The sequence below is a fragment of the Halodesulfovibrio sp. genome, from assembly GCF_015482765.1.
GTDB lineage: Bacteria > Desulfobacterota > Desulfovibrionia > Desulfovibrionales > Desulfovibrionaceae > Halodesulfovibrio.
This window is the reverse complement of record NZ_JADMLB010000027.1, coordinates 1-57,671: the sequence shown is the minus strand read 5'-3', so window position 1 is coordinate 57,671 and position 57,671 is coordinate 1. Positions and strand designations below refer to the sequence as shown.

At 44.8% G+C, this 57,671-nt stretch carries 49 protein-coding genes and 1 tRNA gene; 30 read left to right on the top strand and 20 right to left on the bottom strand.

Annotated features, from left to right (window positions below; translation table 11 throughout):
• Window positions 1-22 precede the first annotated feature (22 nt).
• Entirely contained in the window at window positions 23-442 is a 420-nt protein-coding gene (locus tag QZY95_RS04855) for a YccF domain-containing protein (RefSeq protein WP_290919973.1), read from the top strand.
• Window positions 443-541: 99 nt separating this feature from the next.
• On the opposite strand, the gene QZY95_RS04850 is transcribed toward QZY95_RS04855, so the two are convergent.
• From QZY95_RS04850 to QZY95_RS04840, 3 genes are all read right to left on the bottom strand, one after another.
• Window positions 542-1,720 (bottom strand): YibE/F family protein, encoded by a 1,179-nt coding sequence (locus QZY95_RS04850; RefSeq protein ID WP_290919970.1) that lies wholly within the window; start codon window positions 1,718-1,720, stop codon window positions 542-544.
• Between the two features lie 121 nt (window positions 1,721-1,841).
• Window positions 1,842-3,440 carry an alkaline phosphatase gene (locus tag QZY95_RS04845; protein ID WP_290919967.1) on the bottom strand — a complete coding sequence of 533 codons (1,599 nt, stop codon included), beginning with the start codon at window positions 3,438-3,440 and terminating at the stop codon, window positions 1,842-1,844.
• A 530-nt stretch (window positions 3,441-3,970) separates the two neighbouring features.
• A complete protein-coding gene (locus QZY95_RS04840) occupies window positions 3,971-5,209 on the bottom strand; it encodes a M48 family metallopeptidase (RefSeq protein ID WP_290919965.1) in 1,239 nt (412 codons plus the stop codon).
• Window positions 5,210-5,813: 604 nt separating this feature from the next.
• Here QZY95_RS04840 and ald point away from each other — a divergent pair.
• From ald to QZY95_RS04755, 17 genes are all read left to right on the top strand, one after another.
• Complete coding sequence (gene ald / locus QZY95_RS04835; protein WP_290919963.1) at window positions 5,814-6,917, top strand: alanine dehydrogenase; 1,104 nt, start codon at window positions 5,814-5,816, stop codon at window positions 6,915-6,917.
• Window positions 6,918-7,267: 350 nt separating this feature from the next.
• Window positions 7,268-8,008 (top strand): glutamine ABC transporter substrate-binding protein GlnH, encoded by a 741-nt coding sequence (glnH, locus tag QZY95_RS04830; protein WP_290919960.1) that lies wholly within the window; start codon window positions 7,268-7,270, stop codon window positions 8,006-8,008.
• A 115-nt stretch (window positions 8,009-8,123) separates the two neighbouring features.
• Entirely contained in the window at window positions 8,124-8,795 is a 672-nt protein-coding gene (locus tag QZY95_RS04825; protein ID WP_290919957.1) for an ABC transporter permease subunit, read from the top strand.
• 27 nt (window positions 8,796-8,822) lie between these two features.
• On the top strand, window positions 8,823-9,542 hold the full coding sequence (locus QZY95_RS04820; protein WP_290919982.1) for an amino acid ABC transporter ATP-binding protein: 720 nt from the start codon (window positions 8,823-8,825) through the stop codon (window positions 9,540-9,542).
• Between the two features lie 368 nt (window positions 9,543-9,910).
• A complete protein-coding gene (locus tag QZY95_RS04815; protein ID WP_290919954.1) occupies window positions 9,911-13,054 on the top strand; it encodes a UvrD-helicase domain-containing protein in 3,144 nt (1,047 codons plus the stop codon).
• 25 nt (window positions 13,055-13,079) lie between these two features.
• Window positions 13,080-13,895 carry a cobamide remodeling phosphodiesterase CbiR gene (cbiR, locus tag QZY95_RS04810; protein ID WP_290919951.1) on the top strand — a complete coding sequence of 272 codons (816 nt, stop codon included), beginning with the start codon at window positions 13,080-13,082 and terminating at the stop codon, window positions 13,893-13,895.
• The gene (locus tag QZY95_RS04805) at window positions 13,895-14,401 is read left to right on the top strand and encodes a bifunctional adenosylcobinamide kinase/adenosylcobinamide-phosphate guanylyltransferase (RefSeq protein ID WP_290919948.1); all 507 of its coding nucleotides are present in this window, start codon (window positions 13,895-13,897) and stop codon (window positions 14,399-14,401) included. Before cbiR ends, QZY95_RS04805 begins: the two co-directional genes overlap by 1 nt.
• A 1-nt stretch (window position 14,402) precedes the next feature.
• Entirely contained in the window at window positions 14,403-15,440 is a 1,038-nt protein-coding gene (locus QZY95_RS04800) for a DHH family phosphoesterase (RefSeq protein ID WP_290919945.1), read from the top strand.
• A 111-nt stretch (window positions 15,441-15,551) separates the two neighbouring features.
• Complete coding sequence (locus QZY95_RS04795; RefSeq protein ID WP_290919942.1) at window positions 15,552-19,124, top strand: FAD-binding and (Fe-S)-binding domain-containing protein; 3,573 nt, start codon at window positions 15,552-15,554, stop codon at window positions 19,122-19,124.
• Window positions 19,125-19,199: 75 nt separating this feature from the next.
• Window positions 19,200-19,631, top strand: coding sequence for a Holliday junction resolvase RuvX (gene ruvX / locus QZY95_RS04790; protein WP_290919939.1), 432 nt, complete (start codon window positions 19,200-19,202; stop codon window positions 19,629-19,631).
• Between the two features lie 7 nt (window positions 19,632-19,638).
• Window positions 19,639-20,670, top strand: a complete 1,032-nt coding sequence (mltG, locus tag QZY95_RS04785; RefSeq protein ID WP_290919937.1) for an endolytic transglycosylase MltG — start codon at window positions 19,639-19,641, stop codon at window positions 20,668-20,670.
• Window positions 20,671-21,010: 340 nt separating this feature from the next.
• Window positions 21,011-21,391, top strand: a complete 381-nt coding sequence (locus tag QZY95_RS04780) for a desulfoferrodoxin (protein WP_290919934.1) — start codon at window positions 21,011-21,013, stop codon at window positions 21,389-21,391.
• Between the two features lie 18 nt (window positions 21,392-21,409).
• Entirely contained in the window at window positions 21,410-21,568 is a 159-nt protein-coding gene (gene rd, locus QZY95_RS04775) for a rubredoxin (protein ID WP_290919931.1), read from the top strand.
• Between the two features lie 309 nt (window positions 21,569-21,877).
• Window positions 21,878-23,086 (top strand): FprA family A-type flavoprotein, encoded by a 1,209-nt coding sequence (locus QZY95_RS04770; protein WP_290919979.1) that lies wholly within the window; start codon window positions 21,878-21,880, stop codon window positions 23,084-23,086.
• A 426-nt stretch (window positions 23,087-23,512) separates the two neighbouring features.
• Window positions 23,513-24,277 (top strand): methyltransferase, encoded by a 765-nt coding sequence (locus QZY95_RS04765; RefSeq protein WP_290919928.1) that lies wholly within the window; start codon window positions 23,513-23,515, stop codon window positions 24,275-24,277.
• Between the two features lie 15 nt (window positions 24,278-24,292).
• Complete coding sequence (locus QZY95_RS04760) at window positions 24,293-25,078, top strand: hypothetical protein (protein ID WP_290919925.1); 786 nt, start codon at window positions 24,293-24,295, stop codon at window positions 25,076-25,078.
• 46 nt (window positions 25,079-25,124) lie between these two features.
• Window positions 25,125-25,334: a hypothetical protein gene (locus QZY95_RS04755; protein WP_290919922.1), complete on the top strand. Its 210-nt coding sequence runs from the start codon at window positions 25,125-25,127 to the stop codon at window positions 25,332-25,334.
• A 78-nt stretch (window positions 25,335-25,412) separates the two neighbouring features.
• On the opposite strand, the gene QZY95_RS04750 is transcribed toward QZY95_RS04755, so the two are convergent.
• Both QZY95_RS04750 and QZY95_RS04745 read right to left on the bottom strand, forming a co-directional pair.
• Window positions 25,413-25,745: a hypothetical protein gene (locus QZY95_RS04750; RefSeq protein WP_290919919.1), complete on the bottom strand. Its 333-nt coding sequence runs from the start codon at window positions 25,743-25,745 to the stop codon at window positions 25,413-25,415.
• 24 nt (window positions 25,746-25,769) lie between these two features.
• Window positions 25,770-27,419, bottom strand: coding sequence for a hydantoinase/oxoprolinase family protein (locus tag QZY95_RS04745; RefSeq protein ID WP_290919916.1), 1,650 nt, complete (start codon window positions 27,417-27,419; stop codon window positions 25,770-25,772).
• A 610-nt stretch (window positions 27,420-28,029) separates the two neighbouring features.
• On the opposite strand from QZY95_RS04745, the gene QZY95_RS04740 reads away from it, so the two are divergent.
• Window positions 28,030-28,422, top strand: a complete 393-nt coding sequence (locus QZY95_RS04740; RefSeq protein ID WP_290919913.1) for a MucR family transcriptional regulator — start codon at window positions 28,030-28,032, stop codon at window positions 28,420-28,422.
• Between the two features lie 124 nt (window positions 28,423-28,546).
• Here QZY95_RS04740 and QZY95_RS04735 read toward each other — a convergent pair whose 3' ends face one another.
• Window positions 28,547-30,133 carry a peptide chain release factor 3 gene (locus tag QZY95_RS04735; RefSeq protein ID WP_290919909.1) on the bottom strand — a complete coding sequence of 529 codons (1,587 nt, stop codon included), beginning with the start codon at window positions 30,131-30,133 and terminating at the stop codon, window positions 28,547-28,549.
• Window positions 30,134-30,456: 323 nt separating this feature from the next.
• Here QZY95_RS04735 and QZY95_RS04730 point away from each other — a divergent pair, with 323 nt between their 5' ends.
• On the top strand, window positions 30,457-31,788 hold the full coding sequence (locus QZY95_RS04730; RefSeq protein ID WP_290919907.1) for a deoxyribodipyrimidine photo-lyase: 1,332 nt from the start codon (window positions 30,457-30,459) through the stop codon (window positions 31,786-31,788).
• Between the two features lie 51 nt (window positions 31,789-31,839).
• Here QZY95_RS04730 and QZY95_RS04725 read toward each other — a convergent pair whose 3' ends face one another.
• Complete coding sequence (locus QZY95_RS04725; protein ID WP_290919904.1) at window positions 31,840-32,112, bottom strand: DUF4911 domain-containing protein; 273 nt, start codon at window positions 32,110-32,112, stop codon at window positions 31,840-31,842.
• Window positions 32,113-32,265: 153 nt separating this feature from the next.
• Here QZY95_RS04725 and QZY95_RS04720 point away from each other — a divergent pair, with 153 nt between their 5' ends.
• Window positions 32,266-33,237 carry an oligopeptide/dipeptide ABC transporter ATP-binding protein gene (locus QZY95_RS04720; protein ID WP_290919903.1) on the top strand — a complete coding sequence of 324 codons (972 nt, stop codon included), beginning with the start codon at window positions 32,266-32,268 and terminating at the stop codon, window positions 33,235-33,237.
• Between the two features lie 97 nt (window positions 33,238-33,334).
• Window positions 33,335-33,850: a hypothetical protein gene (locus QZY95_RS04715; protein WP_290919900.1), complete on the top strand. Its 516-nt coding sequence runs from the start codon at window positions 33,335-33,337 to the stop codon at window positions 33,848-33,850.
• Window positions 33,851-34,004: 154 nt separating this feature from the next.
• Here QZY95_RS04715 and pal read toward each other — a convergent pair whose 3' ends face one another.
• From pal to tolQ, 5 genes are all read right to left on the bottom strand, one after another.
• Window positions 34,005-34,559: a peptidoglycan-associated lipoprotein Pal gene (gene pal, locus QZY95_RS04710; RefSeq protein ID WP_290919897.1), complete on the bottom strand. Its 555-nt coding sequence runs from the start codon at window positions 34,557-34,559 to the stop codon at window positions 34,005-34,007.
• A gap of 210 nt (window positions 34,560-34,769) precedes the next feature.
• Window positions 34,770-36,113, bottom strand: coding sequence for a translocation protein TolB (locus tag QZY95_RS04705; protein ID WP_290919894.1), 1,344 nt, complete (start codon window positions 36,111-36,113; stop codon window positions 34,770-34,772).
• 25 nt (window positions 36,114-36,138) lie between these two features.
• Entirely contained in the window at window positions 36,139-37,050 is a 912-nt protein-coding gene (tolA, locus tag QZY95_RS04700) for a cell envelope integrity protein TolA (protein ID WP_290919891.1), read from the bottom strand.
• An 11-nt stretch (window positions 37,051-37,061) separates the two neighbouring features.
• Window positions 37,062-37,487 (bottom strand): protein TolR, encoded by a 426-nt coding sequence (gene tolR, locus QZY95_RS04695; RefSeq protein WP_290919888.1) that lies wholly within the window; start codon window positions 37,485-37,487, stop codon window positions 37,062-37,064.
• 5 nt (window positions 37,488-37,492) lie between these two features.
• Window positions 37,493-38,185 carry a protein TolQ gene (gene tolQ / locus QZY95_RS04690; protein WP_290919886.1) on the bottom strand — a complete coding sequence of 231 codons (693 nt, stop codon included), beginning with the start codon at window positions 38,183-38,185 and terminating at the stop codon, window positions 37,493-37,495.
• Window positions 38,186-38,644: 459 nt separating this feature from the next.
• On the opposite strand from tolQ, the gene QZY95_RS04685 reads away from it, so the two are divergent.
• Window positions 38,645-40,201: a TolC family protein gene (locus QZY95_RS04685; protein WP_290919883.1), complete on the top strand. Its 1,557-nt coding sequence runs from the start codon at window positions 38,645-38,647 to the stop codon at window positions 40,199-40,201.
• 78 nt (window positions 40,202-40,279) lie between these two features.
• Here the strand turns inward: QZY95_RS04685 and selB are convergent, their stop codons facing one another.
• Complete coding sequence (gene selB, locus QZY95_RS04680; protein WP_290919881.1) at window positions 40,280-42,205, bottom strand: selenocysteine-specific translation elongation factor; 1,926 nt, start codon at window positions 42,203-42,205, stop codon at window positions 40,280-40,282.
• 225 nt (window positions 42,206-42,430) lie between these two features.
• Here selB and QZY95_RS04675 point away from each other — a divergent pair, with 225 nt between their 5' ends.
• Window positions 42,431-42,823, top strand: coding sequence for a secondary thiamine-phosphate synthase enzyme YjbQ (locus QZY95_RS04675; protein WP_290919878.1), 393 nt, complete (start codon window positions 42,431-42,433; stop codon window positions 42,821-42,823).
• Between the two features lie 62 nt (window positions 42,824-42,885).
• On the opposite strand, the gene QZY95_RS04670 is transcribed toward QZY95_RS04675, so the two are convergent.
• The gene (locus QZY95_RS04670; RefSeq protein ID WP_290919876.1) at window positions 42,886-43,710 is read right to left on the bottom strand and encodes a nitroreductase family protein; all 825 of its coding nucleotides are present in this window, start codon (window positions 43,708-43,710) and stop codon (window positions 42,886-42,888) included.
• 333 nt (window positions 43,711-44,043) lie between these two features.
• Here QZY95_RS04670 and QZY95_RS04665 point away from each other — a divergent pair, with 333 nt between their 5' ends.
• The gene (locus QZY95_RS04665) at window positions 44,044-45,222 is read left to right on the top strand and encodes a Na/Pi symporter (RefSeq protein ID WP_290919873.1); all 1,179 of its coding nucleotides are present in this window, start codon (window positions 44,044-44,046) and stop codon (window positions 45,220-45,222) included.
• Window positions 45,223-45,802: 580 nt separating this feature from the next.
• On the opposite strand, the gene QZY95_RS04660 is transcribed toward QZY95_RS04665, so the two are convergent.
• Both QZY95_RS04660 and QZY95_RS04655 read right to left on the bottom strand, forming a co-directional pair.
• Window positions 45,803-46,225: a universal stress protein gene (locus QZY95_RS04660; protein WP_290919870.1), complete on the bottom strand. Its 423-nt coding sequence runs from the start codon at window positions 46,223-46,225 to the stop codon at window positions 45,803-45,805.
• Window positions 46,226-47,054: 829 nt separating this feature from the next.
• The gene (locus tag QZY95_RS04655) at window positions 47,055-47,558 is read right to left on the bottom strand and encodes an N-acetyltransferase (RefSeq protein ID WP_290919868.1); all 504 of its coding nucleotides are present in this window, start codon (window positions 47,556-47,558) and stop codon (window positions 47,055-47,057) included.
• 219 nt (window positions 47,559-47,777) lie between these two features.
• On the opposite strand from QZY95_RS04655, the gene QZY95_RS04650 reads away from it, so the two are divergent.
• Window positions 47,778-49,724, top strand: coding sequence for a molybdopterin biosynthesis protein (locus QZY95_RS04650; RefSeq protein WP_290919865.1), 1,947 nt, complete (start codon window positions 47,778-47,780; stop codon window positions 49,722-49,724).
• Between the two features lies 1 nt (window position 49,725).
• Window positions 49,726-50,187, top strand: a complete 462-nt coding sequence (locus tag QZY95_RS04645) for a YbhB/YbcL family Raf kinase inhibitor-like protein (RefSeq protein WP_290919863.1) — start codon at window positions 49,726-49,728, stop codon at window positions 50,185-50,187.
• Between the two features lie 369 nt (window positions 50,188-50,556).
• On the opposite strand, the gene QZY95_RS04640 is transcribed toward QZY95_RS04645, so the two are convergent.
• The 4 genes from QZY95_RS04640 to QZY95_RS04625 form a co-directional block, all read right to left on the bottom strand.
• Entirely contained in the window at window positions 50,557-51,579 is a 1,023-nt protein-coding gene (locus QZY95_RS04640; RefSeq protein WP_290919860.1) for an alpha-hydroxy-acid oxidizing protein, read from the bottom strand.
• A 57-nt stretch (window positions 51,580-51,636) separates the two neighbouring features.
• Window positions 51,637-52,332 carry a FadR/GntR family transcriptional regulator gene (locus QZY95_RS04635; protein ID WP_290919859.1) on the bottom strand — a complete coding sequence of 232 codons (696 nt, stop codon included), beginning with the start codon at window positions 52,330-52,332 and terminating at the stop codon, window positions 51,637-51,639.
• 167 nt (window positions 52,333-52,499) lie between these two features.
• Window positions 52,500-54,284, bottom strand: coding sequence for a chloride channel protein (locus tag QZY95_RS04630; RefSeq protein ID WP_290919855.1), 1,785 nt, complete (start codon window positions 54,282-54,284; stop codon window positions 52,500-52,502).
• A 24-nt stretch (window positions 54,285-54,308) separates the two neighbouring features.
• Window positions 54,309-55,253 carry a bifunctional riboflavin kinase/FAD synthetase gene (locus tag QZY95_RS04625; protein ID WP_290919852.1) on the bottom strand — a complete coding sequence of 315 codons (945 nt, stop codon included), beginning with the start codon at window positions 55,251-55,253 and terminating at the stop codon, window positions 54,309-54,311.
• Between the two features lie 18 nt (window positions 55,254-55,271).
• Here QZY95_RS04625 and QZY95_RS04620 point away from each other — a divergent pair, with 18 nt between their 5' ends.
• From QZY95_RS04620 to QZY95_RS04610, 3 genes are all read left to right on the top strand, one after another.
• Entirely contained in the window at window positions 55,272-55,418 is a 147-nt protein-coding gene (locus tag QZY95_RS04620; protein ID WP_290919850.1) for a hypothetical protein, read from the top strand.
• Between the two features lie 157 nt (window positions 55,419-55,575).
• Window positions 55,576-55,662: transfer RNA gene (locus QZY95_RS04615), tRNA-Leu, on the top strand.
• A 105-nt stretch (window positions 55,663-55,767) separates the two neighbouring features.
• A complete protein-coding gene (locus QZY95_RS04610) occupies window positions 55,768-57,537 on the top strand; it encodes a site-specific integrase (protein WP_290919847.1) in 1,770 nt (589 codons plus the stop codon).
• Window positions 57,538-57,671 lie beyond the last annotated feature (134 nt).

Sequence of the window (57,671 nt, the reverse complement as noted above, 5' to 3'; positions counted from 1 at the left end):
AATAGAAAATGGTAGAAAAAATATGCTTAAAATTATTATGAACATCCTCTGGTTATTCCTCGGAGGGTTGCAAATGGCGCTGGGATGGCTGATTGCCGGAATCATCATGATTATCTCAATTGTAGGGATTCCGTGGGCGCGATCCTGCTTTGTTATTGCCAAATTTACCCTCTGGCCGTTCGGTAAAGAAGTCGTAAACCGTTATGATATAAATGGTTGCCACGACATTGGAACCGGCTGTTTAGGTGTAGTCGGCAATATTATCTGGTTTGTCGTTGCAGGATTATGGCTTGCCATCGGACACTTGTTTTTTGCCTTTGCGAACTTTATTACCATTATTGGCATTCCGTTCGGTTTCCAGCACCTCAAACTTGCAGTAATTTGCCTTGCACCTATCGGAAAAACCGTTGCTGACGATCCGAATTCATTGCTTAATCGTTAAAATGAGTTATTTCAATTTTTTTACATTAGATTGATTCTCTATAATTTTGATTTACAACTAAAAAAAGCCGAAGCATTGCTTCGGCTTTTTTATGGAAAACTAATTTTCAATAATTTTGTCTGTTGGCGGGGAAGTGCTTGAGCCGCAAGGTGTTTCGGGGATTTTTGTTGTGCAGGTACTGAGTAAAATTCCCGTAATCAGGGCAGTTACAGGAGCAACCATTAAGAGTCCGATACTCCCAATAAGAATTCTAAAAATTTCTGCGGCAACGAGCTTCATATTTACAATTCTCGTAAAACTGGTTCCTTGGGATACAAAAACCATCAACATGGTTAGATATCCACCCGAGTAGGCAAGGAGCAGAGTTGTTGCCATTGTCCCGATTACCATCCTTCCCACAGTAAAGCCGGATTGAATCAGCTCGCGCATGGATATGTCCGGTTTTTTGCATTTTACTTCATTCATAGAAACGCTCACATCCATGGCTATATCCATAGCCGCACCGGATGCTCCGAGCAGAACTGCTGAGTAGAAAATGTGTTGAAGATTCAGTCCGTAGTTGCCTTGCATAAGGAGTGTTTGTGCAAATGGGGCTGTCATCCCGCAGAGCTGAAGCTTTTCGCCGAAAAAGAGTGTGAGCAGTAACGTTACCCCTAAGCCGCTGACCGTTCCTAAAAAAGCCGAAAAGCCTTGGCGTGTGAGCCCGGCAACTGTGAGTATTATCACCATGGACAATAGAATGAGCACACTGAGGCTCAGTGGTAACGGGGCTGCTCCGTTGAGCAGGCTGGGTATGTAGTAGCACCAAAGAATGATTAGAGAGGCTACAAAGGAGAATAACGCTTTAATACCTACAACGCCTGAATACAGAACAAGCGCTCCTGCAAAGAGAACAAAAAGTGCTAGCTCCCAATGCTGGCGATACGTGTTGATGGCTTTGGCAAAAGCCACTTTCTGGTTTTCCGTTTGAATTGCGAGAAGAATAGTATCCCCTGCCGAGTAAATTTCATCTAAGTCCAACTGACCATTGAGGTGGTTAATTGCAACAACCCGTTCACCTTTCCAATCCCCTTCCCGTATAACCGTTTCAACAGATTGAATCCCGACGGTTCCAGCTCCCGCCTGAATAATTTCACTGTTATCAACAGAAATCACAGTTCCGCTGACTTCATAGATGTTACATGCAGTAACGGAATCATTTTGCCAATTGGATACAACGTAGAAACAGAGAAGCAATGTCGCTGATAAACAGATCGCGGTGATAGCGTGTCTCGGCATTGATAACCTCGAATAGAAGAAGAGCAGGTTTCCCTGCTCTTCATTATAATAAACGCAAAAGCATGGCAGGAGGTCCCCACGGCTTGAGGTGCCTTGCTTTATTCGTACATTATTTCAGGAGTTAGTTTTTACCGGCAACGTTCTCGGTATTGCCGTATGGGATCTTGGAGTATTTTTCGTTAGGACCGGTAGTGTTGCCCAGCAGAGCTTTGGAAGGAGTACGGTCAAATGTAGATAACTGTGCCCCCATGGCTTTTGCCATTAAGCGAGGAATATCTGTATTGTCTTTGAAGCCGCTGAATTCTTGTGACTGAGCACCGATTGCAGATAATGCAATAACACCGGACGTGTGGACGTATGAAGTCCAGCTGATGCGTGCGCGTTCGGAAACCAGATGCGCAACGGCAATCATGGTTGGAGTGTACGCGTATCCATATGTTGTCTGTTCTGCTGCACTGAGAGTCTGGTTTTTATCTTCAGTGGTCATGGCAGATTCAAGTTTGGCACTTTCACGTTTGTTTAAGTTGGTCAGGCCAAAGTTCTCACCAACATAGTTACGGTATTTCTGGTGGCGAGTAGCCGGATCTGCGTATTTTTTGAGCATTTCAGGGTACACATACGCAAGTGTGTCTTCAACAGAAGCTTTTACTTTGAATAACTCGTTAAGCTTCAAGAAATATCCTTTTGAATCAAGGCTGATGCCCATAGCCATACCACCGGTTTCGTGGTCAGCAGCAACAACTATAAGGGTTTCTTCAGGGTGTTTTTTGTAGAAGGCGTATGCTTTGGCAATAGCTTCATCAAGAGCCAGAGTATCGTAAATAGTACCGGAGGCGTCGTTACAGTGAGCTGCGTAGTCAATACGGCCGCCTTCTACCATCATAAAGAATGGTTTTTCCTGAGCAGCTAATACTTCAATGCCTTTAGAGGTTAACTCTGCAAGCGAAGGCATAGCGTTTACGGTTTCTTTGCTGTTGCGACGGTCGATTTCCATGCCGAGTGCGCTGTATGCGAGAGGAGCGAGAACTTTATCCCCTTTTTTAGGCTGGTAGCTGCGGAACGTGTCACGAGCATCATTACCAATGAAGGTGGTGTATCCTTTAGACGCAAATTCAGCCACGAGATCGCGGTTATCTTTGCGTTTTGATTTAAGACCGTCTTTGTTGCTTTTCGCTACAAAATGACGGAAACCGCCACCCGCAAAGTAATCAAATCCAGTGGAAAGCTGATCAACTGCAATATCGTTTTCGTTACCACGGCTCATATTATGAGCGGAAAAAGACGCAGGAGTCGCGTGGGTGATGCGGGTTGTAGTGGCAATACCTACAGCGTAACCGGCATCGCGTGCAGCTTCAGCAATTGTTTTGATGCTGGTACCGTCCGGCAACTTGGAGACAGCACCGTTTGTGGTCTTAAAACCAGTAGCCAATGCGGTTCCGCCTGCTGCGGAATCTGTAATCATGGTGTTGTCGGAATGGGTGGTAACCAGTGCAGAAACCGGAAAGGTATTCATAACCAGCTTCGCATCTGGGTTTTGTGTCTGAATTTTGTAGAAATATTGAGCAGACTGGCGTTGAGCTGGGCCCATTCCGTCGCCAATGAAGTAGAACACATATTTAGGCGCGGTGGCTGCAAATACACTGGAAGCCATAAGTAATGTAACAGCCAGAATGATCAGGGAGCTAAATCCCGTTTTCTTACTATGTCGGAACAAAGTCATACATCTCTCTCCATTAAAGGTTACAGTCGCGATACAACTCTTCAACTGCTAAAGAGTCAGTTCCCGTTTACTGACTGATGAATGCAAGACTATCCACACAATGCCTTTTATACATTCATCACGTTAGGCTTCAGAAAGCGGAACTGACTTCGGGGGCTTGTCGTCACAATAAAGGTTGTGCCTGCGTGATACCCTAGCCCCTCCCCCTAAGGGGAAGGTCAATGCTTGAGTGCGAAAAAAGATGTAAAATAAATGTTTATTTCTAGTGTATTACATTGTTTGAACGCTCATTTAGTACATGTTTTTGTTTATACGGGGGATTCGTGTTGCTTTAGTTTTTAGACTATTCAAAAAAACACTTTGGAGTGAATTTTGGATATCATTGTTGTATAGAAAAAAGAGATATGCCCATTGCAGCAACTCTTCATTATGGTTTTGATATATATTGTGTATGGTAATTTGTTGAAATAAAAAAAGCGGCTCAATATATTGAGCCGCTTTTTTGCTGTCATATTTCTTTTAACTGAGCATTACTGCGCTGCTTTCTCCAGTGCATTCAGTCGTTCAACAACGGGAGGGTGTGAATAGTGCATAACAACATATGCAGGGTGAGGTGTCAGGTTTGAAAGACTGTTAACCGAAAGCTTTATAAGTGCACTTGCGAGAGCATCCGGTGTTCCAGTGGTTTTTGCTGCAAAGGCATCGGCTTCAAATTCATACTTGCGTGAAAGGTATGATGCAAAAACTGACATGATCATTGAAAGCGGTGTGTACAGGAAACTGAAAAGTACAATACCGACGGCAACAGTCATATTTTCTACGTGAAATACTCTGTACAAAGGAGCATAGCTGAGCACGAGTGAAAGACAAAAGAAGGTGATTCCTGTTGTCGCGATACTTGTGACAAACATTCGTTTGATGTGGTTCAGTTTGCAGTGCCCTATTTCATGAGCAAGAACGCCGACGATTTCTTCGGTGCTCATGGTGTTAACCAGTGTGTCAAAAAGCGCAATTCGCTTTTGTTTTCCGAAGCCAGTGAAGAATGCATTTGCTTTGTTTGAGCGTTTTGAACCGTCGATGATGTAGATTCCAGAGATATGAAATCCGTTTTTATGGGCAAATGCTTCAATTGCCTGTCGCAACTCGCCGTCTTCAAGGGGAGTAAATTTGTTGAATAGAGGCATAATCCAGATTGGAGCAACATATTGTACCGCAAAGATAAACGCTGTTGCAAATCCCCATGCTATGAGCCAGCCGAACGTCTCGAATGTTTCAAAAAACCAGAGAACACCTGCGGCAAGTGGAGCACCTATCAAAACACCAAGCAGTATTCCTTTGAGGCGGTCAGCCAAAAAGAGCTTCGGAGTGGTACGGTTAAAGCCGTATTCTTCTTCAATAACAAAAGTGTGGTAGATAGAAAAAGGTAATGATAAGAGCATAGAGGCAAGAGATACAATACCAAAAAACGCCAGCCCCTGCAGAATGCTGTTTGTGAACAACGCACTGGCCCATTCGTTAAATATATTAAAGATACCGAGTAACAGACAAAGCACGACAGCTATACAAGATATAAAACCGGAAACAAAGGCGAGCTGGTCGTTTCTCTTTGTATACGCTTGAGAGCGGGCATACTTTTTTTCGTCTAATGCATGCTCAAACACTTCGGGAATTGGCTGATCAAGGTGTTGAATATTCAGCCTGCTTACCCATGTTTCAAGAGCCCAGGCACCGATAATGAAAAACAGGATAAGTGCAGTTAGCATAGTCATGGTGTTTCCTTACGACAGATTTTATGTGTGCAATATACTGTTAAAGCTAGCTTTCTCATGGAATTTTTTTACGAATAAGTAAGCTATTTTTTGAGGCAAATGTATACGCTATTTATTTGCTATAGTAAAAAAGCCTTTATTGTCTGCGGAACAACTGGTGTTCTCATATCTTTTTTTCTAAAAAACTGAAGATTAGAGTAAAAAATTCAAAAAAATTAATGAAAAAATCATTTGTGGCAAAAATGCAACGTGCTTGATGGATACTGCATTTTTCGCAGTTTGGGGGAAGCTGGATTGTGTCTGCTTTTTGTAGGTGATTGTTTAAACAGTTAACTCGCTGAAATGGTATGAGAATGTCTTTATGTTGCAAAAATGCAATATGTCTTTCTGTTTTCGCAAATCTCAGTAAATTTACATGTTTTCATTCAAAAAATTGTTTTTTTCTTGTCGCAAAACTGTGGTGGTTGTACAGGGGGAGGTAACCCAAATGGCACACGTTCTAACGTGAAATACTACCATAGATTCAATGCTTACAATCAGGGGCGCAACGTGCCATGGCGTTTCGCAGGCAGGTCATTTCCTCTGAGTGTACAAGGAGAAAGTTATGATTGTTGGTGTACCTAAAGAGATTAAAACTTTGGAAAATCGAGTCGCCCTTACTCCGGGTGGCGCTGCAACCTTAGTTCGTCAAGGTCATACTGTTCTTGTGGAAACGGATGCAGGTCGCGGAAGCGGCTTGTTTGATGAGGAATACATTGCTGCCGGTGCTACCATGGTTTCTGCTGAGGAAGCATGGGGTGCTGAAATGGTTATTAAGGTTAAAGAACCTGTTGCTTCTGAGTACCAGTATCTTCGCGACGGGCTGTTGCTGTTTACCTATCTTCACCTTGCTGCTGAACGTGATTTAACAACTGCGCTGCTTGAGGGCGGAACAACAGCTATTGCATATGAAACAGTTCAACTTCCTAACGGTTGTCTGCCGTTGTTGATGCCTATGTCTGAAGTTGCCGGTCGTATGGCAACGCAGGAAGGCGCAAATTTCTTGAAAAAAGCCAACGGCGGCCGCGGTGTTCTTCTCGGCGGTACTCCGGGGGTAGCTCCGGGGCGCGTAACCGTTGTTGGTGGTGGTATTGTAGGAACTAACGCTGCAAAAATGGCAATCGGTCTCGGTGCAGATGTTACTATTCTTGATGTAAGCCATCAGCGCCTTCAGTACCTCGATGATGTGTTTGGCAACCGTATCCGTACTATCACCTCGACAGAGCCGAACATTCGTGAATGGGTTGCAAATGCAGACCTTGTTGTCGGTGCTGTGCTTATTCCGGGTGCAAAAGCCCCAAGCCTGGTTACAGAAGATATGGTTGAAACCATGCAGGAAGGCGCCGTTATCGTCGACGTTGCCATCGACCAAGGTGGTTGCTGCGAAACAATCAAACCGACAACGCATGATGATCCTGTCTTTAACCTGCACGGCGTTGTTCATTACGGCGTTACAAATATGCCGGGTGCGGTTCCGCGTACTTCTACTTTTGCACTGAGCAACCAAACCTTACCGTATGCTATTCAGCTTGCTAACAAGGGCATGGATGCGCTGCGTGCTGACCGTTCTCTCGCTCTTGGTTTGAATACCTATAAAGGCAAACTTACTTGCCCTGCTGTTGGTGAAGCCTTTGAACTGTTCTCAATGTCACCGGAAGATGTCTTGTAGTTTCTGTTCATTTTGAGACGTATTTACTGTCCGGCTTCTTTTTTGAAGCCGGATTTTTTTTATCCCTATCTATTACCTTACGTTTTTGTTAAAAGTAGAAGGCGTGGAGTGTTTACAAAACGGTGAGTATTGCCGCGGAATAATTGAATCGAAATGTTGTGATATGTTAAAAATTTTTTACATTTAACAAAAACGAAAAAAAATGCAGCTCGTTTGATTTTTTTTATTCCATCTGCTAATACTCTCTCGGTTTGAGAACACATTTTCGTTAAACTTTTGTGCAACGGAAAAATGAAATAGTAGGAATTTTACACAGTAGTTATCGTAATCATTTTTTTGGAGGGTTCTTTATGAAACGTCTTATCGCAGTCTTTGCAGCTTTACTCGTTATTACAATGGCTTCTACAGCTTTTGCTGAAAAGCTTGTTGTAGCTCACGATACCAACTTCAAACCGTTTGAATTTAAACAGAACGGTGAATACGTTGGTTTTGATATCGATATGTGGAAAGAAGTTGCGAAACGTATGGACCTTGATTACGAATTCCAGCCAATGGACTTTAACGGTATTATCCCGGGCCTTCAGGCTGGTTCTATTGACGCAGCGGTAGCTGGCATCACAATCAAACCTTCCCGTGCTGAAGTTGTTGATTTCTCTGATGGCTACTACGATTCCGGTCTTGTTATCCTCGTTCGTTCTGACAACAACGACATCAAAGACATCAACGATTTGAAAGACAAAATCGTTGCTACCAAGCTTGCTACCTCTTCTGTTGACCTTGCTCAGCAGTACGTTCCTAAAAAGAATATCAAACTCTTCCCGAACAACGACAACATGTTCATGGAACTCATGACCGGCGGCGCAGACGCAGTTATCTTCGATATGCCTGTTGTTAAAGACTTCGAAGCAAAAGCAGGTCAGGGCATGGTTAAAGTAGTTGGTCCTATCTATCAGGGTCAGGCTTACGGTATCGCATTCCCTAAAGGTTCTAAACTGGTTTCCGGCGTAAACAAAGCGCTGAAAGAAATGAAAGCAGACGGAACATACAACGACATTTTCATGAAGTGGTTCGGTTACGCACCTGCTAAATAGCAGTCTTCTTTTTCCTCATAGAAAGTAAAACATAGGGATGGCGTTGTGCCATCCCTATGTATATTTTATACGCTGAATTTTTTCAGCTTAAGTTACCCCAAAGGCAGATACACTCATGGCATTTCAGTTTAAACCAGAAGTGATGGTAGACACTCTTCCTCTTCTCGCAGAAGGGCTTGAGCTTACAATCTACATCACTCTCCTTGGCCTTGCGTTCGGCTTTATTATCGGCACAGTCGCAGGCTTAGGTCGACTTTCTCAAAATAGAATTAATCGCTCCCTTGCGGGCATTTATATAGAAATTATCCGTGGTACCCCGATGATTGTTCAGGCGTTGTTCCTGTACTTCGGTGTACCGCTTGTTTCCGGAGTCCGTATTGATCCGATTACAGCGGGTGTTATCACCATTGCTGTGAACTCCGGTGCATATATTGCGGAAATTGTACGTGGCGCTGTTCAGTCTATTGATGCAGGACAGTTTGAAGCAGGTCGCTCTATCGGTCTTACCCATAACCAGACCATGCTTTCTATCATTTGGCCTCAGGCGTTCCGCCGTATGATTCCGCCACTTGGCAACCAGTTTATCATTTCGCTTAAAGATACCTCACTCCTTACCGTTATCGGTGTAGCAGAACTTACCCGTTCCGGTCAGGAGATTGTTGCGGTTAACTTCCGTTCATTCGAAGTGTACCTGACTGTAGCGATCGTATACCTTTGTATGACTCTTTCCATTGCGAAAGGGCTTCGCTGGTATGAGAAAAAATTGATGGCACGCAGCCGCCGCTAGGAGCTTGTTATGAGCGATACATCAAATATGATTGAAATCCGTAATCTGCACAAAAATTACGGTGATATAGAAGTAATTAAGGGTGTTGATTTAAGTGTTAAGCAGGGGGAAGTAGTTGTTATTCTGGGGCCTTCCGGTTCCGGTAAATCTACAGTGCTCCGCTGTATCAACCGCCTTGAAGAAATCACATCCGGTTCTATCGTTGTTGATGGCTACGACTTGTACGCCAAGGAAACAGATATCAACTACGTGCGTTCAGAAGCAGGTATGGTGTTCCAGCAGTTTAACCTGTTCCCGCACCTCTCTGTTTTGCAGAACATCACCATCGGACTGATTAAAGTTCGTAAGATGGATAAAGCAGAAGCGGATAAAATTGCTCTGAGCCTGCTCGATAAAGTTGGTCTTCCGGATAAAGCTGCAGCATACCCTGATCAGCTTTCCGGTGGTCAGAAGCAGCGTGTTGCCATTGCCCGTTCTTTGGCAATGAACCCGAAAGTTATTCTTTTTGACGAACCAACCTCTGCACTCGACCCTGAGTTGGTAGGTGAGGTTCTCGATGTAATGAAGAATCTTGCTGATGAAGGTATGACCATGGTGGTTGTAACGCATGAGATGGGATTTGCACGTGAAGTTGCTGACCGTGTAATCTTTATTGCAGACGGCGTTATTCAGGAAGAGGAAGCTCCTGATGAGTTTTTCTCTAATCCTAAGAACCCTCGTCTTAAAGACTTTCTTGGCAAGTTGTAATACTTGCTTTCACGTCGCTGCAATCGCAGTGGTACGAAATAGTCAGATAAACGGCTGTCCCTGATAGGGCAGCCGTTTTTTTTGATATCTAGACACTGTAAATTTTGGGGAAAGAGCTGAAGGAGCGTGCACCGATAAAGCATCATTTTGTGATCAGGCAAAAAGGCGTGTTGTGAACAAACACCAACTGCCTCAAGAGCTGATGACAAGAGAGCTTGAGCAGTGGTTGCACCATTTTAAGAGCATAAAAATCGAAATCGTAACGCAATTGTCTAGGGAGTATTCCTCTGATACAGGTATTGAACGGAAAGATGTATTTCACTGTCTGCGTTACGCAGCCAACGGCTTTAAGCTAGGATAATTGCTCCATGAAACAGTTTCGCGCCGATTTGCATATTCACTCCAGATTTTCCCGTGCCACAAGTAAGAAATTAACCCCGCGCCATCTGGCAGCATGGGCAGAGGTAAAAGGGCTTGATGTTCTGGGGACGGGTGACTGCACACATCCAGAATGGCTTGATGAGCTGGAAGACCAGCTTGAAGAGGACAGTCAAAGTGGATTGTACAGATTGAAAGACACATCGGATCTCGGGAAAGAAATACCGCGGTTCGGTGATGCTCCAATGCACGGACGCTCTCTGTTTATGCTTCAGGGCGAAATCAGCTCCATTTATAAACGTGGCGGCAAGGTGAGGAAGGTTCATAACCTTGTCTACATGCCGAACTTTGAGGCTGCCCGAAAATTCAGCAACCGACTCGGCGAAGTCGGTAACATCACATCAGACGGCCGTCCTATTCTTGGGATGGACTCACGGGACATCCTTGATCTCGTGCTAGATACCCATCCCTTAGCATTTTTGATTCCTGCTCATATCTGGACACCGTGGTTCTCTCTGTTCGGCTCAAAGTCCGGTTTTGATACCATTGAAGAATGTTACGGCGAGTACACTTCAGAAATTTTTGCGCTTGAAACCGGTCTTTCTTCCGATCCGGAAATGAACTGGCTTTGGAGCGCTCTCGATCGTTTTGCATTGGTTTCAAACTCCGATGCACATTCCGGTGACAAGCTTGGACGCGAGTGTAACCTGTTTGCCGGTGATATCTCTTTTGAAGGCATGTATCGCAGTCTGCGCGGTGAAGGTCTTGGTCATAAATTTTTAGGAACGATGGAGTTCTTCCCTGAAGAGGGCAAATACCACCTTGACGGTCATCGAAAGTGTAATGTTGTTATGGAGCCGAGAGAGACCTTGACCCGTGACGGAATTTGCCCTGTGTGTGGCAAGCCGTTAACCGTGGGAGTGCTCAACAGGATCTTAACTCTTGCAGATAGAGACACTCCTAAGCAACCGACTAAAGCCGGTGATTACAGTTCATTGATTCCGCTTCCTGAGCTTATGAGCGAAGTGCTTGGCGTGGGGCCGAAGACAAAGAAAGTTATGACGCTTTATTCTGAGACCATCCAGAAGCTTGGTTCAGAAATGGCGATTCTTAAAGAGGTTCCTGAGGAGGACATTAAGAAAGTTCACCCTATCCTAGCAGAAGCAGTCAGCAGAATGCGTAAAGGTGAAGTGCTGCGCCAGCCTGGATTTGATGGCGAATACGGCGTGGTTCGCGTGTTCTCACAAAAGGAACGTAACGAGTTCAAGCACGGCAAGTCATTGATCGATATTCCGGAAAAAGTAACCGGACTGACTCCGCAAGAAGAAGCATCCATCATGCCTGTTTTTGATTCCGCAGTTCAGCAGTTGCAGGAACAGCCGGAAGAAATAGCGTATAACGATGCCCAACAGCAGGCGATTACCTCGTCTCCTGACCCTGTACTTGTTATGGCAGGACCCGGAACAGGGAAAACCCGTACGTTGATCGGCAGAATTGAGCACCTGCTCGGCTCCGGCGTTAAGGCGCGTCAAATTCTGGCGTTAACCTTTACTCGTCGTGCCGCACAGGAGCTGACAACGCGCCTTGCAGACTCTATCCAGAATGAATTGTCTATTCCGCGTGCGGACACTCTTCATGGTCTTGCGTTTGAATACTGGCAGAACTCATATTCTGACGCACCGACCTTGCTTTCTGAAGAAGGATCAAAACGTGTGTTTGCAGAAGCCAACGCAGAGGCGAGCAAACAGCAGTGCAAAAGATCATGGGAAGTCATTTCACTGTGTCGCGAACGTATGGAACCGTGCCCTGAAGAAGAGCAGCAAGCATACGATAACTATTCAGGTCTGAAGAATTCATGGAATCTGGCAGACTATACCGATCTGCTTGAGTTCTGGCTTGAATCACTGCGCAATAATGTTTTTGTTCGTCCTTGGACGCATGTCCTTGTTGATGAAATTCAGGACTTATCTCCGCTTCAGCTGGCGGTTGTTCGTGAACTTGTTTCACAGGATGACCAGAACGGGCAGGGATTTTTCGGAATCGGCGATCCGGATCAGTCGATTTATGGATTCAGGGGCGCTCATGGAGGCGTTCAGGAGTATCTTGCGAAAGAGCTTCCTTCCCTTAAGACAATTCAACTTTCAGAAAACTATCGCTCATCACAGCAGATAGTGGACTACGCAAGCACGCTTATGCTGCCTGCTCGTGAAGCAGCACCTATTGAAGCAAAGAAATCAGTAGAAGCTGAAGTAAGGATGTTCGAAGCACCAACATCGGAAGCTGAAGCATCGTGGATAGGCGAGCAGGTGCGCGGTCTGCTGGGACAAACCAGCCACTCGTTACAAGATAACAGGCAGGAGCGGCTTCTCGGAGGCGAACTTTCTCCGGGAGATATTGCTGTTCTTGTCCGCTTCAAAGCGCTCATTCCAGTCATCAGTCAGACACTTAATCGACTGGGCATCCCATGTGCTGTGCCGGAACAGGAAGCATTTTGGGTTGATCCGCGTATCGAGCTTATTTTGGCTGCTGCCGGTCGATTTGTGGGGATTTCCAGTGAAGAAGGCGAAGAGCAGATTAATTGTCCTGATGCTGTTCTTGCTAAAGGACCCCAAGGCATCGCTGTGTATATGGAAGATCTTCCGCCGTTTGATCGTCTTTTCTGGAAGTCCACAGCATTCAAACAGCTTGTAACTCACTATAAAGAGCACAAAGGATGGGCGGGTTTACTGAACTGGATTAATTTACAGACTGAGCTTGATCTGGTGCGTCAGAAGAGTGAAAAAGTACAGATCATGTCCATGCATGCTTCAAAAGGACTTGAGTTCAAAGCCGTGTTCTTACCGGCACTTGAAGATGGCATTATGCCTTATTCCGGTATGAACACGTTAACAGGAACAGCGTCCACAGCTCCGGATCAGTTTGATATAGCAGAAGAACGCCGCCTGCTCTATGTGGCAATGACCCGTGCAGAGCAGCTGTTATTCCTCAGCCATTCCGGAAAACGTATGATTTATGGTCACACTGTGCATCTTTCACCGTCCCGTTTTTTGAGAGATTTGCCGGATGACGGCCTGATGCATTCTGCACTTAAGGCAAAGAAAAAACACAAAGAAACACAATTGAGTTTGTTGTAATTCGGCAGGTCATATATAGTAGCGTATGCAGCAGAACCAAAATCAAAATAATCGTAACCCTCAGTCTCTTCAATCATACAGGAGCGCCGCCCCGTCATGGGTTATGGCAGGAACCGTCTATGAAAACTGTGTGTTTCTTGAAGGAAAGGTAGACGAAGTTGCGCTATTGTTCTTTGAAACACAATCGTGCCTTGAATATGGTGAGGAAGATTTACCGAGCCAACTCTCAACATTAAATTTGAGCTACCATGTGCATTTGCCGCTCGATCTTCCATGGGAAAACGCAGATGTTACAGCGCAGATTATTCTGCAATTAATGGAAAAAGTTCATTTTCTCGGTGTGCGAAAAGCGGTGTTACATCCTCCGGTTACGCAGGGAGAAAATGCATTTTCTGTAGAAGCGGCTCAACAGAAACTTACGGCAGTTGCGCGGGCATGGAAGAGTCATGGATTTGACTGTAATGATTTACTAATTGAGAATATTGAAGGTGCAGATCTTGTTGATCTTGCATCCGTTATTACAGATTCAGGACTTGGTGTATGCATTGACATAGGGCATATCATTGCATACGGGCATACTGCACTTCTTGATCGTACTGATATTTTTACCCGACTTCGCATGATTCACATAAACGCACCCGCGGATATAACAACGCAGAAGGGGCGCAGTAAGCATGTAAGTCTGGAGAACCTTGATGCATCCGGAAAGCGGATAGCGCGTAAGGTATTACAAGCTTGCGGTAAGGACTGCACGCTTGTGTACGAGCTGTTTAACTGGAAGCATATCGAATCAACAATTCCGATTGTTGAAGAACTGCTTCTGATGGAAGGACAAGAGTAATGATCCGACTTATTCTGGGGGGAGACAAGTCAGGCAAATCCGATTTTGGATTGCAACGCTTGTACGAGGGAAACTCTCCTTCCGTGTTACTGGCAACAGGTCAGGCGCAGGATTTTTCTTTCGGTCGCCAGATTCTGGATCACCGCTTAGCAAGAAAACCGGAAATTCCTGTTAAAGAAACAGGAATAGAATTGCCCCGCCTTCTGGAAAAGTCCATACTGGAGTATCAGTCTATTCTTATCGACAGTTTAGACTTTTGGGTATTCTCTTGTGGAGACCAGTGGCAGCAGGCACAGGATGCGTTGCTCCACAGCCTTTCATTGGTTCCTGATGATGTTCAGGTTACTATTGTTTCTTGTGAGGCAGGACTCGGCCCAATCGCGGCAAGTTCTCAGGTTCGTCAATTTATTCGCAGATTAGGCACTCTGAATCAGGCTGTTGCAGCCGTGAGTGATGAGGTCTGCCTCATGATTGCGGGAATCCCGCTCTATGTAAAAAAGGCGTAACATGTCGTACTTTCGTAATGTAAAACCACAGATTGACCAGCTTCTGGGAATGTTCTCACGTAATGAACGCTGGCTTATCACCATTAATGCCGATCCGGATGCAATGGGCTCTGCACTTGCGCTTAAACGCATCATGAGCCATCGGGTCGCGGATGTGGATATTGCCCGTGTGAACGAAATTACCCGTCCGGACAACCTTGCTATGGTTCGTTTGCTCCGCATTCCAATGGTCAAACTTACTCCGCAGGTTTCAGCGCAATACGACAGATTCGCAATTGTCGACTCACAGCCGCACCATCACCCGCTGTTCAGTGAATTGGACTACTCCATTGTTATCGACCATCACCCGTTGAATGAAGATTACCCTGTTACTTCAGAATTTCAGGAAATTTTACCGGGCTATGGTTCAAACAGCACAATTCTTACGGAGTACCTGTACCAGCTGAAAATCAGACCGGGTAAAATGCTCGCAACGGCCCTTATGTACGGCATCAAAACAGATACCAACGACTTTGAGAGAAACTTCAACGAAGTTGATATCCGTGCTTTTAAGGTACTGAGCAAATTTGCGAACCATCCACTTTTGTCACGTATAGCACGAAGTGAAATGCATTCAGACTGGCTGGAGTATTTCTCCAGAGCCATCACAGGGATGCATAAGGTCGGTTCCGGTCGCTACTCCTTTGTCGGAATGGTTGAGAACCCTGACGCTCTTGTTGTTATTGCAGATTTCTTCATGCGCGTGCATGAAATGCGCTGGGTGGCGGTATGCGGCGTCTATCAGGATAAAGCAGTCATTATTTTCCGTGGTGACGGTGTAAACCGTGATCTTGGGCATTTTGCCTATTGCCAGTTTAACGATGTCGGCTCTGCTGGTGGACACAAAGCATTGGCGCGTGCAGAAATTCCTATCGAAGCGCTTGAAGGAAAAGATGTAGAGATGTTTGTGTTTAAACGTCTCGTTTCCCCTACCCGTAATCGTTCCATCAAATGCGCAAAACCTGCCGAAGATGATATAGAAAAAATGTGTGACGAATAATTTCGTGACGAAAGTTGCGCCTGAAAATTGTGCGGCAATGCTCTTCTTGCATTCTTAGAGAACAAAAAGTAGACTCACAGGCTTCGTTCTTAATTACTGGGAGAATTGGTCATGCCGCACAAAGGCCCACATATTTCTATAGGTTCCGAGTTTCTTGTCCATAGGGTGTTGCGGATTGATCTTGATGAATTTGAAGATTGGCCGGAAGCGGTTCGCGAGTTAGCTATTGCGCTTGCTGAAGAACTCTTCCTTGTCCGCTACAATCCTTTTATCGATGCAGAAACCGTTCGCACAAGTGTAACAAAGCGTTTCGACAGGGCAGAACCTGGCCTGGCTCATCATTACGCAAACACCTTGAGCGAAGGTATCACCATGTTCTGGAGTGCTTATGAGGCAGATATGGCATTCCGGAGTGAACTGGTACGTCGACTTGGACAGATCATTCCAAAAAACAATATTGATCTGCGACCTGCATCGTTAGTGGAATGTTCCACAGACGCCACTGACTTACGCATGGAACTTCCGCTGCTTGTCGTTGCTCCTTCTGCAACAGAACAAGTCAGCGCTATCGTTCGTCTGGCGAATGAAATGAAATTTGCACTCATCCCGCGCGGCGGTGCTTCCGGTTGTACCGGTGGCGCTATCCCTGCGCGAAAACGTACTGTTGTGATGAGTTTGCAGAAGTTGAGCGCTATCAAATCCATCAACAATGAAGACATGACCCTCACAGCCGAGGCTGGCGTTATCACTATTGATGCCATCAAAGCTGCTGATAACGGGGGAATGCTCTTTACTGTTGACCCTGCATCCAAGACAGCTTCCACCATTGGCGGGAACGTATCGGAAAACTCCGGCGGCCCTTTTGCCTTTGAGTACGGAACGACTCTCGACAACATTCTTCACTACACAATGGTTACACCGACAGGTGAAATTATTAACGTTGAACGAGTAAATCACCCTCGCCATAAAATTATGGAAAATGAAACAGCCGTGTTTGAGGTTAAGGATGTTTCAGGTGGTGTCCGTACGGTTATCTCTCTTCGCGGCGACCAAATCCGCAAAGCAGGTCTTGGTAAAGACGTTACAAACAAGTTTCTCGGCGGGTTGCCGGGGGTACAGAAAGAAGGCACTGATGGTATCATCACTGAGGCAACCTTCATTTGTTACCCTAAGCAAAAATACGATCGTGTTCTTGTTCTGGAGTTTTTTGGACGCTCCATGCGTAACGCAATGCTCGTTATTAAAGACATTGTCGGCTTGCGTGATACCATTCGTGAGCAGGGTGACCTTGTTAAAATTTCGGCTCTGGAAGAATTTGGCGTTAAATATGTTGAAGCCATTGAATACCAGACCAAATCTGCAAAGTACGATGAACGTCCGATTTCAGTTCTGATTATTGAGCTGAACTCAAACGACATGCTTGCTGTGGATAAAAGTGTTCAGGATATCGTGAACATTTGTGAGCCATACGAGGGTGTTGATGTTTTTGTTGCGCAGGATGCAGCAGAAGCAGAACTGTTCTGGGATGACAGACATAAACTGTCTGCAATTGCCCGACGTACTTCAGGCTTTAAAATCAACGAAGATATCGTTATTCCAATCGATGTTATTCCTGAGTTTTCTGACTTTATTGAGCATTTGAACCAGCGTTGCATGGGTAGAGCATTCCGTACAGCCCTTGGTGAAAGTGGTCGTTTGAGCGGCATGCCGCTTGAAGATAAAGAACTGAACCGTGCTTTTACCTTTGCTTCTAAAGTTGCCAAAGGTGATGTGCCGATTTCAGACCTTTCCGATCAGGAGATGCTTGATCAGGCTCTTGCGTACTTTGAGCACGCTCAGGACAGATACCCGAATCAGCGCCGAAAGCTGAAGAACATCGTTGATGAGATGCTGGCAACCCGCATTATCGTTGCAAACCACATGCATGCCGGTGACGGTAACTGTCATGTGAACATTCCTGTTGATTCCAACAACCCTGTCATGCTGCACCATGCAGAAGAAGTGGCAGAAGAGGTTATGGCAAAGGCGCAGGAGATGGACGGTGAAGTAACGGGTGAGCACGGCATCGGCATTACCAAAATTAAATTCCTTGCGGCAGAAAAAATGGATGAGCTTACTCTGTTTAAACGCAGAGTTGACCCGCTTTCCATCTTGAACCCTGCAAAACTGACCCAGCGCGATACGCCGGTTAAGCCTTTCACGTTCTCATTCAACAGATTGATTCGTGATATTCAGGCGTCCGGTCTTCCTGAAAAAGAGCGTCTTATCAACCTGCTCACAAACGTTCAGGTATGTACTCGCTGCGGTAAGTGTAAGCAGGTTTGTCCTATGTTCTACCCGCAGGGCGACCTTTTATATCATCCGCGTAACAAGAACCTGAGCCTCGGTGCGCTGCTTGAAGCTGTGTACTATTCTCAGGTGAACAAAGGAAAGCCGGATGACAACCTGATGGCGCAGCTCCGTAAGCTTATGGAGCATTGTACAGGGTGCGGCAAGTGTATGGCCGTATGTCCTGTTAAAATTGACTCTTCCAAGGTTGCTTTAGAGCTTCGTGCTTTTGTGGAAGATGAAGGTGCCGGCGGCCATCCGATTAAGTCCAAGGTGTTGGATTACCTTGTTGCGGACGTTGCTAACCGTGTTCCTCGTGCCGCTAAGATGGCTTCTATGGGACAGCGTGTTCAGAACAAGATGTTGCGTCTTGTTCCAAGCTCATGGCGCTCCGGTATCAATAGCCCTCTGTTCTCCGGTTTCGGGCCGGAAGTGGGGTATCGTGGACTTAATGAAGCATTGCGTCTGGATAAAGGCTCAATCTTTGTTCCGGAAAATGCGTCGGAAGGTAAAGAACTCGAAGCAGTCTTTTACTTCCCGGGGTGCGGTGGCTCCCTGTTCTACAGAAATATCGGTCTGGCATCACTGATGCTGATGTTGAAGTCCGGTGTGGCTGTCATTATGCCGCCACGCCACATGTGTTGTGGATATCCGCTGCTCGCAGCAGGTAAGGATGAAGAGTACAAGAAAAACCGTGCGACGAACATCGAAGAAATGAAAGCATTTCTTGCTGATGCTGTGCGCGCAGGGCTTACAATTACACACTCCATCACGGCTTGCGGCTCTTGCCGTGAGGGACTTGAATCCTACGGCCTTGCGGAAGCTTTGGGCTTGAAGCTTGAACATAAAGATGCAGTTCAGTTCCTGATTGAACGTATGGGCAAAGACGCCTTTACTGATGCTGTTCAGGGTGATTCAGTTCTATACCATCCTTCATGTCACGCAGAATGGACAGGTGTTCATAAAACCAAGGCTGCCGGTGTTTATGCAAAAGCATTGGGCGAGCTGTGCGGTATTGATGTGACACTTAATCCCGGCTGTTGTGGTGAATCCGGAATGGGTGCATTAACCAGTCCTGATATCTACAACAAGCTTCGTGCAAAGAAGGAAGAGGGATTAACCCGCGTATTACCTACAATGAATAGGGAAACGCCGGTTGTTGTCGGTTGCCCTTCGTGTAAGGTCGGTATTTCCCGAATCTTCTTGAACCTGCATGAAAAGCGACCGGTACTGCATACGGTAGAATACATTGCTGAAGCGTTGTACGGTGCAGACTGGAAAAAACAGATGAAGCGAATGGCGGTGGAATCTTCCACCAAAGATTCGAAGCGAATTGTTGATACAAAAAGTCTTTAAGAATGTAGGCTCCCCTTCTGAACACTTTCTGTTCAGAGGGGGAGCTTTGTTTACTGAAGACAAAAGATTTACCTCATGAAGTATATTGCTATAGACTACGGAACAAAGCGTACAGGTTTGGCAGCCAGTGATACTGGTGGTAATATGGCATTTCCAAGAAAAACCTTGGTAATGAAGACGCGCGATAAATTTTTTGCAGAACTGCTTGAATTTATTGAAGCAGAAGAACCTGTTGCTATTGTTGTAGGGTTGCCTAAATCTCTCGATGGAGAGGAAACACTGATGTCGCGTCAGGTGCGCAACTTTTTAGCCCGATTGCGTCGCCGGTGTGATTTGCCGATTTTTATTATTGAAGAGGCTCTAAGCTCGTTTGAAGCTGAGTTGGAACTACGTGATGCCGGCTTAAAAGGTCATGAAATCGATAAGGTTGTTGACCAGCAGGCGGCAGTACGCATTCTAGAGTCTTTCTTGCATTTGCACGAAGAACACAGACAAACATACGATTAGCAATGTTATGGGTACATTTTCCAAAATATGCACAGCGGTATTGATGCTGGCAATTCTTGCCGCTGGTGGTGCCTGGTTTGCGTTTGAAACGTACACCAGAACTCCAATGCAAAAAGAATTGCGGGAAATCCCGTTGGTAGTACCGGCTGGGGCATCTTTTTCGCAGGTCATTGATGATATGGCGCGACAGGGTGCTGTTACATACCCGCTTGCCTTTCGTTTGCTGGTGCGTGTTCGCCAGCAACAACAAAATTTAAAAGCCGGTGAATACCTGTTAAATACAGGCTGGACGCCGGAACGTCTGCTTCAGGAACTCGTAAGCGGTAAAGGCGTTCTGTACACGTTGTCTTTTCAAGAGGGACTCCCGTGGTGGATTGTTGCTAAGAAAATTGAACAGCAAGGATTTGCAAAAGCATCTGATTTTGCAAAAGTTATCCACGATCCGGAATTTTTGAAAAAGCATAGTATTCCGTTTTCGGATGCAGAGGGATTCCTATTCCCCGAAACATATAAACTCAGTAAACCGCGTGAGATGAATATGGCGTCCGCCGAAGATGTCGCTTCTATGCTGGTTCATATGTTTTGGCAAAAGACAGCACCACTCTGGGGTGACGGCAGGCCGGATGTAAAAGAGCTTAAACGGGTTCTTATTTTGGCTTCGCTTGTGGAAAAGGAAACAGCTGTTCCGGATGAACGTACTCTTGTTGCAGGTGTCTATGCAAGACGACTTGAAAAGGGAATGCGTCTTCAGGCTGATCCAACCATTATTTATGGATTAGGCCCGAAGTTTGACGGTAATATCCGTCGTGCTGATATTCGTAATAAAAAGAATGTGTACAATACGTATCAGCACAGAGGTTTGCCTCCGGGGCCTATTTGTTCTCCGGGATTAGAGGCGATTAAAGCAGCGCTTGATCCGGAGAAGACAGACTACTTGTATTTTGTTTCTCGGGGCGATGGATCGCATAAATTCAGTAAGACACTGAAAGAGCACAATAAAGCTGTTCGTAAGTATCAGTTACGGCGTCATAAAAAGTAGTTTTGCGACTCACCCGTTAATATTTTGTCTTGAAAGGCAGGTAGTTCCGACTATCTGCCTTTTTATTTTTTGTATAAAATTTTACTATAAAAATATTTTGTAAATCAGTGTGTTATGGTGATAGTTGAAAGTTTCTTAATAGGAATGGTTATTATTAACTTGATTATTCTTTTTCAAGTGCGTATATCTTTCCTCAACGGCGGGCAGAAGAAGTAAATGCCTGCTTAACGCGTTGAACTGATACTCTTTTATGTGTATAGTGGCGCTGCACTCAAATTTATGGTTATTGGAAAAATTTACCCCGAATACAAATAATACAATGTTGATCAGGAGGCTCCCGATGCCAAATCGTCTCGAAGTTTACAAATGTGAGCACTGCGGAAATATGGCTGAAATTCTCGTAGGTGGCGGTCCATCTTTGGTTTGCTGTGGTGAAGATATGGTTCTTCAGGTTGAAGGTACTGTTGATGCAGCACGCGAGAAGCATATTCCGGTTATTGAAAAAACTGCGAACGGGTACCTCGTAAAAGTTGGTGAAGTCCCTCACCCAATGGTTGATAAGCATTGGATTCAGTGGATTGAGCTTGTAGCAGACGGTGTAAGTTACACTAAATTCCTCAACCCTGGTGACGCTCCGGAAGCAGAATTCTGTATTAAGGCAGAAAAAGTTACAGCACGTGAATACTGTAACCTTCACGGTCACTGGAAAGCAGAAGCGTAAACAAAGAGGAAAAGAACGATGGAAAAATACGTATGTGTAATTTGCGGCTATGAGTATGATCCTGCTGAAGGCGATCCCGCTAACGGTGTAGAGCCTGGCACAAAATTCGAAGATATTCCTGAGGACTGGCTCTGTCCGGTTTGCGGGGCTCCTAAAAGCGAATTTGAACCAGCGTAAGTAAAAGTTTTAAGCCTCCCTCTACCGCAGGGAGGCTTTTTTTTGTAAATTGGCGTATAGCATACTCTGTACAGGATGCAGGGCGACATGCTATCGCAATCTTGGCTCTAGCGCCCCGATACGGTATCGTATCTGTTGCAAAAAATATCCGCATGTTGCCTACGTGTCTTGTACCAGGGCACTGTAAATAAAGGGCATTGCGCTATGCTCTTGGGAGCGGATTGTGGTGTCGGGCACTTTGAAAAGCTACAAAATTTCTCTTAAAGACCCTTTAGCAAATTGCGAGGGCAGGTAAATAAGGAAAACATGATGCATCCTGTTGAAATTAAAAAAGACGTATTTTGGGTTGGTGCTGTTGATTACACAAGCCGTGACTTCCACGGTTACTCCCTTTCTCCACAGGGCACCACATACAATACCTATCTTGTAAAAGACGAAAAAACTGTTCTTTTTGATACAGTTAAAAGTAATTTTCTTGAAACCATGCTTTGCCGCATGTCCAATGTGACTGAGCTTGAAAAAGTAGATTACATCGTTTGTAACCATCTTGAGCCAGACCACTCCGGTTGTCTTCCTAAGCTGGTAGAACTTTGTAAGCCTGAAAAAATCTTCTGCTCTCCTCTCGGTAAGCGCTCCATGCAGGCGCATTACAACACCGAAGGCTGGCCAATTGAAGTTGTAAAAACAGGCGACTCCATTAACATCGGTTCACGTGACATTCAGTTTATTGAAACTCGTATGCTTCACTGGCCTGATTCCATGGTGTCCTACATTCCTCAGGACAAGCTTCTTATCTGCAACGATATTTTCGGACAGAACATTTCCAGCACAGAACGTTTTGTTGATGAAGTAGACCGTACTGTTGTTGAACATGACATGATCGAATACTACCATAACATCGTTCTTCCTTTCTCCCCGCTGGTTCTCAAAACCCTTGATGCTATTGCAGAAATGGGTATTGAAATTGATATGCTTGCCCCTGACCATGGTCTTATTTTCCGTGGCAAAGAAGATGTTCAGTGGTGCCTTGATAAGTACCGCGAATTCGCAGAGCAGGCATGGAAAAAACGTGCTGTTATTGTGTACGATACCATGTGGCATTCCACAGAAAAAATGGCGTATGCTATTGCTGAAGGCTTTGAAAGTGAAGGCGTACCAGTACGCATTATGCACTTGAAATCTGATCACCATAGCGCAGTTATGACAGAACTTGGTCGTGCATCCGCAGTTGTGCTCGGTTCTCCGACACACAACAACGGTATTTTGCCGGAAGTTGCTAAAATGATCACATACATGAAAGGCCTTCGTCCGCAGAATCGTATCGGTGGTTCCTTCGGTTCCTTCGGCTGGTCCGGTGAGTGTGTAAAATCTCTTACTGAAAGCCTCGTTGATATGGGTTTTGAAATGCCGGTAGACGGTGTGAAAAATCAGTTCGTCCCAACTCATGATTCTTATAAAAAATGCTACGAGATGGGTGTTGAGCTTGCAAAAGCTCTCAAAGAGAAATGCGGCGAGTAGTATTCTCGTTCAAAATGTACATCATAACTGGATGACTTAGTAACCGTTACGTGGGTTCATTGAAAAAAGTCTGTGGTTTTATTCGCATGAGTAGTTCATGCTATCATGATGAGTATACAATACTGATCCAATAAACATGTGATGTGACCATAATTGACTGAACGTTGAATTAAAACATCGTTAACTAGTTCATCCAGTAGCACAGTGTTCAGGATCGCCTTAAAGGTGATACGTTCATGATGTGATGAGCATACCATGCTGGTATTATAAGTATGAAATGCTGACCTAATAAACATGCAGTGTGTGTACTATTGACTGAAAAAAAGAAAGGGTGGGACATATCCCCACCCTTTTTTTATGGATTGTAAGCATATGTTATACGGTACCTGTAGTGATGGCGATACCAACATTTGCAAAGGATTATTAATGAGCAAAGAGCAGGATATTATCACAGCCCGCGAGTATTTTCCTCGAGGTCTTTTTCAGCCTGAAGGAACATTCCGTTTTTCTATGGATGCGTTGATATTGGCGCGTTTTGCAGGCGCTGCCAAATACAGAACGGCGGTTGATTTAGGTACTGGATGCGGGGTTATCGGCCTTACTTTGCTGCTTGAAAATGAGCGACTTTCAGTTACAGGAGTTGAGTTGCAGCCTGTATTACTTGAGGCTGCGTTGCGTAATGCTGTCCACTTGGGAGTTTCAGAGCGCTTTCAAGGAATTTTATCAGATGTTGGTGCACTGCGGGCAAGTGGGCTTGGAGCAGAAAGTGCCGACCTTGTTGTGTCTAACCCTCCGTATAGAAAAACGAATCAGGGGAGACATGCTGCTACTCAGGAGCGTACATGTGCCTTGTTTGAGACTGAAGGAGCGCTAGAGGCTTTCATCCAAGGTGCGGCTTTTCTTGTGAAGAATAAAGGAACATTCTGCTGTATTTTTCCTTCAGAACGTCTTGAAGAGTTATTAACTCTTTGTTCGCAGAACAGACTCACCCCTAAGCGTTTGAAATTTATACAGAGTAAGGCAGATCAAAATAGCACGCTGGTATTGCTTGAAGCACGAAAAAACGGTAATTGCGGAATAGTAGTTGAACCTCCGCTTGTTATGTATAGTGGTACAGGGAATGATACAGCCCTTACGGACGGGGCGTTGGAATATTGTCCGTATTTGGAATGTAATGCACGCGGACGCTAGTCCACTGGAGAGTCTATGATTGGCATGTATCGAAGAAGAGAACGTTTGCTTTCGGCTGAAAACAATGTGCGACCAGTGCTTGTTTCCTTTGAACAATCCCGAATGGATGGTGGCTTCAGTGCCTCCACGTCCGCAGTGGGTTGTGCGGAAGTCATCAGCAAACATCCTCTCAACTCACTTCTTGTTTCAAGTGGTTTTGCCAGAACATATGGATTGACGTTTCCTTCATCACTGCCATTAATCGTCCAGCTTTCATCAGCAAGTAAGCATGCTGTTCCATCATGGAATAGAACGGTTGTTTGTTCTGTGTTGGAAGCATTGCGCTCCGGTGCTGAAGGGGTTGCACTGCATTTAGCTATTGGCAACGAGTACGAAGAAAAGATGCTTCAGGATTTTGGAACAATCAGTGAAGAAGCACATTCATATGGTTTGCCGGTTTTACTCTCAATTTTTGCTAAAGGTGACCGTATTGTTCAGGAATATGATCGGGCACTTATCTCAGACTCTATACTTCTTGGTAGCGAGCTGGGGGCAGATATTATTGCCGTACCGTATTCCGGGCACCAAGAAAGTTTTGCTCAAGCCATTGGAGAAGCAACAGCTCCGGTGTTGTTAACAGGGACACATGGGGCGACATCCTTTGATGCCTATTGCTCTTCCATTGAAAATGGACTTAGCTGTGGTGCTGACGGCGTAATTGTTCCGTTTCAGGTTCTTCCTGCTGAAGGGCAGATTGAAGCTTTAGAACGCGTTCAAAGCATAGCTAAATTACCTGAGGAGCCTGCGAAAGAAGATGTTTAAAATAGCTGTACTGTTTTTTGTGGTCGTTTGGATCATGAGCTTGTTTATGAGCAAGCGTCGAAAGGTGATTCGTGATTCGAATCATCTGCTACAGCTTATAATCAGTGCTGCTATTATCTTCAGCGGAATAACAATGCTTCGTAATTCAGAATTAGCTGCCAGTACTCCGCTTTATTTTTTATCGTTAGCTGTTCTTTTTGGCAGCGCGTGGTTTATTGCCCGCCTTTTGCTAAATATAGTGACGAGACGAAAGTAAGTATCTCGTTAGCGTATTATCATATTATAAAAGGCTTCAACATCGGGATATCCCAGCGTGTTGAAGCCTTTTTCTGTATTACTTGGAAAGAGGATCTACTGCTGAGGTCGTGGCAAAGAAAAGCTCAGTGTCGTACGGCCCAAAATGTTTTGTGTCCCCTAAAAGGGTAAAGAATTCGACACGGGAATATCTTTTAAGACGCTCTTCTGTAATTCCGTGTGTTTTGTAGTATTCTTCACGGTGCTGCGGATCGCGGGATTCAGTGAGGTCATATACTGCTTCCGGAGTCTCGCCCCATGCATGAAGTACCCATTTTTCACCGTCATAAAGCCAGCCATGTACGATTGTGCAATCTTCACACTCGCTTCCTACTTCAATAACTGCCTCAAAACTTTGTTCTTTATATTCCATATTATCTTCCTTTTTTGCATGTTGCTATAAGCAGTTGCGCTCTGCCATGAAGACTGAACCAAGTGCATTTCCTACAGAATAGTGTTCAGGAAAACAGATAGTTGTATTCAGTCGTTTTGCAACGTTGGTAAGCAAATACGGTGCAGCTGCACCGATGCCAATCATTGGTACATTCAGGGATACTGAAATTTCTAACAGCTGGTGACGTTCTCGAGACGTGAGGTAGCTTGCAAGGTTGCCGCCTATTTCACGCTTGGAAAGGTGCTTAAGAACAGTTTCTTCAATAGTTCTTTCTGCGTTGGTTAGTACTTTCTGAGCGAATTCTTTTTCTGAACAGCCATCTATGATCGCCAGCTTTTTTGCTGCTTGCTGTGCATATTTACTGTTACCAATTGTTAGTTTTCCAAGGACATGTAATGCGTCTGTAGGAGTAAATCCTATCTCGTGTACGTACTGTTTATGGAGCAACTTGGTTAGGTCTTGCTCAAACGTGATTTCCGCAATTCCGAGTTGTTCAAGTAGAGCACTCGGGGTCATTGATCCGTATTCTTTCAAACAGGAGAGTATTGCAGAGGCGTTAATCGTATCCTGTGAAATGTCCGGTGCCATTGAAATGCAACGGGATAACCGTCCTTGTCCAATCCATTCGTCCGGAGCGGGGATAGCCCGCGCCATACAGACGGGAGTTACTCTTGCAGGTCCAACAGTCATAGGCTTTCCTTGTGATAATTGAACAAGACTGTCTCCGCCTACTCCAACTGTAAACATTTCTACAGCTTCGACATGGGTTTCCCATTTTCCAATAGACATCCCTGCAGTATCAATAACGGGATTGCCATCTTTAATGAGTGTAATATCTGTTGTGGTGCCTCCCACATCTAGAATCAGTGCGTGGGTAGAGTTAGTCCTTTTTGCACCGAAAAGTGCGGTTGCAGCGGGACCGCTTGCGATTGTCGATGCCGCATGGGTGAGTGCTTCCTGCATTTGCATTGCCGTTGCATCTCCTCTGACGACAAGAACTTCTCCTGAAATTCCACATTCAGAAAGGGCGTTGCTTATACCGGAAAGGAACTTTTGCATAACCGGAAGAAGTTGAGCGTTAAGGCAGGCGGTTGATGCTCGTTCTTTCATCCCTGCTTTTGAGCTGGCTTCATGTGAGCAGAATACAGGAGCATCGCTGACAAGCTTTACGGCTTTTGCTGCTACAAGTTCATGAACGGGGTTCATAAACGCCATTGAGCTGCATACTGCCCATGCCTCGACGTCTTTCTTAAGTTCATTTACCCCGTCTACGATATATTGAATTCCTAGCGGCTCAACTTCGTCCCCTTTAATGGTATGCCCACCTGGAACAAAGCGGGCTGCGACTGCAGGGACTTCCAGCCGTTGATTAAAACCGATGACAAAAAGTGCTACGTCAGCACCTTTATTTTCTACCAATGCGTTAGTTGCTAACGTTGTTGAAACGGAAGTTTTGATGATGTCTGATGCTGCTACTTGAGATACTGCCAATACCTTTTCGATAACAGCTTGGATTCCTTTTTGGATGTCATAGTGTGTGGTAGGACTTTTTGCTGTAGTTACAACATTTCCAGTGTCTGCCTCGACAATGACTGCGTCTGTATATGTGCCACCGGTATCAATACCAATACAATACCGTTTACTATTTTTCATTGCGCATACTCCCGTACATGAAAGAGCCACAGCCTACCGCTCGAACAGGCTGTTTGGCAACCGAGTGCAGAACATAGGCAATATAATGCAATTATAACTGTATCTAATTAAAAAATGTGCAAAATATAATGCTATTATAATTGGATCTAATACGAAAGCTTTGCTCAAAACTGTATTTAAGAGTAACTACAGTAAATCAAACTTTACTTTCTTGATAAGAATTACTCATTACATTTTGAGACTGACTTATCAAAAATGAGTTAGGACGTAAGAAAAGCACAAGACTCTTCACTGTATGTTGATTGGGTTCTGAATAATGTCGGAGACTATACAAATCCCGTAGTAAAGAAACTCTCTAAGATAACAACGTAAGCAACATTCCATTTAATATTGCAACAGGTTTTTTAAGCAACAAAGTTGTGAGAATCTAATCGCAAAAATATTATTCCAACATAATATAATGGAAATGTTATATTTTACTACGTAGCTTCATTTTAGAATTTGAGAAGAAAGTATTAAGGTCTGGACAGTGCCGATGTTCTATTAAAGACGGTTAATACGTGTGGAATATGATGCAATGAAATACGTGGCGTAACGGAAGGAGGAAATAATGGAAGAATATCTGAAGCAGGCTTTAGATATTGTTAAGGCACAGGCCAGTGTTCGTACTATGACCGAAGATGAAATTGGTTCCATGATGCAGAAGTTAGCTTTCGGCATTAAGCAGATTGCTGAAGGTGCACAGGAAGAAATTGAGCAAGAACCAATTATGGAACCAGCAAAAGCTATCAAAGAAAAGTCCATAACCTGCCTTGAATGCGGAAAGTCATTTAAAATTCTTACCCGCAAGCACTTGCTTTCTCATGATCTGACCATGCAAGAGTATCGTGAAAAATATGGCTACAAAAAAGGTATGCCGCTTGTTTGTAAATCACTTCAGCGTGAGCGCAGAAAGAAAATGAAAGATATGCGCTTGTGGGAAAAACGTAAAAAGAAAGCGTAAGTGATATGCTGCCACACCAACAGAGCCGCTATGTTTAGCGACGGAGTGGCATCATAGTCTTTTAAAAAGAAAAAAACCGCATTGAAATCTTCAATGCGGTTTTTTATGTCTGTAATGGTAGGAATTATCGGATTTCACGCGTGGTACTGAATACCACCTTAGGATACCGTTCCTGAGCAGATTCAAGCTTCCAAGGGTTTGGTGCGAGATATGCGAGGCAGCCTTCTGCATCAATAGCAAGGTCGCTACGATAGTAGTCTTTAAAATCTGCTAAAACTGCTTCATCTTCACTGCTTATCCAGCGTGCGGTTGTAATCATACATGGTTCATACAGGGCGTTTACACTGTATTCTTCTTTTAAGCGGTGTACGATTACATCAAACTGCAAAATGCCAACGGCTCCAAGAATGTAGTCACTATTTGAAATAGGACGGAACAGCTGTACCGCGCCTTCTTCGGCTAATTGCTCAAGACCCTTTTGTAGCTGCTTACGCTTCATAGGGTCTTTAAGCTGTACTCTTCTGAAATGTTCTGGAGAGAAGCTTGGAATACCCACGAACTTGAGTTCTTCTTTTGTTGTAAAAGTGTCACCGATTTTAATGGTGCCGTGGTTGTGGATACCGATGATATCACCGGCGTATGCTTCTTCAACGCCAGTTCTATCCTGCGCCATAAAGATGGTTGCGTTGGCAATGGTAAAGTCTTTACCCACACGGTGGTGCTTAACTTTCATACCGCGTGTAAATTTGCCGGAACAAATACGCATGAATGCGATTCGGTCACGGTGGTTTTTATCCATGTTTGCCTGAATTTTGAACACAACACCGGAAAAATCGGTTTCATATGGGGAAACTTCACGCGTGGTAGTAGGGCGGCTTTTAGGTGCAGGAGCAAGATCTACGAAAGCATCAAGCATTTCATTCACGCCGAAGTTGTTGATTGCAGAGCCAAAAAAGACAGGAGTCTGCTCACCCTTAAGGTAACGTTCTTTATCAAAAGGGTTACCTGCACCTTCAAGCAGCTCAAGTTCATCACGAAGCTGTGCTGCATATTCGCCGAGGTATTCTTCAAGGCGTGGGTCATTTACATCGTTAAAAACAAGACCCTCTTGAGTTTTGCCTTCATGTACTGCACTGAAAAGATGCAGTTCATTTTTATAGATGTTCCACGTGCCTTTAAAATCCTGTCCCATACCGATTGGCCAAGTCAGCGGAGCACATTCAATTTTGAGATGCTCTTCGATGTCAGCCATTACGTCCAGCGGATCAAGGCCATCGCGGTCAAGTTTGTTGATAAACGTAACAATAGGAGTGTTACGAAGGCGACAAACATCCATAAGTTTCAGGGTCTGTGCTTCAACACCTTTTGCAGAGTCAATAACAAGAAGGCCGGAGTCAACAGCAGTAAGAACTCGATATGTATCCTCAGAAAAGTCTTGGTGACCCGGGGTATCGAGAAGGTTAACTTCGTGTCCTTTGTATTCAAACTTCATTACGGAAGAAGTAACAGAAATACCACGTTCCTGTTCCATTGCCATCCAGTCAGAAGTGGCGTGACGAGCCGCTTTACGGGATTTAACTGATCCCGCCATCTGAATTGCACCACCGTATAAGAGCAGTTTTTCTGTAAGGGTGGTTTTACCGGCATCCGGGTGACTGATAATGCCGAATGTGCGGCGTTTATCAACTTCGCGTGCTAAAGCTTTACTCATGGTTATTCCTCTGTATTCCGTTTTGTTAATAAAAACGGTGCGATCTCGCAAAAAACAGCGCGTATGACCGCGCTGCTGTATGTGCTGATTTGTAAGCGTAAAAATTTACATCCTACGCTGTTGATGACTGCCTATTCCATAAAGAACCCGCTTTGGTCAAGAAAGAAGACAGAGCGGTATAACCGCAAACTTTGGGCGGGATTGATATGTACTGTTTTGTCGTACTGGTAGACAAGCATGTTCATGACTCAGTACTTTTGATATATTGATATGACATTGTATAGATGAGGAGATCTGTTATGCAGATAGAACGAATACATGTTGTGAAAGAAGTTAATGCTCCATTGTCTGAAAGTGTTGTTTATTGGATGCGTTGTGAGCATAGGTCTCAAGATAATTGGGCGTTATTGTATGCATTGCAGAAGGCAGATGAAAAGAAACTGCCTTTTGTCGTGCTTTTTAGTCTTGCTGCTTCGACACCGAATTGTTCATACCGGCAGAAAAAATTTCTTTTTGATGGGCTTGAAGAGCTTAAGCGTAGCTTGGAAAAGCACGGTGTTTTTTTTGTAAATGCTGACGTAGAGACACCGGAGGAATTGGCAGAACGAATAAAGGAAATGTCTCCTCACCTTTTGGTAACAGACCATTCTTCTCTTAAACCTCAGCGGAAATGGCTTGAAACGGTAGCCTATCACACCCTCTGTTCAGTGGTAGAGGTCGATGGGAGAAATGTTGTTCCGTTACGTGCTGTCTCTGATAAACAGGAATATGCTGCACGAACAATCCGTCCAAAGATTCATCGGATGTTAGAGCAGTTTTTGGTTCCATTTCCTTCGCTTTCTAAGCTTGAAGGCCATGCTGCTTCTTTTTTTTCTGACCCGCTTACAGCCCCTTTAGCTGGGAAGGATGCTTCTACCGCGGTGAGTTCATTTGTGCCTGGTGAGAAGGCTGCGCGGACTATTTTCTCCACATTCGTGAAAGAGAAGGTTCATCAATACTTAGAAAGAAATGATCCAACAAAGGATGCGTTATCCAATCTTTCTCCGTATCTGCATTTCGGTATGATTTCGGCGCAACGAATTGTTCTTGATATGCTGGAAAATAAGCAGGTGCCTGTGGAGGCAAAGGAAGTTTTTCTGGAAGAATTAGTTGTACGAAGAGAATTAGCAGATAATTTTTGCTTTTTTAATCCTCATTATGACTCTCCGCAGTGTTTTCCTCAGTGGGCGCAAAAGACTCTTGCCAAGCATCGGGCTGATCCACGGGAGCATGTCTACTCGCTTAAAGAATTTGAAGAAGGGAATACGCATGATTCTCTATGGAACGCCGCTCAGTGGGAATTAGTTCATCAAGGGAAAATGCATGGATATATGCGCATGTACTGGGCGAAAAAGATTTTGGAATGGACAGCGACTCCTGAAGATGCCATGCGCTATGCCATTTATTTGAATGATACTTATTCGCTCGATGGTGTAGATGCGAATGGCTACACTGGAGTGGCGTGGTCCATTGGCGGGGTTCATGACAGGCCGTGGCGGGAACGAGCCATTTTTGGGACAGTGCGTTATATGAATTACGCTGGTGCCAAAAGAAAGTTTAAGGTTGATGTATACATTCAAAAAATAGCGATGGCCTCAGGCCGGCTGCTTACATAACTGCTGCTTTAGGTTTCCTTGAATGCTGAAAGTGAAAACGCCCTGTAGACGTTAGTCGGCAGGGCGTTCAAATATTTCAAATGGAATTGTTTGTTGCATTCCTTTTAAGAAGGCACGCATTTCCCTTTCCTGATGTGGAGAAAAGGTGATTTTGAGCACGCAGTCGTAGTTATCAACAACGGATGCGTAGCCAAGATTATCCTGCGCTTCGAGCAAGAAACGGAACATGCCGATATATTTCTTTTCGATCTTCGCATAGAGCGTGCTGGACCAGCTTGGTGCAGGTAACGGTGGACGTGGTTTTCTCGTACGTTTTTTTGCCATAGTTATTCCTCGGGGTGGAAAGTGGCTCATTTCAAACCCCTTGTCAATGAAGTGTACTATTGCGTTGGTAATCATGAAGCACATCGATAGGTTTTTGCTAACCTGCGTACACTTTGGTAATATGGCAATGTTGGACACTAACGTACTGGAGAGATGAGCATTACAACTTTTTTAGAACTCAAAAATGTTACCCGACGTTTTTCTGTTGATCAGCCATTATTTTCAGCTGCTCCCAGAGAGCTTTTGGCAGTTAACAATGTCAGTTTCAGCATAGAAAAAGGCACGACGTTGGGTTTGGTTGGGGAAAGCGGCTGCGGTAAGTCGACTCTTGCAAAAATTGTAGCCCATTTATTGGCGCCTTCTTCCGGGGATGTGTTGTTGGAAGGGGAGTCACTGTGGCAGGGAAGTAAGGAAACGTTGAAATCCTTGCCGCGTCGCATCCAAATGATTTTTCAAGATCCTGTTTCCTCATTGAACCCTCGAAAAAGCATCGGGAAAAGTATTCAGGAAGCACTGGATGTACACGGTGTAGGTACATCTTCTGACCGAAAGAAGGTTGTAACAGAGTTGCTGGAGCGTGTTGGAATGCGCGCCGAGCATTATGGGCGCTATCCTCATGAGTTTTCTGGGGGGCAGCGTCAGAGAATTGCTATCGCCCGTTCTCTGGTTTTGAATCCGGACTTTATTGTTTGTGATGAAGCGGTTTCTGCTCTGGATGTATCAGTACAGGCTCAAGTGTTAAATTTGCTTTCGGATTTACAAAATGACTTTAGTCTTACTTACATGTTCATATCTCATGACTTAGCTGTTGTGGGGCACGTAAGCGATGTTATCGCCGTTATGTACCTTGGGCGTCTTGTTGAGCTTACAAGTGCCCAGAAGCTTTTTGATAACGCACTACATCCGTATACCCAGATGTTGCTTGAAGCTGTTCCGGTGCCTGTTCCGGGCAGGCGTAGTGTCGGAATTGGGCAAAAGGGTGACTTGCCGAGTCCGTTGACTCCACCCGTCGGATGTCCCTTCCACCCGCGCTGTAAACATGCGATGCAAATTTGTAGGGAAGTTGTTCCTGACTGGTTGGAAGTAGGCCAAAATCATCATGTATTGTGCCACTTATATTCATAAGTACTGATTGTGAAAAAAGTAACTTGACGTATGGGCATTCAGTGACCATAGTTAGTTGTACCCCATTCCGCGGGAGAAACAGAGAAAGGAGTGCCACATGGCGGTTACAGAATTTTCTAAGGCAGTTAAATCTATCAGCGAAGTTCTTATTTTTGAGAACTGGCTACGCTTCTACTTCATCAGCGAAGAGGAAGACGGAAAACTCTTCATTCGAATCCCCGAAAAAGCAGATATGCGTATTCGTGAGAACTGGCCACATATCCATTCGCTTGCTGATGAGCTTAACAATAAGGAAATTACTCCTGACACCTCTCGGGAAGCCATTGTTGTCCATGTTTCTAACGAACTTGATGGTAATGCGATGAAAGCAGGCATGGCAGAGCGTGTTTTTAACAGCAACACCTTCCAGTTTGAAATGCACCTATTCAGTATGTGGGTCGAAGGGCATGAATCCCAGCTCGATCAGAGCTTCTTAGACTTTGGCAACTGGCTCTCCATGTACTCAGAATGGAAGCAGTCTGATAAAGTTAAGACTTACATTGAAGAGACCCGTGAGAAAATGAAGGCTGCTGAAGCTGCTACTGCGACTGATACAACAGCAACAAAGCAGTAGTTATACCTTCTCCATATTTTTAGCGCAGAAAGCAGGTAATGGAACAGAGATTTCCATTGCCTGCTTTTTTTGTGGGGAAAGAGTGGGCTGGATAATAAAAAAGGCGTTTCCAAAAGGAAACGCCTTAAAAAGCATACGCTAAAACTAAGCTGTATTACTTGATGAGTTTGAACTCAGCACGACGGTTCTTAGCCCAAGCTGCTTCGCTGGAGCCCTGAACTGCTGGGCGCTCTTCACCGTAAGATACGATTTCAAGCTGAGTAGCAGGTACGCCGAGAACGATCAGGTATTCCTGAACAGTGCGGGCACGGCGTTCACCAAGTGCAAGGTTGTATTCGGAAGTACCGCGGGAGTCTGTGTGGCCTTCGAGAAGAACACGCATCATAGGGTACTTTTTAAGCATCATAGCGTTGTGCTTGAGTACTGTGCGGTACTCAGGCTTGATGTCAAATTTATCGAAATCAAAGTAAATTGGAGCGTCAGCCATAACAACTGCTGCAGCTGCAATTTCTTCAGCAAGCTGACCTTCAGTTGCCTGAGAATCCATGTCCATGGAGCCACCGTTGTAGTTGTTATCAGCAGGAGCTTCAACAACAGCAGTGGAGCCAGAGGCATTTTCAGGGGTAACAGCTACCTGTTTTTTAGCACAACCAAAGCTCATGGCCATAACCATAACGAGCAGCAGTGCCATACCTAAACGTTTCATCATTGCATCCTCCTAAAGTTTGCAAAAAAGGACTCTGGCGATAGAATCGCTTTTATAACAAGCATTTAAAAACCGATTTGAATAACGCGAATATATGTAAATTACGACAATGTGTCACAATATTATATATTCTCAAAAAATTCAAAAAACTCCGTCCATTTCTTACACGGTTTCAGGCTGTTGGCAAGTGCGATGACACTTAGAACACAAATGTCATCGTGTTGACGCAGCCGGAACCATGCCCCATGAAGGCAGAGTTGCTTCTCCCGGGCCGGTTTTCACAATCCTTGGAGTCCCCCCGTGGCGGGTGGTAAGATATATTTTGTATTCGCCGCTTCTATTAGACGCAAAGGCTACAAAAAAGCCGTCAGGGCCAAAGGCTGGCATTTCATCGCTGCCCGGTCCAAAGGTAATCTGCTTTTCTTTGCCTGTTACAAGGTCCAGAGCAAAAATTCTGTGTCCTTGCGGTGTCCTGCGTGCGAACACTACCAGTTCTCCATCAGGTGAAATTGACGGGCTGGTGTTGTATTTGCCATTTCGAGTAATACGGGTCTCTTTACCTGTTACCAGGTTTTTGAGGAAGATGTGCGGGTTACCGCGTCTGCTGGAAACAAACACCATCTTCTTGCCTGTGGCATCGAAGCTTGGAGAAACGTCGATAGCCCAGTTCTTAACAAGAGTTTTTTCGCGTTTAAAGAGGTGGTTCAAAAGGTAAATGTCCGGATTACCACCGGCAGCAAGGCTCACTGCAACTTTGTTGTCAGGCAGGAAAGCAGGGCCGATGATGGTGTTACCAGGGAATTTTACCTTTTGTACTCGCTGGGTCAGGCGATCCCAGATGCCCAGAGAGTGGTATCTTTTGCCGATGTGACTGAATAAGATATACCGGCCGTCTGGAGACCATGTAGGTGACATGGCAAGGCCGGACATATTCGTCAGTCTGTTCAGGTCGCGACCGGTAGGTCGGACTGTCCAGATATCTTTTTTTTCAGGATTTGCTTTTCGAACAAAAGCAAGTGTGGAGAGGAAAAATTCTCCACGCCCTGTTAATTTTTTCATGAGTGCAGAACAGAATCTGTCTGCAACATTAGGAAGATTTTCCGGTGTAAGTTCAGAGTATGCCTTACCCAGAACGAGTTTTCCTGTAAATACTTCAAATGCTCGCAGCTCTACCCGTGGACGGGCACCGTTTGGAACAGCTGGCCATACTTCTGTAATGAGGAGGTCAACATTCGCGAGTTGGAATTTTTTGAAATCAATGGTTTTACCGGTTCCACCAGCGGCTGTATTTCCACCGAGGATAGTGTGACCTTTTACAAGGTTCATAAACGGTAAATAATACAGGTTGTTGTTAATAAGTTTTGTTAGTGCTGCTGCACTTTGAACAGTTTGCGGGCTCGTTTGTGCCTGCGGAGCAAGAACCGGCTTAGACTGGATGAGGTTAATGCTGTTTTGCCCCGGCCCGTAGATATCAATTTCTAAAGATCGGGCGGTTACGGATGTTGCTGAGGCAAAGACCATGCAGACCAGTAATGTCAGTATATAACTACGCTTCATTCTTTCCATCCAGACGTTGTGTCAGTTATTGTTCCTGACTGTTAAAGTTCAGGGTGATTTCGGTCAGGTCAGGGCTTGGTGGCGTCGGCAGATGCTCTGTGTCGGCAATTGCGCGCAAAGTGGATGAATCAAAATCAGGACGGCCGGAAGAGTTTACAAGCTTGGCGTCGAGAATTTCCCCTGCATTCGAAATCATAATTCGTACCTGTGCAACAAGAATGGTACGTGTGGCAAGTTTTGGATAGCGCCAATTTGGTCTGATAGCGTCCATAACTGTTAACGCGTACAAATCTTCAATGCTACCGATAATACCATCTTGTGGTGTACCTTCAATACCTTGCTCTGCTTTTTTTGCATCTTCCTTTGCTACTGCTTTTTGTAATGCTGCAAGCTCATTTTCAATGTTTTGAACTTTCTTTTGGTCATCTTTTTTTACAGTAGCCTTAGTTGATGCCAGAGCTTTTTGTAAAAGATCTTCTGGTGTTGGCTTAGGAGGCGTTTTCTTTTTTGCCTTTTTTTTCACAGCCTTTTTCTTTGTATTTTCTTTTTTTACAGCTTTTTTCTTTTGCGGCTTCTTTTTCTTACTTACCGCTTTTTTAGGAAGATCTTTCTTTTTGGTACTGACGGGTTTTGCTTTAGGTTTTGCCTTTGCCGGTGCCTTCTTCGTTACGGCTTCTTTTTTAGGAGCCTCTTTTTTTTGGGCTTCTTTCTTAGGGGTTGGTTTTGCTGGTGTTTCTTTTTTGGCCTTGGTCTCTTTTACTACCGGCTTTGACTGTTTAGGGAGCGGGTTTGGTGCTTTTTGTGCCAGTTGTACAAGTTTTACCTTGTAAACCGGTACATCCAGTCGCACCTTCATTGTTGAAACAGGCCAGTAAAGGATTGTGGCAATAAGCCCTAAGTGAAGGCATAGGGATAGGAACATACTCAAAAAGCGCATGCTACGAGTACCTATTTTTTTGCGGTCGCGGTTTCTGGGTTTTCAGCAAGAACACCCAAATTATTAATGCCCGCACCTTTTATGATGCCCATAGCTTTTACGACGCTTCCGTATGCTACGTGTTTGTCTGCCCTGAGAAACAATTGCTTGTTCTGTTTCTTTACAAGCCGCTCCAGATGACCCGGAAGGTCTTTTTCTGTCACAGCGTAGTCATCAAGCATCATTTTACCATTCTTATCAATGGTAAGTATTAAATGATCTTTATCAGAAGGCAGGGCGGAAACAGTTTCTGTTTGGGGCAGCTCAACGTCCAGCCCTTGTGTCATGAGCGGTGCTGTCACCATAAAAATGATGAGAAGTACAAGCATAACATCAACAAACGGTGTTACGTTGATTTCGGCAACAAAGCCTTTTTTATTTCCGACAGATATTGCCATGAATGCTACCCCTCGCCGGTGGTGCGTTTTGGACGCTGTGCGTGGAGTTCACGCTGAACACGGTTTAAAAATACACCGGAAAATGAGTTAAGTTGGACTTCAATATCCTGAAGTTTGCCAAGGAACATGTTGTAGCCGATTGCGGCAGGAATTGCGACAGCAAGGCCGATTGCAGTTGCTACAAGTGCTTCAGAAATACCCGGTGCAACAGCAGCCAGAGCCGCAGACTTCATTTGCCCGATAGTCTGGAAGGCATGCATAATACCCCAAACAGTACCGAACAGACCGATAAACGGTGCAGAGTTGGCGCAGGTAGCTAAAAATGGAAGAGATGAGGCCAAAGAGGATGATTGCATGGAAACGCCTTGGGTTAGGGAACGCTGTACGTTTTCAGCAATGACAGATGAGGAGTTAACGTTGTCTCTAAGGCGGGTGTATTCGTCAACACCCTGCTGCGCTACAAAATAAAGAGGGGAAGAAGAGTCTGTACCGACAGCTTGAACTGCTTCACGCAGTGATTTTGCATTTTGAAAATCATCAATGCCTTTAGTGGCACGTTTCTTCGCAGAGGAGAGCGTCAGCCATTTATTAAACATAATTGTCCAGCTGATAAGGGACATAGCTGCAAGCATTCCTAGAACAATTTTTACAACAATTGTTGCTTGCCCGATGAGCATGAAGATGTTGGTATCGCCCATATATTTCTCCGGTTGATGTTGCGGATGTATTTATTCTAAGTTTGATGCGTTGTACCCTAAATAAGTTACGGTTTAAAGTTCTTCCATATCCATTTAATATTTTTTAAGTTATAGAGTAAAAAAACATATTCTTTTGTTGAAAGAAAACCGCAACACCATCTCCTACTGGGTGTTTTTCCTTGTATCGGGAAGTGCCTTGCGGTAGTACGAATTTTTGAGTAGAAACCAGCTCTTTTCAAACAGTGTTTGAATGATGCATAACTACTTAGGAATTATCCTGATCATTCAGTGCTTCTCCTCACACACGGAAGCATACCTGAAACACAGCGTTATATTGCGTATAGATCAGTGTTTTTATCCCCTTACCCTTGAAACGGTCCGTAAAAGTATGTATTCTTTAGAAATATTGTTTACGGTGCCAGCTGCAAGTCGATGAGACAAACGCAAGGAGACCCGACCATGAGATGCCGCCATTGGCAGTCGCTGCTTATGCTCATTTTACTGAGTGTTATGATAGCAGCACCAGCGTATGCTGAACAGATGACCTCACAGGAAGACCTTTCCACGGATGTAAAGATAGACCGCGAAGCATCACCGGAAGAGCGTTCTGCTGTGGCAACAGAAATTAAACAGGCTGCTGAAGCAGTTGAGCCGGAATCTACCAAAGGTATTTTATATTCAGGTACATACAACCTGAAAGAAGCGGTTCTTAAAGCACTTGCTGACAACCCTTCAATTGAAGCAGCCCGTAGAGGCGCAACCAGTGCCGAAGAAAGCAGAAAAGCTGCTCGCGGTGCTTTTGGTCCAGCTTTAAGCACTTCATACACAGCATCACATTCTGATGTGAGCTCTTTTAACAACCACAACACCTACCAGTGGGTTGTGGAAGTTTCACAGCCGATTTTCACCGGTTTTAATATTCTTGCTACATACAACAGTGCATCTCTTACTGCTCAGAGTCAGGAACTTGCACTTAATTTAGCAGAATTGAACTTGATTTTTCTTGTACAGCAGAACTTCATTAACCTGCTTTCAGCACGTGAAAATGTTGAGTCTGCTAAAGACTCTGTAGAGCGTCTTGCTTCTCAGCTTAAAGTTGCTCAGGCATTTTATGATGTTGGTTTGAAACCTCGTATTGACGTACTTCGTGCTGAAGCTCAGCTTTCTGAAGCTGAAGATACGTTGATTTCTGCTCAGAACACTGTTGTTATTCAGGAAGCCCGACTGAATACCCTGCTCAACCTTCCAGTAAACGCACATATCAATTACGAAGGTGAGCTGGCATATTTCCCGTTTGAACAGCCTCTTGAAGTAAGTCTTGATACTGCATCCCGCTACCGTCCGGACATCCTGATTGCCCGTAAAGCAACAGAAGTTTCACAGGAACAGGTAACTATTGCAGCGAGCGAGTTTTACCCGCAAGTGTATGGTACCGTTGAATGGGTTAAGAACGGTGACGGATTTACTGTAAACGGCTTTGATAATGACGATAACACAACCCCTCTCTCACGTACTACTATTGGTGCCACAGCAGAGTGGAGCTTGTTTACATGGGGTACAACCTACTTTGCAACAACCAGTGCAAAGCAGACAGTACTTTCCAATAAAGCATCTGAAGCTAACACATGGCAGGAAGCAGCGTTCGAAGTTAAGTCTCGTTACTTGAACATCATTAACGCAGCAAAACGTATCAAAGTGGCAGAAAAAACTGTTGCTGCTGCCGAAGAAGCCTATCGTATGGCTGTAGCCCGATACCAAGCTCAGGTGGGTACTAACACCGACGTACTTGATGCACAGGCTGACCTTTCTTCAGCGGAAGCTTCTTTGATTGCGGCTCGTGGTGATTACATGATTTCTGTAGCTTCTTTGTATAACGCAACCGGTAGTAAAGTTCCGGGACTTACAACCAGCGATGTTATTAATGAAACTGGTCGTGGTCTTGAAGCTGACCTTGCCAAAGATGTTCAGAAAGACATGGAAGCAGAGCGAAACGACGACCCTGCTGCTTTAAATTAGCGTTTGTTTTTATGTATAATAAAAAGGCTGTCCCCAAAGGGGACAGCCTTTTTTTGTATGTATGGTAAGTATAACAGCTTATACGCTGCCAGTACCTCTAAGCTGACGTTTGTCACCAATGCGCATGGTTAAACGGATTCGGTCAAAGTATTCAAGAAGCGGGATAGCGTATTTACGGGAAAGGCCGGCAAGTTCTCTTAGTTGGCCCGGCCCCATATCATCATGGTTAGAAAGATAGTCTCGTACCATTTCTTTAAGCTTCTCAAGCGCTGGAGTGTGGTAGTACAAGGTGTCTTTTACTTTCACCATCTCGCCGTTCTCTTCCATAAGTTTGAGGACAGGCAGTGCTTCCTTTACTTCAACTTCAAGAGGTTCAAGCACTTCTTTTAAATTTGGTGGCGTAATGCCGCCTTTTTCGTAGGCTTCAAGAATGGTTTTGCGTAAGCCTTCCTGATCTGCCGCCATGGAAACTTTATGAGCAGGAAGTTTAAGAACATCCCCTTCAATAGCAATTGATTTTGCTTTAATGAGGCGCTCTACTAGAAAGTGAACGAGTTTTGGAGAAAGGTGTTTTCCCCAGCCGGATGCAAGAATGCCACGCGCGAGGCCTGCTTTCATAGGCTCGTTTTTATGGAAGTCTGCCATGAATTCAAGGCAACTTTCAGATAGTTCTGTGAGTGTGTTGCCGTAAACATATAAGCGTTCTTCTTTGTCAAAACAAAGTGCTTCCTGCTTTCCACCGAAAAGATTGAGTATTTTTTCAAGCTTTTTGGTTTCTATGTCGGTGAAAATGCAAAGGCGAGTGAAGGATAAGCCTTTCTCCGCTGCCATGGCTAAATGTAGGCGAACTCTATCTTCCGGTTCAGCTTTTGGCAGCTCTTGCAGGCTATTCCAGATAATATCGTAATGCGGATTTTTTTTGCGTAAACGTTCTGCTTCGGGATGAAGAAGTTTTCCGCCTGCAACCGTTCGTAATGGAGAAAAAGATCGAATTACACAGCGGTCATTGGCAACTCCGACCATCGGTTCTGGGAAACGAACTTCACATATTGCTGTTTCGCCAGGCATGAGTTTGTCTCTGTCTGGAAAATAGAGGCGTGCAAGTACGTCACGTGCGCCATGATGAAAATGTATTTCTGTACGATTTTTGAGAGGCGATGGAGATGATGAAAGGCATGTAAGTTCAATGTGCCAAGTGTCGGACGGGAAAAGGGTGTCTGGGCGTGCCAGAACGTCACCTCTATGAACGTCGCTTACATCGACACCGGCGATGTTGATTGCGGTGCGTTTTCCTGCCGGAGCTTTTTCAACAGCACTGCCATGACTTTGAAGGCCACGAACTTTCCCCAGTAGGTCGTTCGGGTAGAAACGAACATCGTCACCAACTGAAAGTGAACCGGAAACCATGGTGCCGGTAACAACTGTGCCGTGACCGTGCATGGTGAATGATCTATCCACAGGCATTCTGAAAAGGTCAGAGCGACGCTGTGGTTTGAGTTCTTTTTCCATTTTAGCAATATGCGCCCGAATGGTATCCAAACCTTCTCCAGTTTGAGATGAAACGGGGAAAAGGGGCGCATCTTCAAGAAAGGAGCCTTGGAGGAACGTTTTTACGTCTTCCTGAACCAACTCAAGCCATTCTTCATCCACCATATCTGTTTTTGTAAGCGCAACAAAACCTGTAGGAATACCAAGAAGGGAGCAGATTTCCAGATGTTCTCTGGTTTGAGGCATGACGCCTTCATCAGCAGCAATAACCAGCATAACAAAATCGATGCCGGATGCGCCCGCAACCATGTTTTTTACAAATTTTTCGTGCCCAGGAACGTCAACAATTCCCATTTTACCGCCGTCAGGCAGATCAAAAAAAGCAAATCCCAGCTCAATGGTAATTCCACGTTTTTTTTCTTCTTCCAGTCTATCGCAATCGATTCCGGTAAGAGTTTTTACAAGTGTGGTTTTACCGTGATCGATATGTCCGGCAGTGCCCATTACTACAGGCATAGATACTCCTTGGCATAATTCCTATCTGGTGCTGGTTGCCGCCATTCACGGTAACTGCAGCGCATTATTCAGTATGGTGGTCTTTAGGTAGCATTGCCACGTAAAGATTGTCTGTTGTATTGAAAAAAACTCAACACCTCAACTGTTCCCCGCTAATGGCAGATATGGCACGTACGTGCTATATCCTCTGTCACAGGATAAACTGATTATAAAAAAGAGGCTGTCATGGAATTACTTGAAATTCATACTTCAACACGTGAAGAACTTATTGATATTACATCCAGAGTGCAGGCGTTAGTAAGTGAAAAAAACTGGCAGGGCGGCGCATTGTTATTGTTTTGCCCTCATACTACAGGGGCGGTAACCGTAAACGAGGGAGCTGACCCCGATGTGGCGCGAGATATTACGGTTAATATGCGTCGCATAGTTCCATATAAAGGCGATTATCGTCACATGGAAGGGAACAGTGATGCACACATTAAGGCAAGCATGTTCGGCCCGGATCAAATGTTGATTGTTGAAGATGGGCGGGTACAACTGGGAACATGGCAATCCATTTACTTTTGCGAGTTTGACGGCGCTCGAAATCGTAAGCTGTGGGTTAAATTCTTGGGCTGATGTAAGTAGAAAAGAGCTGATTCGTATGTGCGAATCAGCTCTTTTTTTATCTATCACGATGATTACACAGTAATTTTGTGAATCTTTTGTTGGTTTCGGTCGACAGTGCGGAAGTATTTTACTGCAGGCTTACCGAACATAAGAACATATGCTGCCTCATGATCTTGGGGAATTCCGAGAAGTTCTTTGTAGTCTGGAACAAAATGGATAAATGCTTGTAAGGCAAATCCGCACCACAGGCTGCCGAGTCCGGCATTTGTTGCAGCTAAATCAAAGTGAGTCAGCGCAATGGCAATATCAATCATTGGTGAAGAACCTGAGGTTGGCGAAGAAACAACCAGCATGTGCGGTGCTTCTCTGAAAATGATATCAGCACCTTTGGCGTGTGCTTTGCTCATGCCATAGAAGTGTGACATTTCATCTGGCACACGGTGCTCACTGATGGCGTAATTAATGTAGTTGTATGTTCTTTCGGAGATTTTTTTCATTACGTCCATGTTGTCTACAACTGAAAATTGTAGAGGCATGGCGTTTTTTGCTGTTGGAGCATTGGCTGATACCTTGATGAGTCTATCTATTAGCGCGGTATCTACATTCTCGCTTTTGAAGCGTCGAACCGAGCGGCGTCCGCGCATTAAGGTTTCAAGCTGATCAGAGGAGGGCAGGTTGTTTTTAAGTGGAATACAGTTTTCAGGCTGAATACCTAGAATAGAAATTGCTGCTGTAGGACAAACTGCCAAACAGTGTTGGCATTTCAGACAGCGTGCCTCTCGTGATGGGGCAATGGCAGGGTAGCCATCTTCAAAGCGGATAATCGAAACCGGACAGTCTGTTACGCACTGCTTGCATTGGATGCATTTTTCGGTATCGACGGTGAAATCCAGCATATATTCTCCTTACGTCACTGCTGTGAGGGGATTTTATTGATTGAAAGAAGACAGGATTTATCGGGGGATAAACGTATGTCGTGCTGTGCCAAGGTACAATACGGTAAAAAAGATTGAGGATAAAGAACGATATTATTTACAGACGCCAAGAGCATCAAAAAAACATGGTTTTTTAACATGATATAAGTGTTCATCAGTATTGCTGTCACAATGAAGCAAAACTGTAACAGAACTGTCACAAAGTGTGACTATCAAAAGCACGGCTCGAGGAAGCAGGCATGGGTGTCTGACAGTTCGGGTCGTTCACCTAGATAGACACGTTATGGAGCTTGTATGCCTGAGATGACTTACTCTCCTGAAGCAGCACATGAAGCTGCTTCTGTGATGGAATCTGAACAGTTCAGCCTGAAGACCGTTGGTCGCTGGCTGGCTGTAGTTGCTCTTATTTACTGTATGCTGCTCGCAGTAGGTATGATCGGTGCCGGATTCAAAACTGCCACAGCAGGGCAGGCAAAAACATTGTTTGCTTTTGCTTCCAATCCATTTCTCGGACTTATCATCGGTACAGTTTGTACAGCCCTTATCCAATCTTCCAGTACTGTAACTTCCATCATAGTTGGTCTGGTCGCCGGTGGCCTACCGGTCTCTATTGCCATTCCTATGATTATGGGCGCAAACATCGGTACTACTATTACAAACACTATTGTCAGCGCAGGTCATATGCGTTGCAGCACAGAATTTAAACGTGCGTTTTCCGCTGCCACGGTTCACGACTTCTTTAACCTGATGGCTGTAGGCATCTTCCTTCCTTTGGAGATGGCAACAGGTTTTCTGGAAAAATCAAGTTACGCCATAGCATCTATGTTTGCTGGCGGCAGCTCTATGAGCATGAAAGGCATGAACTTTATTAAGCCGATTACCAAGCCGATTATCGGCAGCGTAAAAGGTTCATTCGGTGGTTTTCCTGCTGAGGTTCAGGGTGCCCTTCTTGTTGTCATCGGAATCGGACTTATTTTCTGTGCGATTACTCTTATGGGCAAACTTCTTAAAGTGCTGATGGTGGGGCGCGCTAAGAACATGCTTCATACTGCCATTGGACGCGGACCGTTAGCTGGTATTACTTCCGGCATGGTTGTTACCGTGCTTGTTCAGTCTTCTTCTACGACAACCAGTTTGATGATTCCGCTTGTGGGTTCCGGTATTTTCAGCATGCGTCAAATTTACCCGTTCACATTAGGCAGCAACATTGGAACCTGCGTGACAGCTTTGCTTGCAGCAACTGCTGTGATTGGTGGAAACAGCCTTTTTGCACTGCAAATTGCTATTGTGCATTTGCTGTTCAATATATCAGGTGTGCTGCTCATTTTCGGCATTCCGTTCATGCGCGAAATTCCGCCACGTTGCGCAGAGTGGCTTGCTGACTTTGCAGGACGCAAGAAACGTTATGCAGCGTGCTACGTGCTGGGAGTATTCTTCCTTTTGCCTGCTACTTTTATTGTGTTCGCTCAATAATGACTTCAGGCTTCCAATGTAAGCTAGTCAGGATAAAAAAATATCAGCGCATTGATTGATATTTCATAAAGATAAACGGAGTGCCGTAGTGTTTTTTGTTGAAAAAACGCCACGGCACTTTTTTTTGTAATTTTGTACTTCCCAAATGTCACAGATAGCTTTACAGTCATCCTGAAACCGTTTACAGAATGGATTCAGATAATTTCTACAAAAATACTCTGAAAAGAGTGACAGGGCGAGTATGCGCTGTATTTGTAGAGTGTAACCGCTTCCGGGAAATGAATGATGGATGGTTGTACCCCCGTACAAGCTTCCATCGCAGTTTACCGGATGAATCTGACACAAACCTTATCTGGTAATAAACCGTTCTTTTTAGCGGTTTAGCGCTGCGTATTGCACATCTTCGGTAGCATTCAATGGGCGAAATGCTGCCGGAGCTCCTCAAAAGAGTCCGGGGTTCAGCCGATGGTTACTAGTTCTGAACTCCGGACTCTTTTGCGTTCAGCGTATGAAAATTACGACATAAAAAAGGTCGGTGGACTTCATCAGAAGTTTCACCGACCTTTTTTCTTTTTTTTAGTTACGGCTTTTGATGCACGACAAGGACGTTACAGGGAGCTTGTTTGAGCACTCTGGTGGTCACGCTGCCCAGCAGAATGGAAGCCAGCGGGTTAGTTCCGCGTGGTGCCATAATAATTACATCGACGTTTTCACGTTCAGCCATGCGCGGAATCTCTTCGCTTGGTGAATTGTCTATAACATGCTCTGTGTACTTTACTTCAGTTTTCTCGAGAAGTTCACGTACCGGTGTGAGTACGAGGTTAGCATACTCCAGAGATTCAACTGAAAAATCTTTAAACTGCTTCAGGTTCTGAAAGGTTTCACTGCAATAGAGCAACATGATTTCTGCGCTGAATTTTTGTGCAAGATCAATAGCTTCTGCAGCAGCATTGAGAGAATATTCCGATCCATCTACCGGTAACAATATTTTTTTAATGTCCATAGACTAACTCCCATGTAACAGCAGAGGTTATGTAAAAGTCCTGTATCGATGCTAGCATACTTTATACGGACAATAAAAGAACATCTTTTGTTTTTATTTTGCAATAAGATGACACATGTTCTTTTACCAGCACCGATAAAATCAGTTTTTTGGCATATGATCTTCAGCATAGCGTGCAGGCAAGAGTGTAGCAATTGGATAAAAAAGATATAATACATACTAAAATAAAAAGACTAATTCTCGGATGTCGTCGAGAATTAGTCTTTTAGGGTAGGAAAACCGAAGAATTCCTGGGTAGGGATATACTGTATAGACCCATGTACTCTTTGGCGTAGTTTGAGTAATCATGGATGATGCGTTTATACAGTATGTTGCTCATATAAATTCTTTAAAAGAGTGAGCATTATTAATAGAAATAATGAAGTTTTATTTTTGTGTAAAGAAAATGAAAAATATCACAAGAAAATGTCCATATAGTAACAGGCCTTACTAAGAAAGTTAAAGGCCTTTTTAATCAATTATACAGAGTGGATAGGGTGTTTTGGTGGACGCAAAAAAGGTCTCAATTTACATTGAGACCTTTTTTTAATCATTCAGGCTTGTCAGAGCTGTTGCCGTGTTTTCCGAACACATTTTACGGAACATTCGTGTTCGGAAAACGCAGCATCAACGCGTAAAGATCACGCGTTATGCGAGGAAGGTGCATCATACCGAAGCAGTGCAAGTAAGCAACTTAATAAATTTTATGTAATTCATAAGTTTTTTTTGAATGACGTGTGGTTCAGTGAACAACCATATGAGTACTTATTTCGAAAATGCATTGTATTACTTAGAGTTCTCTGGAAAATACAGGGTCGAGTGTAATGATTCCTTCCGGTACATTGGAGCTGAGTGGAAGAAGGACGCTGTGTTCTGGTTGAATTTTGCTAAAGATAAGTCTTGAGTCGTTTCTAAAACCAACTTGTGTGAAGAATTTTGGATCACCTCTGGAAACAAGTCCTTCAGCGCCCAGTGCAGCCATTGTCCGTATTGCTTCTTTTACGAGTTGCTTTCCGACTCCTTTTCTTTGCTCTTCTGGTAAAACTCCGATCGGCCCAAGATAAAACCAGTTCGTTTTTTCTTTGTTAATTCGTATCGGAGAGATTGTAAGGTGTCCTATAATGCCGAGCGGTGGCTCCTCTGCTACGAGAGAGGCGACAAGTGCATTTTTTTCTCGTAATAAATCAATCAGTTTATAATCTTCTTTAAGAGTATATGGGTGGTCATTAAATGCGTAATAGTGAACCTTACGTATTGCATTTGCATCATATTTTTTTTCGGGGCGGATGCGCATACGTGCCTCCTGAAAGTTGCTTACAGTGCTGTTTAACAGTGATTGTAAAAAGCAACTTTACTGCAAAGTAAGGATGTGTTCACAGTATATACATTCTATTTACTGTCACGTTAAAATAGAAAGCTCTGTGCCTGAATATAAATGAGGTTCAGGCTCTTTTATTACCGTTCTAAAACATGTATTATGCTCGCCGACTAAAAAAAATACCGCGAGGGGCTTATGACTGCATCTAAACGAAACGTATATTTGAAAACAATCCCGCTTACTGAAGCTGTGGCTAAAATGCAGGCTGCGCTGGATAGGGAAGTGCTTTTACGGACTGAAGTTGTACCGACACATGAAGCTGCCGGTCGGGTTTTGTCTGAAGCAGTGTTTGCTCAATACTCCTCGCCGACATTTCATAGCGCAGCAATGGACGGCATTGCTGTTACCGCAAAAGAGACCTTTACCGCTCGGGAAGGCGCACCTTTACGCTTAAAAAAAGGTGAATCATATGAGCCTGTAAATACCGGCAATCCACTTCCTGAAGGGTGTGATGCCGTTGTTATGATTGAGAATGTAATCTCAGTTGATGAAGAGCACGTAGAAATTGAAACCCCCGCGTTTCCTTGGCAACATGTTCGCCGTATCGGTGAGGATATCGTTGCAACGGAGTTACTGTTCCCACAGAATCAGCAAGTTTCCCCTTATGATATCGGGGCATTGTTGAGTGCCGGTATCTGGGAAGTACGTGTGTGGGAAAAGGTTCGTGTGTGTATTATTCCTACAGGAGATGAGGTTCTCGACTTTGAAAATCGTCCAGAACCGAAACCGGGGCAGGTTATAGAAAGTAACTCTCAGGTATTGGGAGCAATGGCTCGTAATCTTGATTGTGTTGTTGATCGTATCCCGCCGGTGCCTGACGTGCCAGAGCTGCTTGAGAAAACGGTAGCTCAGAAGCTGAATGAACCGTACCATTTGATTATCATCTGTGCGGGTTCATCTGCAGGATCAAAAGATTTTACCCGATCAACGATTGCTAAACTTGGCGAGGTGGTTGTGCATGGTGTGGCTGCTATGCCAGGTAAGCCTTCCCTGCTTGGAGTTTGTAAAGATAAGCTTGTAGCCGGTGCTCCGGGATACCCTGTAAGTGCTGTAATTTGCTTTGAAGAATTACTCACTCCGCTTATTTCGTGGATTAGCCGTAAGCCTGTTCCAGCCCGCCCTGTTGTGAATGCTGAACTGACCCGAAAAGTTCCGTCAAAGCTTGGTATTGAAGAATTTTTACGCCTTTCTGTTGGTAAGGTTGGTGATAAATACGTAGCGACTCCTCTCGCCAGAGGGGCTGGTTGTATTACAACAATGTCCCGTGCTCAGGGCGTAGGGCGGATTCCTGCTCAGGCTGAAGGTGTTGATCAGCATTCCATTGTTCACACAGAGTTGCTTGTTGAAGAAAAGCGTTTGGATGAAGTCCTTGTTACTGTCGGCAGTCATGACAATACGTTGGATATTTTGTCTGATGAGCTTATGGGGCTTGATACTCCAATGCGCCTTGCCTCAAGTCATGTGGGGTCGATGGGTGGAATTTTAGCGATCAAGAACGGTTCCTGTCATCTTGCTGGAGCGCACCTGTTTGATCCGGAAACAAATGATTATAACTTCCCGTTTGTTGAAAAGTATCTTCCACATACAGATGTTACGCTTGTAAACCTCGCTATCCGTCATCAGGGATTTATTGTCCCAAAAGGGAATCCTAAAAATATTCAGTCTATTACTGATCTTGCTGGTAGCTCTATCAAGTTCCTTAACCGGCAACGCGGAGCCGGCACACGCATTCTTTTCGACTACCACTTAAAGAAAGCGGGGATAGCCCCGAATGCCGTAACAGGGTATGATAAGGAAGAGTTCACCCATATGGCGGTGGCAGTAAATGTCTTAACAGGCGCTGCAGATACAGGGCTTGGAATTTATGCTGCTGCAAAGGCGCTGAACTTAGATTTTGTTCCGCTTGCTCGTGAACGGTATGATTTGATTATTCCAACAGAATACCTTGACACTCCACAGGTACAGGCTGTTCTTGAGCTCTTAAAATCCCCGACTTTTAAAGCTCGAATTGAGGCTTTGGGTGGGTATGAAACTTCTTTGACTGGTACAGTTATGGAGCCGGGCATCGGCTTAGGAGAGTAGTGTGAAGTTCTCTAGTCCTGCGTTTGCCGCTACAGAGCGCATTCCGCAAAAATATACATGTGATGGAGAGGATGTTTCTCCTCCTCTCGAGTGGGCAGATCTACCGGAAGGAACGAAAAGCCTTGCTGTTATTTGCGATGATCCAGATGCTCCTTCAGGAGTTTGGGATCATTGGCTGATCTTTAATATCAGCCCAGAGCTTTCTGGACTTGAGGAGAATACGCCCAAGCAGTTTGATCCTTTCCGTGGGGTTGGACATGGCTTAAACAGCTGGCAGAATGCGTATTATGGCGGCCCTTGTCCTCCTTCCGGTGAGCATAGATATTACTTTAAGCTCTATGCGCTTGATAGCCGGTTAAAGATTAAGCCGGGGACAGCAAAAGCTGGACTTTTGCGCGCTATGGAAGGTCATATTTTAGAGAAAGCTCATTTTTACGGCGTGTATTCTCGAGAGAGTGTATAACGTAAAAAAACATTGTATCTGAGCATGATATTTATGGTGTTCATGTTTTTTGAGACCGGCGAGAAGGGGAAATGGTTCCTTTTGAATTTTTCGTTTGGTGAAAACAGTATTGAGTAAAAAGAAACGCCTGTTGTTTGCTGAACTAGAGAAGTTCAGTAAACGACAGGCGTTTTTCTATGCCAGTTGAGAGTATTTGATCTCAAGGAGGGAGGGGCATTGCCCCCCTCTAGCTAGGCATATTTTATAAGGCATCACAACGCCGTAAGCGTGCCGTTATCAGTTCCACTGGCTGTTGTTGGAAGCAGACAGCGGGGGATGCATGCAGATAAGGCGAATTCGCTTACCGTTGGATGGCGTTGTGATGAGTTTTTATTGTCCCAGAACGTCAGTAATAATATTCAGATTTGCATCTTCAATAGATTCACAGCCTGTTAGTACCATCGCAGATTTCAATTCACCTGTGAGTTGCTGAATATATTTTGAGGCACCTTCTTCAAGGCCGCCAACTGTTGCGATTGAGAAAGGACGTCCAATCATAACAGCATCTGCACCAAGTGCGATCATTTTGAGAATGTCGGCGCCAGTACGGATACCTCCATCAACAAGAACGGCAATTTCACCGTTTACTGCTTCTGCAATACCCTGAAGAACATGGGCTGTGCCCGGAGTATGATCCAGAACGCGTCCGCCGTGGTTAGAGACAACAATGCCTGCTGCTCCGGCCTCTACTGCTGCAAGTGCGTCTTCTTCCGTCATAACGCCTTTAAGAAGAACTTTACCCGGAATACGCTCGATAAGTGCTTTCAAACGTTCAACGCCGCGAGGTGCGACAGGGCGACCCATTTTCGCGAGCGTAATAAGGCCGATTGCATCAATATCAATACCAAAAGTAGTACAGCCTGTAGCTGCAGCCTTTTCAATCTTTTCAAAGAACTCATCGCCTTCCCATGGCTTAATGAACGGGATGCCGTTACCGCTTACAGCTCTAAGTGCGTCAAATCCTGCTTCTGAGATAAAAGGCGGAACTCCGTCACCAGTACAGCCTACAATACCGTTAGCATCGCATGCTTTAAGTTTTGAGGTGATGTATTCATCTTCGGTAACTTTACCGCCCATGTTGAAGGAAACACCCCCGATTGGCGCTGCGAATACCGGAATAGAGAGGTTGTAACCAAGGACTGTACAGTTGGTATCAGGCTCAGAAACATCATGAATAGTGCGCATGCGCAGTTTGTAGTCTGCCAAGGCTTCAACGTTGCCTTTAAAGGAGGAAGCGGTTCCAAGACCGCCCATGCCGGGGACTTCACCTGCACAGGCGCGTCCGTCACATTCTTTACAGACTCGACAAAAGCCTTTCATACGTTCACGGGCTTCTTTACGAACTTCTTGCATAACATTTCCTTACAGGGTTGTTGTGGTTAATTTATTTATTGCAAGGCGTTGCGCTGTTTATTTTTCGGAAAACAACATGCCGTGCACTTGTTCAAGATGTCTGTGCATGGTTTCTGTCGCCAAAGATTCGTTTCCGGCGGCAATAGCGTTGAAAATTTCTTTATGCATTGCGCATGAAGCAGCCATACGTTCAGGGCTTTGCAGCGGCGCTTGACGTGTCTCTTCAAGTGCCGTGCTGGCATTGAACAGTGCCTGTTCAAAGAGAGGGTTGCCGGAGGCTTTTGCTATGGCAGTGTGAAAACGTATATCTTTTTCCCACGGATTGCCCTTTGGTGGCTCCGGTGCCTTTTCATCAATGATTGCGGCTATAGCTTGTAACTGCTCTTTTGTTGCATTTTTGGCAGCTAGGCCTGCCATTGGAGGCTCAATAGCTTGCCTGAATTCCATAATTTGTAACAGGTAAATTCGTTGCTCTGTAACTGCTTCGGCAAGCGGTTCAAGGATATCGCCTGTGTTAACGATAAAGGTGCCGTTTCCGCGTTTGCTTTCAACAATTCCCTTTTCCTGAAGAGAGCGAATTGCTTCGCGAATAGAGCTTCGGGATACCTGAAACGTAGTTGCTAAATCACGCTCGGGAGGCAGTCTGTCTCCGACAGTAAGAGTGCCTTTGTGCAGCATTTCTTCGATGCGGAGCACGACCTGTTCGTAAATTTTCAGCTGATCATTTGGTTGTGCGGATGTCATTTTGTTCATGTAATCCTTCTATGATCAGAATGGTGGTCTGACCAATCACTTTGGTCTGACCAATAGCATAATGAACATCAGTTTTGAAGAATTTTATTACGGACAGAAACGTAAGAAAGCCCTCTGAATATTCTCAGAGGGCTTTCATTATTTCATCTGGGTATTGAATGTGTCGGTTATTTTTCGTTTTCCCGAATGTTACTCAAGTGGTTTTTGTAAGCTCTAAAGACGTCTGCTCTGTTGATCAATCCAAGGATTTCATTAGGACTATTGTCCTGAACAACAGGAATTTGGCCAAGGTCAGAGTCTACAAACTTTACGAGTGCAGTGTATAGGTCATCGTCTTCCTGAAGCGTAACGCCTTTACGGGCAAGGTCGCCTACGACAACAAGGTCGAACAGACTTTCTTCGTAAAGGATGTTTCGAACATCGTTGATGGAAAGAATCCCCGTGATTTCACCTGCAATGTTTTTAACAGGGAAGAAGAATTCATTTGTACCTGTAATAATGTTCGTAAGTGCCTTAAGGGTTATTGATTCCTCAAGGATTGTAACGCGTCCGCGCTGGTAAAACTCTTTAACCTGTAAATTTTCGAGGATGTTTACGGTAGAGTCAACAATATGAGCAGGGGATTCAAATTTGTTTTCGACCTGATTTTCGTAGAGAGAAACTTTACGGCTGATAACAACACAGACAGCACCTGCAAGCATAAGCGGAGCAAGCAGACCATAACCTTTGGAAAGTTCGCAAACCATGATCAGCGGGCCGATAGGAGCGTTTGCAACACCAGCAAAGAAGGTCGCCATACCTACAAGAACATAACCGCCCGGCTGAGTGACAATGTTCGGATAGAAGCTGTTTGCGGTAAAACCTACAACACCGCCGGTCATTCCGCCTACAAAAAGTGCAGGTGCGAACATACCGCCACTCATACCCGAGCCGAGTGTGAGTGATGTGGCAAGTGTCTTTCCGAAAAGAAGCACAAGCATGGTGAGTATTGGCAAGTTGCCGTTAATGGCTTGTTCCAAACCGTGGTGACCCGTTGAAAGTACTTCCGGGTAGAACATGCCGTATACACCCATGATGAGGCCGCCTGCTACCATGGTCCACATAATCCCTACGCGTTGGCGAAGTTTTTCAAATACAGAGTACTTGAGGAAGTGGAAGGTGCGAACATAAAACCATGCGGCGAGCGCACAGGCTGCGGAAAGAATTGCGTAGAACAGCAGCTCTCGGGCGTCATTAAAGTGGAACTCAGGAATTTCAAACATTGGTTTAGAACCGAATGCCATGAAAAAGAGTGAGTATGCTACAACAGAAGAAGTAACCGCAGAAACAATAGCTTCAGATTCAAAATCTTCTTTGTAGATAACTTCAATAGCAGTCATCGCACCGCCGAGAGGGGCGAGGAATATAGCACCGAGACCACCGGCTGCACCGGTGAGCATAAGAATTCGTCGCTCTTTTGTTGAGAGGCCGAACTTGTGAGCAAACCAGCAACCGAGTCCGGCACCGAGCTGTGATACAGGTCCTTCCTGACCTGCTGAGCCACCTGAAGCGATGGTTAAAACAGCTGTAATTCCTTTAATAATTGGTGCCTTTGGCTTGATGTCACCTTTGTTTTGGTGAAATGCCTTAATCATAGCGTCAGTGCCATCGGTGACACCATGAATTGAGTCCGGCAGAAATTTGTTTACAAGGAAGCCGGTAATAAAGGCGACAGAAACAAGCGCTACAGGGATAACCCAAGGACGGTATTCGCCGTTACTTCCATGTGCAGAAAGACCGGCAAGGTGGTTTTGGATAAAGTATTGGGAGTAATCCAGCCCAAGGCGGAATAAAATTGCAACTAATCCTGCAAAAATACCGACGAGTATACCGAGAACCAACATACGAACGTATGTTACGCTGTTGTATACGCGCAGGTATTCCTGCCAAATTCTCTTAAAAGGACCGAGCATTGGGCGCTCCAAGTATGTGTTGTGCTAAAGGCGCGCTTCTGGGGCGTCGAGTAATTGTCGAGCTAAAGAAACGTCGCTGGTAATTTGTTCGATGAGCTCGTCCAGCCCGTTGAATTTTTTTTCATCCCGCATGCGTGCAACAAAGTTAAGACGCAGTTCCCATCCGTAGATATCTGCATCAAAGTCGAGAATGAATGTTTCAACGCTGATTTCATCATTACCGAAGGTCGGGTTGTAGCCGATGTTGGTTACAGCCTGATAGACCTTTCCATCTAATTCTGCCCATGTGGCGTATACACCGGGTTTAGGATGCAATTCATCCCGTACCCGCATGTTTGCTGTCGGAAAGCCGAGCAGTTTGCCACCGCGATCCATTCCGTGAATAACTGTGCCACGGATAATGTAAAAACGATCCATGAGCGGCCGGACATCCCACACTTTACCTGCTTTAATCAGGTCGCGAATGCGTGTGGAGCTGACAATGGCGTCATTGATCATTACAGGTTTCAGGCGTTCTATGCCGTATCCGAGTTTTTCTCCTAATGCGGAGAGCAACTCATAATTACCCTTACGACCTTTACCAAAGGCGTAATCGTACCCTACAACAAGCTCTTTCATATTAAGCTCATCTACAAGGATAGTTTTTACAAAGTCTTCTGGTTCAAGAGATGCCAGATCCCGTGTAAACTCGAGCAACAGAACGAGGTCTACACCGATTTTTTCGAGCAAATCCAGCTTCTTTTCGTAGTCTGTAATAAGGGCAGGGGCATGCGAACCGGCAAGCACCTTGAGTGGATGCGGGCAAAAAGTAACTACGACACTAGGTACGCCCATAGAAGCCGCTTTTTCCTTAGTGCGGTTAATTAACTTTCTGTGTCCGTTGTGCACACCGTCGAAGTTTCCGATAGTGACGCAACAACCTTGGGAAAGATCAATTGAAATTTCCTGTATACTTCGTGCTATTTGCATGGGTACCACCAGCAGCATGTGATTTTCGTATTAGATCTTCGCGTACAGGCTGCCTGTTGCGCGAAGGCGATTATTGTTACAGCAAAAGAGGTAGCGCTTCAAGTAGCAGTTCGTCGCCCGACGTATTTGGAGTACGCACTTTGTTTTTTCTTCAGTCGCATGTAAATTCAGATGGTTGCTGAAAAACAATTTTGAGTTTGCAGTTTTTTAGTTTGATATAGAAGACATTTTTTTTATTTTTTTCTAAAAAAAGCTTGCAAGGTTTTCATATTATCGCTAAACACCACTCCTCGAAGCGCATAAAAAGCTTCGACGAAAACGTGCCGAGGTGGTGGAATTGGTAGACACGCTAGGTTCAGGGTCTAGTGGATGTATTTCCGTGAGAGTTCGAGTCTCTCCCCCGGCACCATCGAAAATATTCTCCTAACATGTTAATGTGTTAGGAGTTTTTTTCGTTTATAGCCATGACGCTTACACATTCCTACACATTTCCTACACAAAGTAAGGAATCGTCATGGCAGATTATCTCGTCACAACACCTCACTCACACTGCTTCCGCAGAGCAATCCCCTCTGACCTACAACCACTTGTTGGAATTAAAGAACTTCGCTATTCACTTCGCACTATGCGTAAGCATGAGGCAAAGAAAAAAGCGCGTAGCCTTGCGGCTGCAACCAACATTCTTTTTGACACCATCAGGGAGTCACCCAACATGCAATCACTTCCAAAAGAAGAACTACAGAGGATAGTTCGAAACTACATCCAAGAAATACTCAAAGAAGACGAAGAGCATCGGTTAAACAAGGGAGTATATAAAACTAGCTCTCTTGAAACCATTGCTGAAGGCAACCATGAGTGGCATTTTGAACTTCAGAACTTCATAGATGACCTTCGTGTAGAAATGGCTACAGGTAGATATGACAGTGCTAAACGTGCTGCTGAATATGCATTAAAGCTCAGTGACGTCAGTCTCCATGGAAATAGCTACGACTTCAAAAAACTTTGTTATGAGCTTGCTCATGCAAAAATGCAGCTGTACCGCATAGAGATGGCTAAAGACAACTTCAAGGTCTCAGAAGCCCGTCAAATGGAAGAAGAGCTACTTTCTGAATACTCCCCAAAACAAGCGCCTATAGCTACTCAACAGCAATCTTTCACCACACCTTCCCTTACCATTGGTGAAGCGGTAGCGAAGCATATTGAAATCAAGACAGAACGCGGGGACTGGTCTACGGGCAGCATCCCAGACAATACCATGCGTGTGAACTACTTCGCCAAGTGCATCGGTGAAAGCAAGCTCATGAACGAACTCACTCGGGATGATATTCGTTACTACATGCGCGTTCTTGAGAAAGCTCCAAGGGCAAACAAACAAAGCCAAAAGCAATATAAAAACAAGAGGATAGCGCAGCTTTTAAAGCAAGAAATCCCGCCTTGTGACAGATACAGTCAGAAGTCCATCAAAAACTTCTGCACATGCGCTGTAGGCTTTCTCAACTGGTGCGAGAAAGAGGGCTATCTAGAAAAAGCTAGTCATCTAACAGCACAACTTCATCTTTCCAAAAAAGCCAAGGCATCAGCCCCGCAAGCTATAGCACGTGAGTATTTCAGCACTAAAGAGCTTCGTTCTCTATTCCATGGTAGCGTCTACAAGGACTTAGACTTCAAGCACTCCTATCAGTTCTGGACACCGTTAATAGCTCTCTTCACAGGAATGCGCTTAGGTGAAATCTGCCAACTTGAGCTAACCGATATCCGAGAAGACAACGGTATTCATTACATTGATATTAACGAGATTGGAGAAAAGCACGTCAAGTCTGAGGCAGGAAAACGGCAAACACCTATACATCCGTTCTTGGTAGACTTGGGACTACTAGACTTTGTCGAGCTACAGCGAAAGCGCAATGAGACAAGGCTGTTCTCAAACCTTAAGCGCCACAAGTCTACAGGTAAATGGGGAAACAACGTAACCAAGTGGTTCACAAAATACCGAAGGTCTTGCGGCGTAGGAGGCATGGAAGGCGAGCAAAGCTCACTTGTGTTCCACTCCTTCCGTCACACAGTCTTTACTTGGGCGAAGCATAACGACATCAACAGAGCTATTGTTCAAGAAACTCTTGGACATGAGGATTCTGGCAAGGGAAAAGATGTAACCGCAGGGTACGAAGGTCGCTTCCCTCTTCCACGCTGTTATAACGACTTCATCAAAAAACTTGATTTTGCCGATACTGTTGACCTGCACTACTTGCTCAACAAGAAAAAAGACATATTATCCAAGCTATAATCTTACACATTTCGATTCTAAGCGATGTTTTTCACTTTTTCGACTTAGGAGTCGTGTTAAAATTTTAACAGAGCCATCTCTGTTTAGTTCAACATTGCAGCCTATGAACATTAAGAAGACAAACATGAACTATA

Bases quoted from the DNA above. Each gene is read 5' to 3' on its own strand.
- QZY95_RS04675 (WP_290919878.1), top strand. From the start codon at position 42,431: ATGGAATTACTTGAAATTCATACTTCAACACGTGAAGAACTTATTGAT.
- QZY95_RS04685 (WP_290919883.1), top strand. From the start codon at position 38,645: ATGAGATGCCGCCATTGGCAGTCGCTGCTTATGCTCATTTTACTGAGT.
- QZY95_RS04640 (WP_290919860.1), bottom strand. From the start codon at position 51,579: ATGCAAGAAGTTCGTAAAGAAGCCCGTGAACGTATGAAAGGCTTTTGT.
- QZY95_RS04715 (WP_290919900.1), top strand. From the start codon at position 33,335: ATGGCGGTTACAGAATTTTCTAAGGCAGTTAAATCTATCAGCGAAGTT.
- QZY95_RS04825 (WP_290919957.1), top strand. From the start codon at position 8,124: ATGGCATTTCAGTTTAAACCAGAAGTGATGGTAGACACTCTTCCTCTT.
- QZY95_RS04650 (WP_290919865.1), top strand. From the start codon at position 47,778: ATGACTGCATCTAAACGAAACGTATATTTGAAAACAATCCCGCTTACT.
- QZY95_RS04625 (WP_290919852.1), bottom strand. From the start codon at position 55,253: ATGCAAATAGCACGAAGTATACAGGAAATTTCAATTGATCTTTCCCAA.
- QZY95_RS04840 (WP_290919965.1), bottom strand. From the start codon at position 5,209: ATGACTATGCTAACTGCACTTATCCTGTTTTTCATTATCGGTGCCTGG.
- QZY95_RS04720 (WP_290919903.1), top strand. From the start codon at position 32,266: ATGAGCATTACAACTTTTTTAGAACTCAAAAATGTTACCCGACGTTTT.
- QZY95_RS04655 (WP_290919868.1), bottom strand. From the start codon at position 47,558: ATGCGCATCCGCCCCGAAAAAAAATATGATGCAAATGCAATACGTAAG.
- tolR (WP_290919888.1), bottom strand. From the start codon at position 37,487: ATGGCAATATCTGTCGGAAATAAAAAAGGCTTTGTTGCCGAAATCAAC.
- QZY95_RS04630 (WP_290919855.1), bottom strand. From the start codon at position 54,284: ATGCTCGGTCCTTTTAAGAGAATTTGGCAGGAATACCTGCGCGTATAC.
- mltG (WP_290919937.1), top strand. From the start codon at position 19,639: ATGGGTACATTTTCCAAAATATGCACAGCGGTATTGATGCTGGCAATT.
- pal (WP_290919897.1), bottom strand. From the start codon at position 34,559: ATGATGAAACGTTTAGGTATGGCACTGCTGCTCGTTATGGTTATGGCC.
- QZY95_RS04735 (WP_290919909.1), bottom strand. From the start codon at position 30,133: ATGAGTAAAGCTTTAGCACGCGAAGTTGATAAACGCCGCACATTCGGC.
- QZY95_RS04765 (WP_290919928.1), top strand. From the start codon at position 23,513: ATGAGCAAAGAGCAGGATATTATCACAGCCCGCGAGTATTTTCCTCGA.
- QZY95_RS04635 (WP_290919859.1), bottom strand. From the start codon at position 52,332: ATGAACAAAATGACATCCGCACAACCAAATGATCAGCTGAAAATTTAC.
- QZY95_RS04750 (WP_290919919.1), bottom strand. From the start codon at position 25,745: ATGGAATATAAAGAACAAAGTTTTGAGGCAGTTATTGAAGTAGGAAGC.
- ruvX (WP_290919939.1), top strand. From the start codon at position 19,200: ATGAAGTATATTGCTATAGACTACGGAACAAAGCGTACAGGTTTGGCA.
- QZY95_RS04850 (WP_290919970.1), bottom strand. From the start codon at position 1,720: ATGCCGAGACACGCTATCACCGCGATCTGTTTATCAGCGACATTGCTT.
- selB (WP_290919881.1), bottom strand. From the start codon at position 42,205: ATGCCTGTAGTAATGGGCACTGCCGGACATATCGATCACGGTAAAACC.
- QZY95_RS04665 (WP_290919873.1), top strand. From the start codon at position 44,044: ATGCCTGAGATGACTTACTCTCCTGAAGCAGCACATGAAGCTGCTTCT.
- QZY95_RS04815 (WP_290919954.1), top strand. From the start codon at position 9,911: ATGAAACAGTTTCGCGCCGATTTGCATATTCACTCCAGATTTTCCCGT.
- QZY95_RS04670 (WP_290919876.1), bottom strand. From the start codon at position 43,710: ATGCTGGATTTCACCGTCGATACCGAAAAATGCATCCAATGCAAGCAG.
- ald (WP_290919963.1), top strand. From the start codon at position 5,814: ATGATTGTTGGTGTACCTAAAGAGATTAAAACTTTGGAAAATCGAGTC.
- QZY95_RS04705 (WP_290919894.1), bottom strand. From the start codon at position 36,113: ATGAAGCGTAGTTATATACTGACATTACTGGTCTGCATGGTCTTTGCC.
- QZY95_RS04855 (WP_290919973.1), top strand. From the start codon at position 23: ATGCTTAAAATTATTATGAACATCCTCTGGTTATTCCTCGGAGGGTTG.
- QZY95_RS04760 (WP_290919925.1), top strand. From the start codon at position 24,293: ATGATTGGCATGTATCGAAGAAGAGAACGTTTGCTTTCGGCTGAAAAC.
- QZY95_RS04800 (WP_290919945.1), top strand. From the start codon at position 14,403: ATGTCGTACTTTCGTAATGTAAAACCACAGATTGACCAGCTTCTGGGA.
- QZY95_RS04805 (WP_290919948.1), top strand. From the start codon at position 13,895: ATGATCCGACTTATTCTGGGGGGAGACAAGTCAGGCAAATCCGATTTT.
- QZY95_RS04780 (WP_290919934.1), top strand. From the start codon at position 21,011: ATGCCAAATCGTCTCGAAGTTTACAAATGTGAGCACTGCGGAAATATG.
- cbiR (WP_290919951.1), top strand. From the start codon at position 13,080: ATGCAGCAGAACCAAAATCAAAATAATCGTAACCCTCAGTCTCTTCAA.
- QZY95_RS04770 (WP_290919979.1), top strand. From the start codon at position 21,878: ATGCATCCTGTTGAAATTAAAAAAGACGTATTTTGGGTTGGTGCTGTT.
- QZY95_RS04820 (WP_290919982.1), top strand. From the start codon at position 8,823: ATGATTGAAATCCGTAATCTGCACAAAAATTACGGTGATATAGAAGTA.
- QZY95_RS04755 (WP_290919922.1), top strand. From the start codon at position 25,125: ATGAGCAAGCGTCGAAAGGTGATTCGTGATTCGAATCATCTGCTACAG.
- QZY95_RS04845 (WP_290919967.1), bottom strand. From the start codon at position 3,440: ATGACTTTGTTCCGACATAGTAAGAAAACGGGATTTAGCTCCCTGATC.
- QZY95_RS04610 (WP_290919847.1), top strand. From the start codon at position 55,768: ATGGCAGATTATCTCGTCACAACACCTCACTCACACTGCTTCCGCAGA.
- QZY95_RS04740 (WP_290919913.1), top strand. From the start codon at position 28,030: ATGGAAGAATATCTGAAGCAGGCTTTAGATATTGTTAAGGCACAGGCC.
- QZY95_RS04725 (WP_290919904.1), bottom strand. From the start codon at position 32,112: ATGGCAAAAAAACGTACGAGAAAACCACGTCCACCGTTACCTGCACCA.
- tolQ (WP_290919886.1), bottom strand. From the start codon at position 38,185: ATGGGCGATACCAACATCTTCATGCTCATCGGGCAAGCAACAATTGTT.
- QZY95_RS04745 (WP_290919916.1), bottom strand. From the start codon at position 27,419: ATGAAAAATAGTAAACGGTATTGTATTGGTATTGATACCGGTGGCACA.
- tolA (WP_290919891.1), bottom strand. From the start codon at position 37,050: ATGCGCTTTTTGAGTATGTTCCTATCCCTATGCCTTCACTTAGGGCTT.
- QZY95_RS04795 (WP_290919942.1), top strand. From the start codon at position 15,552: ATGCCGCACAAAGGCCCACATATTTCTATAGGTTCCGAGTTTCTTGTC.
- QZY95_RS04660 (WP_290919870.1), bottom strand. From the start codon at position 46,225: ATGGACATTAAAAAAATATTGTTACCGGTAGATGGATCGGAATATTCT.
- glnH (WP_290919960.1), top strand. From the start codon at position 7,268: ATGAAACGTCTTATCGCAGTCTTTGCAGCTTTACTCGTTATTACAATG.
- rd (WP_290919931.1), top strand. From the start codon at position 21,410: ATGGAAAAATACGTATGTGTAATTTGCGGCTATGAGTATGATCCTGCT.